This is a genomic window from Rhodopila sp., assembly GCF_035548095.1.
In the GTDB taxonomy this organism is placed as follows: domain Bacteria; phylum Pseudomonadota; class Alphaproteobacteria; order Acetobacterales; family Acetobacteraceae; genus Rhodopila.
On record NZ_DASZUV010000028.1, the window covers coordinates 229,118 to 285,382 of the forward strand.

Consider the following 56,265-nt stretch of genomic DNA (forward strand, 5'->3'; position numbering starts at 1 on the left):
CTGTTCGATCGGCGATACGACCCGCCGCTTGCTGGCCAGTGTGACATCCCATAGCGCGGTGGCTTCGTGCACGATGAATGCCCCGGCCATCAGCAGCAATACGGGCGGGCTTATCTCCAGAAACAGGCCGGCCAGCACCGGCACCGCGGCCTCCCCCAGCATGAGCAGATGCAGGGCCGATTCGGGAAACCCCGATGTATGCTCGATATCCGCCTTCCGGTGACACCACCAGTCGGCGATCCCGGCGAGGAGCCACACCGGCAGAATGAAGCCGAGCAGAACATTGCGTGTGGCATCCCGTGTATCGCCCGGGACCGGCGGCGCGGGCGACAGCGTCCCGGGCCGGCAGGTCCGCAGGACGAGGGACAGCGCGGTCCCCGTCCCCAGCCCTAGAAGCAACACCTTGCGCATGGATCATCCTTTTATCCCGACAAACGGCCGTGCTTCCCGCATGCCCCGACCGACGGCCTTCGTTCCGAAGCAGACGAAACAAGCCGATCGGACGGGGAAATGGGACCTCCCGATGGCGGACGGCATCGCCCGATCGCGGACCATCGGCTAACGGATTATTTGATCGGAGCCTGCTGGCCCTCATTCGGCACCTGCCGCGGCGGGACCACGGGCATCGGGTATTCCTGGGCCGGCGGCGCGCCCTTGTTAATCCCGGGATCGCCGATGGCGGGTGGAGGAATGACGTCGCCCGACGGGCCGCGTCTTGAGTCATTCGGCTTCGACGAAGGCTCTGCCGGCTTGGCGTCGGTTCCTCGGTTGATTTCCGGAACCGTGGCGTCTTCGTGGTTGTCGGTTTGCGACGCCACACGCCGGGCGGGCCCGGGAAATGGACTGAGCAGCAGCAAGAGGACGGCACAGAGAAAATATCGTTGCAGCGGCAAGCCCTTGCCACGGCCGAGAAACCCCGCATCTCCGGAAGCCATTTTCATGTCTCTCCTCCTTCCGAGGCACAGCTGCCGCGGCACCCGCTTCGAGGCCCGCGGTCTCCCGTTCACTCTTGTGAGTCGCGCTGCCTGGGACGAGCCGACGGCGTTTGCGGCCGATCCCCCTGATCGGTCAGACGGCTCGGAAATTCACCGAGGTTGTCTTGCAGTGCCGCCTCCTCGATCACCGGTCGGTCGCCTTGCATGGGATTGGGAAGTTGCCCGGCGGTGGGGTTGTCCTTGATGGCTTGCAGCTCCCGGGCCCGCTCAATGAACTCCTCCAATTTGCCAGGAGGTGCCCCTTCCTCGATCCAGAGCCGCTTGCCGTATTCATAAATGTCGTGGCGTTCCGTCTGAACCATGTCAGTCCTCCGATAAATGCCTCGCGCTCAAAGGCGCGGGCCGGTACGATCGATTTGCGGATGCCCGGAACAGCGGATGCCAGGTCCATCCCCACGCCGGCGGCTCGGCCTGTCATGCCGTCCCTGTCGGTGACTTCAGTGTCGGTGACTTCAGGGTCGGTGACTTCAGGTTGGGCAGGACATGCGTGGCATAAAACGCGATGACCCTTCGCTGGTCCGGTTGACCGGCATGAATATTGACGATCGTTGCGCCGCTTTCCTGAATTTCCTGGATCGTTTCGATATGCGGTGCGGCTTCGGCGCTGATCGGCCAGCCCCGCATCACCTCCTCCATCGGTATCTGCGCCGCCCGGCGCTGGATTTCAGCCGGATCGCGCACATTATACAGCGACTTGAAGGCGTTCGGCCCGAAGCGCCAGAGCTCCGCCGCCTGGCGCGCTTCGCTTTGTCCCCCCACGACGACATATTGTTCGATCAGCACAGGCATCATGTCCGGATTCCTGCCCGCGGCGTGGGCGGCGTCCTGCCACTCCGCCTTGTGCGCCTTCCAGGTCATCGGATCCGTGATCAGCCCGTCGCCATATCGGGCGGCCAGCCGGATGGATTTGCGGCCATTCGCGGCCGTCAGCAACGGGATCGGCGCCGCCGGCGGATCATGGAGCCGCGCGTTGACGGTGTAGTATGATCCTTTCCTGGCGACTGCCTCGCCTGTCCAGAGCTCGCGGATGATATCGATGGCCTCGATCAGGCGATCCCACCTTTCCTGCCATCCGGGCCACAGCCCCGTCGCGGCTTCTTCGTTCAATGCCTCTCCCGATCCGACGCCCAGGAAAATGCGGCCAGGCGCCAAGTGGCTGAGGGATGCAAAGGCGGAGGCAACCACGGCCGGCGCATAGCGGAGGATGGGGCAGGTCACCGTGGTCCCCATCCAGCTTCGCCGGACCTGCCCGCTCAACGCGGCAATCGTGGTCCAGGCCATATTGGAATGACCCTGATTGGCCTGCCATGGCTGCAAATGATCGCTGCATGCCAGAAGATCGAAGCCGGCCTGCGATGCCTGACGTCCGATCCCGACGAGCTCTTGTATCGGGAATTGCTCGTGGGCGAGCATGTAGCCGATCAGCCCCTTGGCGATTGTCATGGTCCGCTCCTGGCTTTTGCCGCGGTGCTTTTGCCGCGACGGGGGGACGGTCGCGGCAGGAACCGCGGACTGGCGATTCTGACCTGCCCATTGTCCCCGCCGCCGACCGCAGCTTCGTGGATCAAGGCTTTCGATCGAAACCGAGCGGGGCTGGATGTGTTCGCCACCCATGGGCAGCAACTTTCCGTGGGCGAGCGGTGTCCCGATCCTCTCCGGCTTTTGATGGAGGCCGCCGCCAACCCGGGTCACCGAAGATTGCTTCTCCCCGCACCGGAAATCGCATTCGGGAATGGAGAAGGAAGGAGAAGGAATCAGCATGCTCGAAAAGCGACGCAGCCTCGGCGTGCTCCGTGCCCGGCTGATCCGGACCGATGACGGGCTGTTTCAGGCCGACTACAGCGGGGAAATAAACCCCGATCCCAGCGATGCCCGCGACATCCCGGACCGTCACATTGCCACCAGCGCCGCTGATCTCAGGATCTGGGTCGAACAGATGGCCGGCCGACTTGGTTACGAACGGGTCATCTGGGACGAGGGTGAGGACGGACAGTAAATCCTGAAAATCCCGACCACAGTAAATCCCGACCGGAGCCTGGCATGACCGGAGCCTGGCATGATGGGCGCTGAATCAGGGAACCATGTTCGGCCGGCCGCTATCCGCTCATTTAAGCGCGATCAGCGACTCCCATCGAAACCATCCTCGGCGGCCCCGCATTAAAATCCACAGTTCCCCGCCGCGTACCCGCGGCAAGACACTTGGCGGCAAGACACTTCCAGCAAGGCGAGGCGGATATGGCGCAGAACGTGGCGGACTTCTTTTGGGAACGCCTGCATGAATGGGGCGTGCGCTGCGTTTTCGGCTATCCGGGAGATGGCATCAATGGCCTGCTGGGTGGGCTGCAGCGTCTGGGCGAGGACAAGATTCGCTTCGTCCAGGTCCGCCATGAGGAAATGGCCGCCTTCATGGCGTCGGCCTATGCGAAGTTTACCGGCAATCTCGGCGTTTGCCTCGCGACTTCCGGACCGGGTGCCTCGCATCTGATCACCGGGCTGTACGATGCGCGCCTCGACCACATGCCGGTGCTGGCCATTGCCGGCCAGCAGGCGCGGATGGCGGTCGGCGGCCACTACCAGCAGGAACTCGACCTTGTCAGCATGTTCAAGGATGTCGCCGGCGCCTTCGTCTATCAGGCCAGCATGCCCGCGCAAATGCGTCATTTGCTCGATCGGGCGGTTCGCATCGCCCTGGGTGAGCGACGGGTAACGGCGCTGGTCGTCCCCAATGACTTACAGGAGGAACCCTACACGCAACCGCCCCGGAAGCATGGCACCGTGCATTCCGGCGTCGGTTTCGCGGCACCCAAGGTGATGCCATACGAAACCGACCTGCGCCGGGCGGCCGAGGTGCTGAATGCCGGCAAGCGGGTGGCGATGCTCGTCGGGGCCGGCGCGTTGCAGGCAACGGACGAGGTTATCGCCGTCGCCGAGCGCCTGGGCGCGGGCGTGGCAAAGGCGCTGTTGGGCAAGGCCGTGGTGCCGGATGATCTGCCGTGGGTGACCGGCTCGATCGGATTGCTGGGTACAAAGCCGAGCTGGGAGATGATGGTCGACTGCGACACGCTGCTGATGATCGGCTCCGGATTTCCCTATTCGGAATTCCTGCCGAAAGAAGGCAGCGCGCGCGGGGTCCAGATCGATATCGAACCGGCCATGGTGAGCATCCGCTATCCCATGGATGTCAATCTGATCGGCGACAGCAAGGAGACGCTGCGCGCCCTGTTGCCGTTGCTGCAGCAGAAACAGGATGATTCCTGGCGGCGGCGAATCGAAAAGAACGTCGCGGAGTGGTGGCACGACATGGAGGCGCGGGCTCATGTCAGCGCCAATCCGGTCAATCCCCAACGCGTCGCCTGGGAGCTGTCGCCCTTGCTGCCCGAGCGCGCGATCATAACCAGCGATTCCGGCTCCTGCGCCAACTGGTATGCGCGCGATGTGAAGATCCGGCGTGGAATGATGTGTTCGCTGTCCGGCGGACTGGCGTCGATGGGCGCGGCGGTGCCCTATGCGATCGCCGCGAAGTTCGCGCATCCCGATCGTCCCGTGATCGCCCTGGTCGGCGACGGCGCAATGCAGATGAACAACATGGCCGAGCTGATCACGGTTGCCAAATACTGGCGCGAATGGAAGGATCCGCGCTGGGTCGTGTGTGTCTTCAATAACCAGGACCTGAACCAGGTCACCTGGGAACAGCGGGTCATGAATGGTAATCCCAAGTTCGAGGCGACGCAGACACTGCCCGATGTGCCATATCATCGTTTCGTGGAATTGATCGGTCTGCGCGGCCTCTACGTCGATACGCCGGAAGGCTTGGCAGCGGCCTGGCAGGAGGCGCTCAAGTCCGACCGTCCGGTGGTGCTGGAAGTGAAAACCGACCCCGAGGTGCCACCGCTGCCGCCGCATATCACGCTCGATCAGGCGCGGAAGTTCACCTCGATGCTGGTCAAGGGCGATCCCGACGAAAAGAGTGCAGTACTGGGCACGGCGAAGGAGGTATTGGCATCCGTCCTGCCCGGACGGGGCTGACATGCGCCCAGCCGCGCGGCTATCGGATCAGAATGCCGCCGTGCTTGCCTTGCGTGATGAACTCGATCGGCTTGACGCCCTGATCCGAAACCGGACGATCCGAAACCGGGCCGCGGTGGACCTCTGTCAAAACGATCCCGGTCGCATGCGCGCCGCTCGGCGGCTGAACGGTGCGACCGGTGTCCTTGCCGCCTCGGTCCTGCTGGATAGCGCCGTGGAACACTATCGCGGATCATTCGCCAACCCGGCGATGATCCTGCCGCTGATCGTTTCCAGCATGACGATCGGCGTCAGCGCCCATGGGTTCATCGATAAACGGCCGGGCGCCCACCGGATACGCGGGCTGACCTATGGCGCGGCCATGGTGACCGGCCTGTTTGGCGCCGGGTTCCATGTTTACAACCTGCTGAAACGGCCGGGCGCCTTGTCGCTGCAGAACCTGTTTTATGGCGCGCCGCTGGGCGCGCCAATGGCCTTGCTTCTCGCGGGCCTGCTGGGGAGCGCGGCGGAGCGGACGCGCAACGATCCGGCCATCCGCGGACGTATCGGCAGACGTATCGGCAGACGTATCGGCATGGGCCGGCTGGTGGGGCTGGTCAGCGGCCTGGGGCTTCTGGGGACGAGTGCCGAGGCCGGCCTGCTGCATTTTCGCGGCGCCTTCCACAACCCCGCCATGTTCGCCCCGGTCACGATTCCGCCAGTCGGCGGCGCCTTGTTGCTGAACAGCCTGCGCGGGCGCGGCGGATGGATGTCGCGCCTGTGGCTGCGCCTGACGGCAGCGCTTGGCCTTGCCGGCATCGGCTTCCACGCATGGGGCGTCCACCGCAACATGGGCGGCTGGCGCAACTGGCGGCAAAACCTTCTCAACGGGCCGCCGGTCCCGGCGCCACCCAGCTTCCTGGGCCTGTCTCTCGCGGGCATCGCGGCGCTGGACCTTTTGGATCTTCGTTGTGATGAGTGAACGCTACCCGGGATATGACGTCCTCGCGAAGCGAACCGGCCCCTCATGGAACGCACAGACGCGGCGGGTGGTGGACCAACGCCTTGCCGTCCCACGGGAGCCGCGGTTTCTCAGCGCTTCCGAATTCGAGACGCTCGATGCCATCGCAAGCCGCGTGACGCCGCAGCCGGCGGGACGGCCGCCGATCCCCGTGGCCGCCCTGATCGATGACAGGCTTCTGCGTGGACGCCAGGACGGTTTCCGTGGCGCGGCGATGCCGCGGGAGGCCGAGGCCTGGCCGCGCGGCCTGCGCGCCATCGATGCCGAGGCGCGGGCCCAGTACGGGTTGGCGTTTCACACCCTGTCCGGCGAACGGCAAGACGCCATCCTGCGGCGCGTCGCCGCGGGTGACGCGCATCATCAAGCCTGGCGCGGCATGCCCCCGGCCACGTTTTTCACGCAGCGGCTGCTGTCCGATATCGTCCAGGCTTACTGGTCCCACCCCACCGCATGGAGTGAGATCGGCTGGGGCGGCCCGGCCAGTCCGCGCGGTTACGTCCGGATGGGATATGATCGGCGCGACCCGTGGGAAGCGGCGGAGGCCCGAGCGGACAATGGCGTCCAGGCCCGCCGGGACAACCGCCGTGTCAGATGATCCGCTCAGCGAGCCGCGCGGCAAGGACGGCCGGGCGCCGGATGTGTTTCGTCCGGGCGGCTGGATGCCGATGCGCGCCTACCGGCTGTCGGAGGAGGTGGACTTCCTGATCGTCGGCACCGGCGCCGGCGGCGGCACCCTGGCGTGTCGGCTGGCGGAATCCGGCTTTTCCGTGGTCGGACTGGACGCCGGTCCCTGGTTCCGTCCGCTGGAGGAGTTTGCCTCGGACGAAGCGGAACAAACCAAGCTGTTCTGGACCGATGACCGGATATCAGCCGGCGGCAACCCGGTGCAGCTCGGCTCGAACAACAGCGGCAAGGCCGTGGGTGGAAGCACGGTGCATTTCGCGATGGTCTCATTACGGTTCCGTCCGGAATGGTTCAAATCGCGCACCCTGCTGGGATATGGCGCGGACTGGCCGGTCGACTGGCGGGAGATGTGGGACTATTACACGCAGGTTGAACAGGCGCTGAAGATCGCCGGGCCGGTGACGTATCCATGGGGCCCGCGTCGGCCGCGCTATCCCTATCGCGCCCATGAACTCAATGCCGCCGCGCTGGCGCTGGCCGAAGGGTGTGAGGCCCTGGGGATCGCCTGGACCGAAACGCCCCTGGCCACCCTGTCGGCCCCGCGAGGCCGCGCGCATCCCTGTGTCTACCGTGGGTTTTGCGTGTCCGGCTGCTCCACCAATGCCAAGCAGAGCGCGCTGGTCACCTGGATACCGCGCGCCGTCGCGGCGGGGGCGGAGATTCGCGATCTTTCGATGGCCGGCCGGATCGAAACCGATGCCGCCGGCAAGGCCGTGGGCGTGCACTATCATCGTGAAGGCCGTTGGCATTTCCAGCGGGCGCGGAACGTCGTGGTCGCGGGCTATGCGATAGAGACCCCCCGGCTCCTGCTGAACTCCGCGACCGATCGTTACCCGGACGGCCTGGCCAACAGCTCCGGCCTGGTGGGGCGATATTTCACGGTCCAGGCGAACCAGGCCGTATGGGGACTCTCGGACAGGGAGATACGCAGCTACAAGGGGCCGCCGTCATTGGCGCTGACGGAACATTGGAATTACGAGGACGCGAAGGATTTCTTCGGCGGCTATTGCTACATGAGCCAGGGGCCATTGCCGCAGCTATGGGCCAAAACCCTGGCGGAATCCCGCGGACTATGGGGCCGGTCCCTGATGGCGGCGATGGCGGACTACAATCACCAGGTCGGCCTGAAGATCGTCGGCGAAATGATGCCGCAGGAGCGGAACCGGGTCACCCTGGCCGAGGACAAGGATCAGTACGGCCTGCCCGTCGCCCGCGTCGAATACACGTGGTGCGACAACGACCAGGCACTGATCGATCATTCGCTGCGTTTCATGACGCAGGCCCTGCAGGCGATCGACTGCCGCGATATCTGGGCGCAGACCGACGATACCTGCCACATGAACGGCACCGCCCGGATGGGCGACGATCCCCGCACCAGCGTAGTGGACGCCAATTGTCGTTGCTGGGATGTGCCGAATCTCTGGATCTGTGACGGATCGGTCTTTCCCACCGTGGGCGGCGTCAATCCATCGCTGACGATCCAGGCACTTGCCTGCCGGACCGCCGACCGCATTCGCATCTTATCGTCACGAGGCGAGCTATGAGCGCAGGAATCGTTGTGGTGACCGGCGGCAGCGCGGGGGTAGGACGCGCCACCGTGGAGGCGTTCGCGCGGGCCGGCTGGAATGTCGGTATCATCGCGAGAGGGCAGCTGAGGCTGGACGCGGCGGCGGCCGAGGTCGAACGCATGGGACGGCGGGCCTGCGCGGTGTCCGCCGACGTGGCCGACCCCGAGGCAGTGGAACGCGCCGCCGAGGCGATAGAGCGGAAGCTGGGTCCCATCGATGTCTGGGTCAACAATGCCATGGCAACGGTGTTCGGGCCGGTCTCCGCATTGACGGCCGAGGAGTTTCGGCGCGGCACGGACGTGACCTATCTCGGCCAGGTGCACGGGACCATGACAGCCCTGAAGCGCATGCGGCCACGCAACAAGGGTGTCATCGTCAATGTCGGATCGGCGCTCAGCCACCGGGCGATCCCGCTGCAATCGATTTACTGCGGCGCGAAATACGCCGTGCGCGGCTTCACGGATGCGCTGCGATCGGAATTGCTGCACGACGGCGTCCCGGTGCACCTCACCATGGTGCATCTGCCGGCGATCAACACGCCGCAATTCGAATGGGCCCTGAACAAGACGGGCTTCAAGCCGCAGCCGGTGCCGCCGATCTTCTCCCCCGACGTGGCGGCCCGCGCGATCCTGTTCGCCGCGACGCACCGGCGACGTGAGGTCTGGGTCGGGTTTTCGACCGTCAAGGCGATCCTTGCCGGCAAGCTGGCCCCGGGACTGGTGGACCGCTATCTGGCGCGGGTGGGCTATAGCGGACAACTGACCGCCGACCCGGCACCGGCGCACGCACCCGGCAACCTGTTCCAATCGGTCGTCGGCGCCTGGGGCGCGCACGGGCGCTTCGTAAACCGGGAGCGGCAGCGGAGCCTGGAGATGATGGTGACACGTCACCGTGGCGTCGCCGGCCTGGCGGTGGCGGCGGTCGCCGCGGGGCTGTGGTGCGGTCTCCTGTGCGCCGCCCGGGCGAGGCGGACGGAAAGCTGATCCCCACACCGACGGAAGCACTCCCTGGCGCGCGCCGCGCCGGCCACGGACACGATGGCGGGAAGTTTATGCCACCGGCGGGAACGCCAGGCCGGCTGAACCGTTCGATGATGGAATGTTCATGCGGACAGTCCCCGCCGACTTAGCACGCTGGGGCATATCACGGGGCATACCATGCAGGCACGTTTGATCAACCAGGCCGGTCAGCAGCGCACATTCGTCATCGTCCTGGAAAATGGCGACGACGTGATGACCTGCCTCAAGCAGTTTGTCGAGCGCGAGAGAGTCGGTTCGGCCCAGTTCACCGCCATCGGCGCCTTCCGCTCGGCGGTGCTTGGCTATTTCGATTGGGAGACGAAAACCTATCAGCGGACTCCCGTCGACGAGCAGGTCGAGGTCGCGGCTTTCACGGGTGATGTCGCCGCCGCGCCGGACGGCAAGCCGGCCCTGCACATTCATTGCGTGCTGGGCGGCCGGGGCGGCCGGGTGGTCGCCGGCCATCTGCTGGAAGGGCATGTCAGGCCGACATTGGAGATCGTGTTGACCGATAGCCCGGCGCATCTGAGGAAGCGGCACGACCCCGAAAGCGGCCTGGCCCTGATCGTGCCTTCGGCGAGCTAGCGGCATGGACGCGCCGGCGACCGATGGGCACTCCGGCCAGGCGCGGGTGGAACGCGTGCCTCGGCGCCTGCGGGATATCCTGGACCTGGATGATTTCGAACGCGCGGCCAAGCCGAAGCTGCCGCATGCGATCTACGGATATGTCGCCCATGGCGCGGAAACGGAAGCCACGCTGAGGGCCAATCGCGCCGCGTTCGACGACTGGCGCCTGGTGCCGCGCGTTCTCGCCGGCGTCAGCGAACGGCATCAGGGCATCACGCTGCTGGGCCGCCAGTACGCCACGCCGTTCGGGATCGCGCCGATGGGCGGCAGCGCCCTGGTCGCGTACGAAGGCCATGCCGTGATGGCCAGGGCCGCGCGGAAGGCGGGCATCCCTTTCATCCTCAGCGCCAACTCGATCATTCCGCTGGAGGAAGTGGTCAAGGCGAATCCGGACATGTGGTTCGCCGCCTACCAATCCCCCGACCGGGAGGCCATCGAAGGCATGACGCGACGCCTTGCGCGCGCGGGCGTCGAGGTCCTGGTGGTCACGGCCGATGTGCCGATCGGCTCAAATCGCGAGGCGGACGCTCGCGCGGGCTTCGGATTTCCGATCCGGCCCAGCCTGAGGCTGGGATGGGATGTGGCCACCCACCCAAGATGGTTGACGGGAGTGTTTGCCCGCACCCTGGCACGACGGCGTTCCCCACACATCGACAACCTGGAGCCCTGGGGCGGACCCGGCCTGTTCTCCCGCGAGGTTGCGGGAATAGCGGCGCACGAAGCATTGTGCTGGCGCCACATCCGCCTGATGCGTGAGCTGTGGAAGGGCAAGCTGGTGGTGAAGGGCATCCTGTCATCCGGCGACGCGGCCATCGCCCGCGACTGCGGCGTCGACGGCATCATCCTGTCGAATCATGGCGGGCGCCAGCTCGATCAGGCTGTTTCGCCAATGCAAATACTTCCGCGCGTTCGGGAACAGGCGGCCGGACTGGCCGTGATGATCGATAGCGGGTTTCGCCGCGGCACCGACGTGATCAAGGCGCTCGCGCTGGGCGCCGACGCGGTGTTCGTCGGCCGGCCCTTCCTGTTCGCGGCGGTCGTGGCGGGCAAGGCCGGCGTCGGCCGGGCGATCGATCTGTTGAGGACGGAGATCGATCGCGACATGGCACTGCTGGGGGTGCGCCGCCTCGAAGAGCTGAGCAAGGACCTGCTGCAGCCGACGAATATCACCTGAGCCATCCACGGGAAGAGCGCGAAAATTAAATTGCCGTCGGCCCGGAACATGGCCACGGCGCGAGCGTTTCCTCCGCGGTGGCTGGAAGGACCAGGCAAGCGCGATGGCGGCCATCTTCGGACCGGAAGCAAATCTGGGCGCACGCCTTGTGCTGCTGGCGATGGCCGGGATGGCCACCCTGCTGGTCGGTGGCTGGATCGTGCTGCCGCGCACGGATTGGCTCACCGGCCGGGGCTTTCCCATTCAGCAGCCGGTACCGTTCAGTCATCAGCATCATGTCGCCGGCCTCGGGCTGGATTGCCGCTTCTGTCACGCCACGGTGGAGACATCGGCCAATGCCGGGCTGCCACCCGGCTATACTTGCATGACGTGCCATTCACAGGTCTGGACGCAGGCGGCGGTACTGGCGCCGGTCCGGCAGAGCCTGCTGCAGCATCGTGCGATCGCCTGGAACCGTGTAACGAACCTGCCGGACTACGTTTATTTCGATCACAGTATTCATGTCGCCAGGGGCGTCGCCTGCGAATCCTGCCATGGACGCGTCGACCGCACGGCGCTGTTGGACAAGCAGCACTCCCTGTCGATGGGCTTCTGCCTGGACTGTCACCGGAATCCGGCGCCGCGGCTGCGCCCGCCGGACGCGGTCTTCGCCATGGGATGGCAGCGCGGGCCCGCGACGCCATCCCCGCAAGCCCTGATGCGCCTGTACCATGTCGGTGACCGGAACCTGACGGACTGCACGCTATGCCACCGCTGAAGGATGAGGTGGCGCGTCTGCCGCCGGCAGCCCTCGCCGAAGCAGAGCGGATGGCCCGCCAGGACGGAAAACTGTCCGCGGCCTTGGCGCATCCGCTGGAGCGCCGGCGGATTCTGACCCTGTTGGCCAGCGGCGCGATCGCCGGCCCGCTGGGCCGCTGCGATCCCGGCGCGGCGGACCGGCATCTGTACAGCGCGGCCGAGGCGCCGGAGGGGATCGTGCCCGGCCGCACAGAGCGGTTCGCGACCGCGCATCTGCTGGAGGGCCATGCCCGCGGCATCGTCGTCACGCATCGCATGGGCCGGCCGCTGAAGGTCGAGGGCAATCCCGGCCACCCCGCGAGCCTGGGCGGCACCGATCCCTTCGCTCAGGCCGCGCTGTTCGACCTTTACGATCCAGACCGCGCCAGCGGTCCGCTGCAAGGCGGCGAACCCGTGGCGCCGGCCCGCGTGGCGACCATGTTCGCCGCCTTGCGCGCCGATCTGGCGGCGTCGCGCGGACGTGGCTTTCGCATCCTGACGGAGCCGCTGACATCCCCCAGCCTGGGGCGGATGCTCGATACGGTCCTGGCGCGCTGGCCCGAGGCGCGCTGGCACCAGCACGCGCCGCTGCCGCGCAGCGCGGCCTTCGCCGGCGCCATGGCCGCCTACGGCAAGCCTTTGTCGGTGCTGCCGAACCCGGCCGCGGCGGACGTGATCCTGGGATTGGATAGCGACCTGCTGGACGCCTGGCCGTGGCAGCTGCCGGCGGCCCGCGGCTTCGCGTCGCGGCGCAACCCGGTGCGCGCGCCCATGAGCCGCGTCTATGCCATCGAGCCGACGCCCAGCCTGCTGGGTCTCCAGGCCGACCATCGCTTCGCGGTGGGGTCGGTCGAGCTGCACCGGATCGCGGGTCTGCTGGCGGCCGGGCTGCTGCAAGGCGCGGTACCGGCGGACGGACCGCCCTGGCTTGTTCCGCTGCTGTCCGACCTGAAGGACCATCACGGCCGCGCGCTGGTCCATGTCGGCCCGCATCAGCCCGCGGCGCTGCACGCGTTGTGCCATGCGATGAATGCCGCGCTGGGTGCGCCCGGGAACACGCTGACCCTGTGCGCACCGGCGCTGCATCACCCGGTCGATCCGGGAACCGATCTGCGCGATCTGGTCGAAGACATGGCCGCCGGCAAGGTCGAGACCCTGTTGGTGCTTGGCGGTAACCCCTGCTTCATCGCCCCTGATTTCCTGGCCGCGCTGGGTCGCGTGCGCCGCGCCATCGCCGCCTGCGACGCCCCGAACGAAACGGCGCTGGCCTGCGGCTGGTATGTGCCGCTGGCCCACGCCATGGAAGCCTGGAGCGATGCCCGGGCGCTGGACGGCACGGCCGGCATTTGCCAGCCGCAGCTGCGCCCGCTCTACGCCGGTCAGAATCCGCTCAGCGTGCTCGGCCAGTGCCTGGAGGCCGTACCGGACTCGCGTGCCTGGCTGCGCGCCACCTGGCGGGACAGGCTGCCGGATGACCGCGCCTGGCAGGCCGCGCTGGCGGCGGGGGTCATCGCCGGCACCACGTTCCCCACGTTGGCGGCGACCCTGCGTCCGGCGGCCGCCAGCACCGGCATGGCTGGGACCGGCATGGCTGGGACCGGTACGGCGGGGGCTTCCCCCGGCCTCGATGTGTCGTTTCGCGCGGACGCCCGGCTCGGCGATGGGCAGTACGCGAACAATCCCTGGCTGCAGGAACTGCCCGATCCGCTGACCAAGACCGCATGGGACAATCCGCTGCGCCTGCCGCCGCGGCTCGCCGGCCGCCTTCATGCGCGGGACGGCGACCTCGTGACGCTGGGCATCGGCGATCGGCGCGTGACGCTGCCGTGCTGGATCGTGCCGGGACAAGCCGAGGGCTGCGTGGTGGCGACGCTCGGCCAGGGGCGCCGGACCGGCTCCACGGCACGCGGCGTCGGCACCGACCTGTATCCGTTGCGGCTGGCGCGGGGCGCGGTGGACATCCGCCGGGTCGGGGGCCGGCGCGAGGTCGCCTGCACGATGGGCCAGGCGGAGATGACGGCGGAAGCCGGCGACATCCTGCGCCGCATCGATTTGTCCGATTTCCAGGCGGGCGCGCGGCCGGACCATGTCGGCGGGGACGGCAGCCTGTATCACCGCGCGCCCCCTGGCCCTGCCGCCTGGGCGATGAGCATCGATCTGAATGCGTGCATCGGCTGCAATGCCTGCGTCACCGCCTGCCAGGTGGAGAACAACATTCCCGTGGTGGGGCGCGAAGAGGTCCTGCGCGGCCGCGTGATGCATTGGATCCGGATCGACCGCTACGAGACAGGGTCCTTCAGCGCCTTTCAGCCGGTGCTGTGCATGCAATGCGAACAGGCACCTTGCGAAACGGTGTGCCCGGTGGGCGCGACCGTGCACGACGCCGAGGGGCTGAACGGCATGGTCTACAACCGCTGCGTCGGCACCCGCTTCTGTTCCAACAACTGTCCCTACAAGGTACGCCGCTTCAACTATTTCGCCTTCGCCGCCGAGGAGCGCCGGCCGCCGGCCAGCCGCAACCCGGACGTCACGGTACGTGGCCGCGGCGTGATGGAAAAATGCAGCTTCTGCCTGCAGCGCATCGCCGCTGCCCGGGTCGCCCATGATCGGGACGGTGTCCCGGAACACGCCGAAACGGCATGCCAGGCAGCCTGTCCAACGCGGGCGATCAGCTTCGGTGACCTGAATGACGCACAGGCCGAGGTGCGCGCGCGCAAGCGCAGCCCGCTGGACTATGCGCTGCTGCCGGAACAGAACACGCGCCCGCGCGTCACCTACGAGGCGCGGGTCAGCAACCGCAATCCAGCGGCCGGCACATGAGCGCGTTGCTGGCGCCGGGCGTGACCGCGGGGTCGCTGACGGACCATGTCAGCGCGCTGGCCCTGCGCCGTCACGCGCCGCGCTGGTGGTGGATGGCGTTCATCCCGTCGCTCTGCCTTCTGGGGCTGGGGGTGCTGGCCGTGGGCTGGCTGTTCCTGGCCGGTGTCGGCATCTGGGGCATCGACTGGCCGGTCGCCTGGGGCTTCGCGATCATCAACTATGTCTGGTGGATCGGTATCGCCTCCGGCGGCACCTTCATCTCCGCCTTCTTCTTCCTGATGCGCGTGGACTGGCGCACCGCGCTGAACCGCACGGCGGAGAGCATGATGCTGTGCGCCGCCGCCAGCGCGGCCGTATTTCCCATCCTGCATCTCGGCCGGCCCTGGCTGTTCTACTGGCTGTTTCCCTATCCGGCGACGATGCGGCTCTGGCCGCAGTTCCGCAGTCCCCTGCTGTGGGATTTCTTCGCCATCCTGACCTACGTCGTCAGCTCACTGCTGTTCTGGTATCTCGGCCTCATCCCCGACCTCGCTTCGGTGCGGGACCGCGCGCGGCGGCGCTGGCAGCAGGTCTTCTATGGCTGCCTGGCACTCGGGTTCCGCGGTTCGGTTCGGGAATGGCGGCATTACCGGGCCAGCTACGGCGTACTGGCGGCAATCATGGCGCCGCTCGTCGTCTCGGTGCATAGCATCGTCGGGCTGGATTTCGCGGGCGGGCAGACGCCCGGCTGGCACTCCACGCAATTTCCGCCCTTCTTCGTCTTCGGCGCGGCGCTGTCGGGACTGGCCATGGTCGTGTTGATCGTGGTGCCGCTGCGCGCGTTGATGGATCTGCGGCGCTACATCACGCCGTACCACCTGGACGTGCTGGGAAAGCTGCTGCTCACCAGCGCCCTGCTGGTCGGCTACGCCTATCTGATGGATGCGTTCAGCACGTTCTACGGCGCCGAGAGCGCGGACATGACCATGTTCATGGACCGCGTCGCCGGGGTGTATGCGCCGGTCTATTACAGCACGCTGGTCCTGAACGTCCTGGCGCCGCTGGTGCTGGCCGCGCGCCGCCTGCGCCGCCAGCCGGCCGTGCTCAGCCTGGTCGCCGCCGGCACCATCGTGGGCATGTGGCTGGAGCGCTACGAGATCGTGGTGACCAGCCTGCACAAGACCCACCTGCCGTCGAGCTGGGGCGGCTTCACCGCGACCTTCTGGGATTGGGCGACCTTGGCCGGCAGCGTCGGCCTGTTCATGACGCTGCTGCTGCTGATCCTGCGCTTCCTGCCGGTCATTTCGGTCTCCGAGATGCGCGGCCTGCTGGAGCGGCGGCGGTGATGCTGGCGGTATTCGCCGACGCGGGCGCGCAGCGCCGCGCCGAGGCGGCCTTGCGCCAGGCCGGCATCAGCGACGTCGCGCGCCATCTGCCAGCCGAGCCGCGGGAGGGGATGGAACGGTCGGCGATTCCGCTGATCGTCCTGGTCTGCGGCCTGCTGGGCGCGGCCGCCGGCTTCGCCATGCAGGTCTACGCCACCGTCTGGAGCTATCCGCAGAATATCGGCGGACGGCCGCTGTTTTCCTGGCCATCCTACATTCCCATCGCGTTCGAGCTCGGCGTGCTGGCCGCGGTGGCCGGCGGGTTCGTCGCCTTCCTGATCGCGGCCGGCCTGCCGCTGCTGTACAGCCCGGAGGATCGTTCCGATCTGATGCGCGCCGCGACGCGCGACGGCTATGTGCTGGTGCTGCGGCCCGGGGACCGGAACCTGGCCTGGCGCGTGCTGCGCCGGCAGGACCCGGTCATGATCGAGGAGCTGCCCGAGGGAGCTGCCCGAGTGAGCCACAGGGTGCACCCGTGAGCGCGCGGCCCGCGATCCTGGCGGCGCTCTGCCTGGTCCTGCCGCTTGGCGGCTGCGATGACATGAGCCGGCAGGACAAGGACAGCGCCTATGGCAGTGTCCGGACGGCGCCCGGGCCGGTCCCGGACGGGATCGTCCGCTATGGTGACCAGCCGCGGGTGGTGCCCGCCGTCACGCTCGCGCTGCTGCAACGGGGACAGGAACGGTACCGCATCTATTGCGCGCCCTGCCATTCAGAGCTGGGCGACGGACACGGGATCATCGTGGCACGCGGCTTTCCGGCGCCGCCGAACTATGAGGAAGAGCGGCTGCGCGCCGCGCCGCCATCCTTCTTCTTCGACACGATCACCAACGGCCACGGCGTCATGTATTCCTTCGCCCAGCGCATCCCGCCGGCCGACCGCTGGGCGATCGTCGCTTATATCCGCGCCCTGCAGCTCAGCCAGCACGCGTCGTTGGCGGACCTGACACCGGCGCAACGGAACGCCGCGCCATGAGGACGCGGCCGAGCAGAACGCGGTCTTTAAACGGCGATGGCCAGGTCGGCGTCGTCCCGGGAGCACAACGGGACGCCGTGTCAAAGAGGGTGCGTTCCTCGCGGCGGCGCGTGGCCCTGATTGCGTGGCTTGCGGCGGTGGCCGGGGTGGCGGGGGCGGCGTTCATCTGGGCCGTCGGCACAAGCGGGTTCTTCGCCGCCTGGCTGGCCGGCCTGTTCGTCTTCCTGGGCTGGCCGCTGGGCAGCCTGGCCTTGCTGATGGTGCACGCGCTGACCGGCGGGCGGTGGGGCGAGGCGCTGCGGCCAGCCCTGCGCGCCGGGGTGCGGACGATGCCCCTTCTGCTGCCGGGCGTGCTGCCACTGCTGCCGGGTCTGCATCGCCTTTACCCGTGGATGCAGCATCATGCCGCGAACGCGTTCTGGCTGAACCGGGACTTCTTCCTGGGCCGGCTCGCGTTCTACCTGCTCGTCTGGTTTGCCCTCGGCCTGGTCGCCCTGCGGACGCGGGCCGTTGCGCGCATCGCGCCGATCGGCCTCGCGCTGCTCGCCCTGACCGCCAGCTTCGCCAGCATCGACCTGGTGGAATCGCTCGATCCTGGCTTCAGCTCCGCGGTGTTTCCGATGATCGTCGCGACCGGCCAGGTGCTGCTGGCGCTGTCGCTGGCGACGTTGCTGATGACCGGGCAGCTGCCGCCGGGACGGCGCGCCGATCTGGGCCGGCTCATGCTGGGGCTGGCGATCTTCTGGACCTATCTCGACGTCATGCAGTTCCTGATCGTGTGGCAGTCCGACCTGGCGTCCGAAGCGCCATGGTATGCCCGCCGCATGCGCGACGGCTGGGGCGCCGCCATGGCCGGCATCGCGGTTCTGCACCTCCTGGTCCCCTTCGCCCTGCTGCTGTCGCCGCGTTGGCAGCGCAACCCCGCCATCCTGCGTGGCGTGGCGGCGGCGCTGGTGCTCGCCGGCGTGCTGCGGACGGCATGGCTGGTGCTGCCCGACAGCCCGGCGGGCCTGCCCGCGGTCGGCGCGGCCATGCTGGCGTTCGGCGGCTGCGCGGCGCTGCTGTGCCGGCACGGCCTGCGCGTCGAGGAACGGGCCGGCCATGTCTGACCAGGCATTGCCGCCCGCGCGGCATGAGCGCCGCGACATCGGCTTCCGCGCCGTCGCGATCGGGGCGGCCTGCGCGACGCTGCTGCTCATGGCGCTGATCGGCCTCACGGCGCTGGTGGCGCCGCGGGCGATGCACCAACCCGATTCGCCGCTGCCACGGATGGCGGCTCCCGGGTTGCAGATCGACCCGCGCGCCGATTACGCCCGCTTCCACGCCACGGCATTGCGCCGCCTGGATGGTTTCGGCTGGATCGATCGTTCCGCGGGGACCGCGCATATTCCCATCACGCAGGCGATGCGGCTGACCGCGGCGCGCGGCATCGCGGGCTGGCCCGGTCAATGAGGCGCGCGGCATGGCTTGCCCTGCTTGGCCTCTGCCTGGTGCTGCCGGCGCATGCGGCCAGCCTGGCCGCGTTCGGCTTCACCCAGCGCCAGGGCGCCGCGCTGCCGCTGGATGCCCTGTTCCAGGACGCGGACGGGCGCCGCGACACGCTGGGCGATTTCCTGGCGCGGCGGCCGGTCATCCTCGCGCTGGGTTATTTTCATTGTCCCAATCTATGCGGCGTGGTGCGGGCCGACCTGATGGAGGCCCTGCGGAGCAGCGGCCTGGCGGCCGGGCGCGACTATACGCTGCTGGCGATCTCCATCGACCCGTCCGAGACCGCGGCCGACGCGGCAAACGCCAAGGCCGAGGACCGCGCGCGCTTCAATCCGGATCATGCCGGCGAGGCCTGGCACTACCTGGTGGGCACGCAGGCCGGCATCAACGCCGTCCAGCGCGCGGTCGGCTATCACAGCCGCTTCGATTCACGGCTGAAGCAGTTCCTGCATCCGGCGGGCCTGGTCATCGGCACCCCCGACGGTCGCGTTTCCGGCTATCTGCTGGGAGTCGGTTATTCCGGGGGAGATCTGAACGCGGCGGTCATGCGCGCCGCCGGCGGCGCGACCGCCAGAGCCCTTCCCGTCCTGCTGCTGTGCTTCCATTACGATCCCGCCACCGGCCGGTACTCGCTCGCCATCATGAAGGTACTTCGGCTGGCTGGCCTCCTGACGGTGCTGGTGCTGGGCGGGGTGATCCTGCTGGTCCATCGCGGGGCACGGCCATGACGCCGCCGGCCATGGTGTCACCGGACATGGCACCATTGGGCATGGCGCCATTGGGCGTGCCACAGGCCAGCACGGTGGCCCCCGAGGTCGACGCATTGATCGGCGCGCTGCTGGCGATCAGCCTGGCCGTGCTGGCATTGGTCTTCGGCCTGCTGCTGACCTACGTGGTGCGCTACCGCGCCGGCAGCGATGCCTTCCGCGGCGACCTCGCGGCGAAGACCTGGCGCGTCGAGATCGCGTGGACGGCCGCGACGCTGCTGGTCTTCTTCGGCCTCTTCGTCTGGGGCGCCGATCTCTACGCGCGCCTGTTCGAGCCACCGAGCGCCACGCTGAACATCAATGTCGTCGGCAAGCAGTGGATGTGGAAGATCGAACATCCGGGCGGCCAGCGGGAGATCAACGCGTTGCACGTGCCGGTCGGCCGCCCCGTGCGGCTCGTATTGACATCCGAGGATGTGATCCACGATTTCTCGATCCCGGCCTTCCGGCTGAAGCATGACGTCGTGCCCGGCCGCTATTTGTCGATCTGGTTCCAGGCCGACCGCATTGGCGATTATCCGTTCTTCTGCACGCAGTTCTGCGGCACCGACCATGCGGCGATGCGCGGCGCCGTGCATGTGATGAGCCAGCCCGATTACGCACGCTGGCTGGATGGGCAACCCGCATCGCGGAGCCTGGTGCGGCAAGGCCAGACCCTGTTCATGCGCTTCGGCTGCAGCGGTTGCCACCAGGCCGGCAACGGCCTGGCGAGCAGCACCGTGCACGCCCCATCGCTGAACGGCATTTATGGCCGCCCCGTTGCCCTGGCCGACGGCAGCACCGTCATCGCCGATGACCGCTACCTGCATGATTCCATGACCGATCCGAACAGCCAGGTCGTGGCCGGCTATGCGCCGGTCATGCCCACGTTCGCGCATGTGGCGTCCGAAGCGGAGATCCTGGATCTGATCGCCTATATCCGATCGCTGTCGCAGGGAGGCTGAGATGTCGCTCACGCTTCCCGCCCGCTCCTACCTCACCGAGGACGGCCGCCTGCGCAGCTGGCTGCTGAGTACCGATCACAAGCGGATCGGCCTGCTGTATCTGGGAACCACGACCGCCTTCTTCTTCCTGGGCGGCGCGGCGGCCGCGCTGGTGCGCCTGCAGTTGATCGAGCCGGACGGCGCGATCGTCTCACCCGAGACGTATAACCGCCTGTTCACCATGCACGGCGTGATCATGGTATGGTTCTTCCTGGTCCCGGTGGTGCCCGCCGCGCTGGGCAACTTCATCCTGCCGCTGATGCTGGGCGCTCGGGACCTGGCATTTCCGCGGCTCAACCTGCTGAGCTGGTATCTTTTCGTCTTCGGCGGGCTGCTGAGCTTGTCGGCGCTTGCGGCGGGCGGCGTGGACACCGGCTGGACATTCTACACGCCATTAACGAGCGACTATGCCAAGGGCCATATCGTCCTCGTCACGGCGGGGATTTTCATCGCCGGCTTCTCGACGATCGCCACCGGCGTCAACTTCATCATCACCATCCATCGGCTTCGCGCGCCGGGCCTGACCTTGTACCGGCTGCCGCTGTTCGTCTGGTCGCTATACGCCACCAGCGTGATTTTCGTGCTGGCGACGCCGGTGCTGGCGATCACCCTGGTGCTGCTGGCATTCGAAACGATCTTCCATGTCGGCGTCTTCGATCCGAACCTGGGCGGCGATCCGCTGCTGTTCCAGCACTTGTTCTGGTTTTACTCGCATCCGGCGGTCTACATCATGATCCTGCCCGGGCTTGGCATCGTCAGCGAGATCATTCCGGTTTTCAGCCGCCGGCCGATCTTCGGCTACAAGTTCGTCGCCTGGTCCTCGGTCGCGATCTCGGTGATCGGCTTCCTCGTCTGGGGCCATCACATGTTCGTCGCCGGCACCTCGGTCTACGCGGCGATCGTGTTCTCAATGCTCAGCTACCTCGTGGCCGTGCCGTCGGCCATCAAGGTATTCAACTGGCTGGGCACCCTGCACAAGGGCTCGATCCGCTTCGACGCACCGATGCTGTACGCGCTGGGCTTCATCGGATTGTTCACCATCGGCGGGCTGACCGGGCTTTTCCTGGCGGCCCTTGCGAGCGACGTGCACCTGACACAGACCTATTTCGTCGTCGCCCATTTCCACTACATCATGGTGGGAGCGATGGTGAGCGCGCTGTTCGCCGGGCTGCATTACTGGTGGCCGAAGATCACCGGCCGCATGTATCCCGAGGTCTGGGGCCGGCTGGCCGCGCTGCTGATCTTCTTTGGCTTCAACCTTACCTTCTTCCCGCAGTTCATCCTGGGTTTCCAGGGCATGCCGCGGCGCTATGCCACCTATCCCGCGCATTTCCAGGTCCTGAACGTGCTTTCTTCCGCCGGTGCGACGATCCTGGCTGCCGCCTATCTGCTGCCGCTGGGCTATTTCGCCTGGTCGCTGGCCCGTGGGGAACGCGCCCCGGCGAACCCCTGGGGGGCGCTGGGCCTGGAATGGCAGGTGCCCTCTCCACCGCCGGTGGAGAATTTCCGCGAAACCCCGACGGTTACCGGCTCGCCGTACGCCTATCCCCCCATGGAGGATGGGGTGCAGGACGCAGCCGATGGCTGAGACCGGTATCCAATACGAGTCTCCGTCCCACGAGGCGGAGACCGCGCAGGCCGGGATGTGGCTTTTCCTGGCAAGTGAATTCCTGTTCTTCGGCGGCCTTTTCCTGGTCTGGACGATCTACCGCGTTACCCTGCCGGATGGCTTCGCCGCCGCGTCCCGCCATACGAACATCGTCATCGGCGCCGTGAACACGGTCCTGCTGCTGGTGAGCGGAGCCTGCCTGTCGGCCGGACTCCCCGCCGTCCAATCGGGTAACGGACGGATGTTCCGGCGCATCTTGTCGGGCGCGCTGGTGATCGCGCTGCTGTTCCTGGCGCTCAAAGGCCTGGAATGGCATGAGGATCTCAATGAGCACCTGTTCCCAGCCGCGCATTTCGCCTTGTCAGAGCGTGGCGCGGGGCTGTTCTTCTGCTTTTATTTCGTCGCCACGTTCCTGCATGGAGCACACATGGTGGCCGGGATCGTGCTGCTGCTGTGGCTGCTGCGCCGCGCCCGGTCCGAACCCGTCGCGTCTCTGCGCATGCCCGCCGAGTCCGTGACGCTGTACTGGGCATTCGTCGATCTGATCTGGATCGTTCTGTTTCCTCTCATCTACTTGTCGGGCCGCGTGTGATGTGGCGCGCAGCCACCACGCTGCTTGGGCTGCTCTCGCTGTTCACGGCGGAGGTCGTCATCGCGGTGGTGTTTCGCATGGGGCTCTGGGCGTTGCTGCCCGGTATCGGCATGGCCGGGCTGGTCGCGGCGCGATTCATGGGGCTGGACCGGCGTGAGAACCTGCCGAGGATCTTTGCCTTGAGCGGCGTGTTCTGGCTGGCGATCCTAATCGGCTTGACGGCGACCGATGTCCTGACACGGCATATGGTGATCGCGCATTGAGCCGCCACGACGGGTTCGCCCACCCGGTTCACGTTCCCTCGATCCGCCTGCGCACAAATCGGCGAGACACGCCTGCGTCGGCATGGCCGGTGAATCCGAACCGGGTTGTCTTACGTTATATCCTTGAAGACGCGTGCCAATTCAGGCGCTGGCCATGAACAGGCGGTATTGCGATCGGTCTGGCGGGAGCGGGGCGGTTGCTCGCCGGCCAAGTCAGGGGCCGGAAGGGCCGTATGCCGTCATGTCGGGATAGGGGACCATGCTGACCGGGATCGAGACCTACGCTCTTATTGGTGACGGTCGGACCGCGGCCCTGGTATCACGTCATGGCTCCATTGATTGGCTGTGCCTGCCGCGGTTCGACAGTGCCGCGTGCCTTGCGGCACTTCTGGGCACGCCGCGCAATGGCTTCTGGAAGATCGCGCCGTGCGGCGCGTTCGAGGTCAGCCGCCAGTACCAGGACAACACGCTGGTGCTGCAGACAGAGTTTACCCAGGGTTCGGCCACGGTACGGTTGACCGACCTGATGGTCGTTGCCAGCGATCGGCCGGTCCTGATGCGGCATCTGACGGCTCTGCGCGGAAACATGCGGCTGCGCTGCGAAGTGGCGTTTCGCTTCGATTACGGGCTGGTTGTGCCATCCCTGCGCCAGACCGAAGACGCGTTGATCGCCATTGCCGGCCCCGACCTCGTCGTCCTGCGTGGTCCGGTCCACCTCGCCGCCGCGGAAGACCAGACGTTGTGGGCCGAGTTCGAGATTTCCGAGGGCCAGTCGCGCTGTTTCTCGCTCTGCCATGGCGATTCACATCTCGATCCGCCAGCCGAACCCGATCCCGACCAGTCGTTGCGGGACACGCTGACATTCTGGCGCCGGTGGGCCGCCCGCTTTCGCGGCGGGACCCGGTGGGACGGAGCGGTCCTGCGGTCGCTGCTGACCCTGAAGGCACTGATCCATCGGCCCACGGGGGCCATGGTCGCCGCGCCGACCATGTCGCTACCAGAGGTGCCCGGCGGCGCCAGCAACTGGGACTATCGGTATTGCTGGGTGCGCGACGCGGCGTTCACGGTCTCCACCCTGCTGAATGCCGGTTACCGTGAGGAAGCGGTGCAGTGGCGCGACTGGATGTTGCGGGCCATCGCCGCCAGCCCGGACCAGATGCGGGTCTTGTACCGTGTCGACGGTGACCGGCGCATGTATGAGCAGACCGTGCCCTGGCTGTCAGGGTTCGAGGGCGCGGTACCGGTCCGCGTCGGCAACGACGCCGCCGCGCAGGAGCAGACCGATATTGTCGGTGAGCTGCTCGATGCACTCAGCCTGATGCAGCGCGCCGGGATTGCCGACACGCCGGACGCCTTCCAGGCCGAACGCGACCTGATCGGGCATCTTGAGAAGACGTGGCGGGACAAGGCGCATGATCTATGGGAGGAACGGGACCAGACCGCGCATTATACCTATTCGAAGGTCATGTCATGGGTAGGCATCGACTGTTTCCTCCGCGGCGCCGGCAGGCATGCGCCAACCGATGACGCGCAGCTTGGACGGTTGAGGGCGCTGCGGGAGCATATCCACACGGAGGTGATGGCGAGGAGCTGGAATCACGCACGCGGCCACCTCGTCGATCGTTACGGTGGGGAGCGGCTTGACGCCAGCCTGCTGCTGTTGCCGCTCGTCGGCTTCCTGCCGGCCGATGACCCGCGCATGACCGCCACGATCGACGCGATCGAACGGGAGCTGAGCCAGGATGGCCTGGTATGGCGAAACCCAGGTCCCGGCGATGTCAGGGAAGGCGCGTTCATCGCGGCCTCGTGCTGGCTTGCCGATTGCCGCGCGCTGCAAGGACGCAAGACCGATGCTGTCGCGCTGCTGGAACGCGTGCTGGCGCTGCGTAACGATGTCGGGCTGCTGTCCGAGGTCTACCATCCCGGCTTGCGTCAGCTCATGGGAAATTTCCCGCAAGCGCTCAGTCACCTCGCCCTGGCCAACTCGGCGCTTGGGCTGTCCTTGCCGGTATTGCAGCGGGGCGGCGGTTAGCAACCCGTCTGCGCCTCGCGGCCGCGTGTTCTGCCGGCTCGGAACAGGTTGTGCGCGTGATCAACAAACCGCTTTCCGGCCGGGGGGAATGCAACCAGGCGGACGAGCGTACGTTGGCTCCTCAGCGTGGGAGCTCGTCAGCATGCCATCGCCGCGTCGCCCGCACGCGGCATGAAGCAGGAGCGCTTATGAAATACTGTTTTCCGGTCATGATCGCAGCTCTGCTGCTCAACGGCTTTCCGGCGCTGGCGCAACAGGATAGCGGTCCGAACGCGCCCGCTGTTGGAAAGACTCATACCGAACTCGAGCCAACGCCGCCGAAGCCTCCTGCGACGAGGAAGAGAGACCCGTCCACGCCTGTCGATCCCGGCAACAGGACGGCAACGAAGAAAAGCCAGGACCTGAATGATCCGAAAACATCGCTGTGGGACACCAAATAGGCGTCAGGCAGGACGCCTGGTGTCCTGTTGCCAGGCAGCGCCGGGCTTCCCGCTATAGCCCCGCCAACGCCGCGTCCACGGCGTCACCAAACCGTTCCACAATCGCATCGACGTCCGCCGCCGTCACGATATAGGGGGGCGCGACGATCACGTGGTCGCCCTGCCTGCCGTCGATCGTGCCGCCCATCGGGTAGGTCGCCAGGCCACGGGCGATGCCCTCGCGCTTCACCCGTTCATTCAGTTTCAGTTCCGGATCGAACGGCGCCTTGGTGGCGCGGTCGGTGACCAGCTCCACCGCCCAGAACAGGCCGCGGCCACGGATGTCACCGACATGGCGGTGATTGCCCAGGCGTTCCTGCAGCCCGGTCTCCAGCCGCCGGCCCATCGCCTGGACATTCTCCAGCAACCGGTCCTCCCGGATGATGCGCTGCACCTCCAGCGCGGCGGCGCAGGCCACGGGATGGGCCTGGTAGGTCTGCCCGTGCAGGAACCCGCCGGAGCCATGGGCCAATGCCCGCACGATACGGTCATGGATCAGGATGCCGCCGATCGGCTGGTAGCCGCCGCCCAGCCCCTTGGCGATCACCTGGATATCGGGTGTCACGCCCTCCTGCTCCCACGCATGCATCGTGCCGGTACGGCCCATGCCGCACATCACCTCATCCAGGATCAGCAGCGCGCCGTGGCGGTCACAGATCTCCCGCACCCGCTTGAAGTAGCCGGGCACCGCGGTGACGCAGCCGGTCGTGGCGCCGACGACGGGTTCGGCCAGGAAGGCGGTCACGGTATCCGGACCCAGGCGTTGGAACGCCGCGTCCAGTTCCGCCGCCAGCCGGTCCAGATACTGTGCGTCGCTTTCGCTGTCGTGCTTGAACCGGTAGGCGAAACAGGGCGACACCAGGCTGTGCGCCGGTGAGAGCACCGGCTCGAAAGGCGCGCGCCGCATCATGTTGCCGCCGGCGGCCAGCGCGCCCAGCGTGGTGCCGTGATAGGACTGCCGGCGGGCGATGGTGCGGTACCGCCGCGGCTGCCCGATCTCCAGGAAATACTGCCGAGCGAGCTTGATCGCGGCCTCGTTGGCCTCGGAGCCGGAGGAGCAGAACCAGGCACGGCTCAGCCCGCCGGGTTCGTCGTGCAGGATGATGTCCGCGAGGTCCTCGGCCGGCTGGTTGGAGAAGGTGCCGGTATGGGCATAGGCCATGCTGGCGGCCTGCCGGCCGACCGCCTCGGCGATGCGGCGGTTGCCGTGGCCGAGGCAGGCCACGGCGGCGCCGCCCGAGCCGTCGATGATGGCCTGGCCTTCGGCGGTGTGCAGGTAGATACCCTCGCCGCGGACAGCGACGGGCGGAATGGCGCCGGAGCGATGCAGGACACGTGTCATGCGGCGGATGGGATCACGTCAGGGCGGTTCGGGCAACAGGGCGGATACGAGGGCCGCGAACGCCGGCAGGTCGGTCTGAATGGTCTGCCATGTCGTGGCGAGGTCGACGGCGAAATAGGCGTGAGCCAGCGCGTTGCGCATCTCGTAAGGCGAGCGCCATGGAATATCCGGATGAGCTGCCGCGAAGTCGGGGTGGTGACGCAGGATGTTGCGACACGCTTCGCCAATGACTTCCAGATTGCGGATGACCGCGTCCTGCGTCATGGACGATGCTCGGAACTCATCCTCGGAAAGCCGGGCCGTATAAAGTCGGATGCGCTCTGCCGCCGCGAGGATGTGTTCCACGTATGCCCGGGCGCGTAATATGCCTTTGGGCGGCACGCTCCCTCACACGGGCTTCGCGGTGGCAAGGATGTCTGCCCGCATGCCGGCAGGCAAAGCGTCCGGTGAGACGACGTCCACCGGGACCTGCAGCAGGTCACGCAGTTTCCAGCGCATGGCACCGATATCGAACAGGGTCATGCCCGGTTCGGGGTCGACCAGGAGATCGAGGTCACTGTTCTCGGTATCCTCCCGCCGGAGTACCGATCCGAAGACGCGCGGATTACGCGCGCGGTGGGCGGCCACGATCGCACGGATGGCTGTCCGGTTCTGATCCAGGCGTTCCGACGGTCGCATGGGCGGCGTTCCAATCACCTGGTCCCCACCTTATCGCACCCTGATCCGCGGGAAAAGCGCGGGGTCACAGGCCGCCGCGGTGCCGGTTACCGGCCCCTCAAGGGCGCTTCGGCAATCCGCCCGGCCATCGCGCCGGCCATCGCGCCGGCCATCGCGATCGAACGCCCACCAGCAGCCGTGGTCCGGACAGGTTGCCATATCCCGCTGCCGGTGGACCGTTCGACGCCCAGCGGCAACCGCCATCCGCCCGCCCCGTCCCGCCATCAATCCGGCGTCAGGTGCTTGATCCGTGGCCCGACCTCCTCGGCCAGCAGGCGCAGCGACTTGTGCCAGGCTTCCGGGTTCTCGCCGTAGTCGAAGCCGAACACCAGCAGGCCGCCGAAACCGTCGACGTCGCGGTAAACCCGTTCCAGCTTCTCGGCGACCGTCGCGGGGGAGCCGATCAGCCAGTTGTGCCGGGCGCAATATTCCGGCGTCACATCGGAATCCGGCACGGACGGGTCGTGCTTCAGGTATTCCAGGAAGCCGAAATTCGCCAGCAATGGCAGGAAATACTCCCGCATCATGCGGCCCATCATGCCGCCGACGGACAGTTTCCAGGCTTCCTCGTCGGTATCGGCGACGAACACCTCCCGCACCATGCGCCAGTCGCGGCGATGCGGCTTGCGCCCGCTGCGCTTGGCGCCTTCCTCCACCGCCTGCCAGTGGGTGCCGACATAGGCCGGGTTCAGGTTGAGGCTCAGCGGCAGGAAGCCGTGCTCACCCGCCATTTTCAGCGTGTCGGAGTTCTTCGACAGCCCGGCCACGCCGATCGGCGGATGCGGCCGCTGCAGCGGCTTGATGTGCGGCCGCAGAAAGCCGTACATCTCTTCCGGCTTCGATACAGTCCAGTATTTGCCCTGGTATTCGAAGCTCGGCTCGTCGCTCCACAGACGCAGGATGATATCCAGCGCCTCCCGCGTCATCTCGCGGTTCTGGCCCGACATGCCGTCGACATTGAACATCGCCCAGTCGCTGGGCAGGCCCGATGCGGCGACGCCGAACATCAGCCGTCCCTCGGACAGGTGGTCCAGCATGGCGACACGGTTCGCCAGCTCCGCCGGGTGGTGATAGGGCAACAGGAAGCCGCCGGGCCCGATGCGGATCCGCTTCGTCTGCAGCAGCGCCTGGGCGACCAGCAGATCGGGCGAGGGATGCGGTTCCCACGGCGCGGTGTGATGCTCCCCGATCCAGGCCTCGGCATAGCCCAGCTCGTCGAGCCAGCGGAGCACCTGCAGGTCCCAGTCGTGGCCGGCCTTCAGGCCGCGCTCCGGCGGATGGGAGGGCATCGCGAAATACCCGAGTTCCATGGCTTCCTCCTGTATCGCGCTGTCGCACGCGTTCTGCGACGCGCGCCGCCACAGCAGCGCACAACCATGGCCCCGGTCAAGCATGCCGCGCCCTGCCTGCCGCGCCCTGCCCCGCCGCATCCTTGCGCGCCTCTCGGGGCGCGCATCGGGCGGCTGGCGCGTGACGCCCGCGCATGTCAGCGTGATCGCGGCACCGGAACCGGCTGCGTGCCGTTGGGGCGCGGCATGGGGGTGCGGCATGGGGGTGCGGCATGGGGTGCGGCATGGGGGCGCGGCGAGGCCGGTGCGGCATGGGGGCGCGGCGAGGCCGGTGCGGCAGGATGGGCGCGGCGATGGAGAATGGCGTATGCCGGTGAAGGACATCCAGCGGAAGGACCCTCAGCATGGCTGACTACGACCTGGTGATCGCCGGCGGCATGGTCGTGACGCCGTCCGACATGGTTGCGGCGGATATCGGCGTGATCGGCGACCGCATCGCCGCGATCGGGCTGAACCTGCGCGGCGACCGCATGATCGACGCCGGCGGTCTGCTGGTGATGCCGGGCGGCGTCGACTCGCACTGTCATATCGAGCAGTTGCAGGAAGGCGGCGGCGCGGATGAGGAGACCTGGACCACCGGCAGCACCTCGGCGCTGGCCGGCGGCACCACATCCGTCATTACGTTTTCCACCCAGTTCAAGGGCGGCGGCATTTTGGGGCCGCTGGCCGAGTATCGCCGCCGAGCGGCGCGGGCAATGGTGGATTATGCCTTCCACCAGATCATCACCGATGCCTCCGACACGGTCATCTTCGACGAAGTGCCGAAGGTGGTGGAGAGCGGCGTCCGCAGCCTGAAGGTCTTCCTGACCTATGATCCGTTGCACCTGGACGACCGGCAGTTCCTGCGCGTGCTGGCCGCCGCGCGCCGCAGTGGCGCCTTCGTAACGGTGCACTGCGAGAATTATGAAGCCATCAACTGGCGCACCGCCGCGCTGCTGGCGGATGGCCGCACCGCGCCGAAATACCACGCCTGGTCGCGTCCGAGCATGATCGAGCGGGAGGCGACGCACCGGGCCATCGCGCTGGCGGAACTGGTGGACCAGCCAATCCAGGTCTTCCACGTCTCCTGCCCCGAGGTCGCCGAGGAGATCGACCGCGCCAGGCGCCGCGGCCTGAAGGTGTGGGGAGAGACCTGCCCGCAATATTTCGTCCTGTCGGCTGAGCATATGGACCGGCCGGGTTTCGAGGGCGCGAAGTTCATGTGCAGCCCGGCGCCGCGCGATGCGCAGGCCAGTGCCGGCCTGTGGAAGATGATCAACGACGGCGTGCTGGACATCGTGTCCTCCGACCATAGCGGCTGGAGCTATGACACGCCGGTGGGCAAGCGGGTCAACGGCATCGACGCGCCCTTCCGTGACATTCCCAATGGCGTCCCCGGCCTTGCCGCCCGGCTGCCCATCCTGTTCAGCGAGGGCGTGGGCAAGGGCCATATCGACCCGATCCAGTTCGTGCGCCTGACGGCGTATAATCCCGCGCGCCTGTTCGGGTTGTATCCGCGCAAGGGCACCATCGCGCCGGGGGCGGACGCCGACCTGGTGCTATGGGATCCGCAGCGGTCGGTGACGCTGGACAACGCGACGATGCAGCACGTCATCGACTACACGCCGTATGAGGGGCTGGAGGTCACCGGCTGGCCGGTGATGACGCTGCGCCGGGGCGAGGTGGCGATGCGCGACGGCGTGGTGCGGGCGGAACCCGGGACCGGGCAGTTCCTGGCACGCGGCCCCTATGACATGATCAAGCCGACCGGCCGCGTGCCGTTCGGCTTCGACGCAAGCGCTTTCCTGGTCTGAGGCTGCTTCCATGGATCTGATCGAGATCACCGCCGGCCCCTATGCGTTCAAGGCGAAATTCGAGGCGGAGCACGCACCGAAGACGGTGGCGACGTTCCGCACCCTGCTGCCGTACCGCGAGCGTATCATCCACGTGCGCTGGAGCGGCGAGGGCTGCTGGATTCCGCTGGGCGATCTGGACCTGGGCCTGCCGTTCGAGAACGCCACCAGCTATCCGGCGCCCGGCCACCTCCTGTTGTACCCGGGCGGATTCAGCGAGACCGAGATCCTGCTCGCCTATGGCGGGGTCCGGTTCGCTAGCAAAATGGGCCAGCTCGCCGGCAATCATTTCCTGACGGTGGTGGAAGGCAACGAAAACCTGCTGCCGCTGGGCCGGATGGTGCTGTGGCAGGGCGCGCAGGACATCGTGTTCAAGGCGGTGTGATGCCGGCGCCGCGACGCCCGGTATCACCGCGGAGCCGCCTCAATCCACGCCGGTGAACGCCGTGGCCGGGTAGCCCTGGGCGAACAGCAGCGCGCGCAACCCGGCATGGTCCACGCGCGCCTTCGCGGCCGCGGCCACCACCGGCTTGGCGTGAAAGGCGACCCCCAGCCCGGCGGCCTGCAGCATGTCCAGGTCGTTGGCGCCGTCGCCAACCGCCATCGAGGCGGACAGCTTCAACCCCCGCTGCTCCGCCAGCGCGCGCAGCGTGGCCAGCTTGGTGTCGCGGTCCAGGATCGGCTCCCCGACGGCGCCGGTCAGCACCGCGCCGTCGTCCAGCAGGACGTTGGACCGGTGCAGATCGAAGCCCAGGGCCTGCGCCACCCGTCCGGTGAAGAAGGAGAACCCTCCCGAGACCAGGGCCGTCATCGCCCCCCGGGCGCGCATGGTGGCCACCAGTTCCCGTGCGCCATGGGTCATGCGTATCCGCTCCCATGTCCGTTCCAACCTGTCGACCGGCAGGCCCTTCAGCATCGCCACCCGTTCGCGCAGCGCCTGCTTGAAATCCAGCTCCCCGTTCATCGCCCGCGCGGTGATGGCGGCGATCTTTTCCCCGATGCCGGCGAATGCCGCCAGCTCGTCCAGGGTCTCGCCCTGGATGATCGTGCTGTCCATGTCCGCGACCAGCAGCGCCTTGCGGCGGCCCCGCGCCTTCACGACGATGGCGTCGATCGCGGCACCGCCCAGCGCGGCGGCCAGCGGCGCGGGATCGGGCGGTGCCGCCAGCGGAATGTCGACGGCCTCACCCGGGGACAGAACGGTCGGGGCGCCGCCCCGCACGGCGTCACGCACGCGGTTCACGACGGCATCGGTCAGGCTGGTCGCCTCAAGCTGGGCGACCAGGGTCAGGATATGGGTCATGGCGCGGCGGACCCTGGCAGCGGCCGCCGGCACACACAAGCGACACGGTGGTGGACCCTGCCATTCCGGCAACCCATTGGCGGCGGCCGCCGACACGCCGCCGACACGGTGGCGGACCCTGCCGTTCCGGTGATCCGGCGGGCAGCGGGCGCCTTCCGGCGCAAGCGGCACCCGTCGCCGGCTTGCCCTTGCGTCTTGCCGGGTGGCAAGAGCCATTCGCCCTGTCGTTCCACCTGTGCCACCATGGCAGACCCTGCCGGAGACCCCAGACCTTGCTGTTCCGCATCTTCGACGACCAGCCCGTTGCCGTGCGGGCAAAGGCCGGGATCGCCGCCGGCTTCCTGATCATCGCCAATCTGGCCACCTGGATCTGGGCCTGGGTGGCCTTCGCCGACCGTCCCGCCCTGCTGGGGACGGCGTTCCTGGCCTATCTGTTCGGCCTGCGCCACGCCTTCGACGCCGACCACATCGCGGCGATCGACAACACCGTGCGGCAGCTGATGCAGCAGGGCAAGGCACCGTTCGCGGTCGGCTTTTTCTTCTCGCTGGGTCATTCCACCATCGTGGTGCTGGCCTCGCTGGCCGTCGCCGTCACCGCCGTGGCGGCACAGGGAACGCTGGAATCGATCCATGACTGGGGCAGCGTCGTCGGCACCCTCGTCTCGGCGACGTTCCTGCTGCTGGTCGGCATCGCAAACCTGTTCGTCCTGCGCTCCATCTGGGCGGTGTTCCGCGCCGCCCGGCACGGCGGCAACATCCGGCAGGCGGAGCTGGACGCAGTCCTGGCCGGCGGCGGGATCGTCACGCGGCTGTTCCGCCCGTTGTTCCGCTCGGTCACGCGGTCCTGGCACCTGTATCCGATCGGCTTCCTGTTCGGGCTGGGCTTCGACACCGCGACCGAGATCGGCGTGCTGGGCATCGCCGCCATCCAGGCCGCGCAGGGCCTGTCATTCTGGTCGATCCTGGTGTTTCCGGCCCTGTTCACCGCCGGCATGTCGCTGATGGACACGGCGGATTCCATGGTCATGGTCCGCGCCTATGGCTGGGCCTTCGTCGATCCGCTGCGGAAGCTGTGGTACAACCTGACGATCACCGCCGCCTCGGTCATCGTGGCGCTGTTCATCGGCGGGATGGAGGCGCTGGGCCTGATCGGCGACAAGCTGGGGTTAGAAGGGTGGTTCTGGGCGTCCGTCGAGGCGCTGAACGACAACCTGGCGAATTTCGGCTTCGTCGTGGTCGGCGTCTTCGTCGTCAGCTGGATCGTCTCGGGGCTGGTCTATCGGATGAAGGGGTACGACCGGCTGCGCGTGGAGCGGCCGTAGCGCCCCACGGACGGGTATCCCGCAGGAGGGTTCTGTGTCGGAGCGGCTTCCCCCCGCGCTGCTGATCGCCGGACCCACCGCCAGCGGCAAGTCGGCCTTGGCGCTGGCGGTCGCCGAGCGGTTGGGGGGGACGATCATCAATACGGATTCGATGCAGGTGTATCGCGAACTGCGTGTCCTGACGGCGCGTCCGACGCCGGCGGAGGAGGCGCGGGTGCCGCACCGCCTGTACGGGGTCCGTCCCGCCGCCGAGGCCGGCAGCGTCGCCTGGTGGCGCGGCGAGGCGCTGGCGGCGATGCGGGCAGCAAGGGATGCCGGACGCCTGCCGATCCTGACCGGCGGCAGCGGCCTGTATTTCGCCGCCTTGACCAGCGGCCTGGCCGACATCCCCGATCCCGGCCCCGAGGCCCGAGCCGAGGCGCGCGACCTGCTGCAAACCCTGGGCGCGCCGGCCCTGCACGCCAGGCTGGCCGCGGCCGATCCGGCCACCGCCGCGCGGCTGAAGCCCGAGGACAGCCAGCGCATCGCCCGCGCGTGGGAGGTCTGGCGCGGCACCGGCACCGGCCTGGCGGGCTGGCAGTCCCGCCGGTCGGACCCGGCGCCGTGGGATTTCACCGCCATCCGGCTGGACCCGCCGCGTGACGATCTGCGCGCCGCCATCGGCCGCCGGTTCGAGGCCATGCTGCGGGCCGGCGCGCTGGAGGAGGTGCGGGCGCTGCTGGCGCTGCAGCTGAGTCCGGCGCTGCCGGCGATGCGGGCACATGGCGTGCCGGAACTGTCCGCCCATCTGCGCGGTATGCTGTCATTACAGGCAGCGGGACGCCGCGTGGAGCTGGTGACCGGCCAGTACACCAAGCGGCAGGCGACATGGTTTCGCCATCACGCTCTTGCACGGCAGACCCGCACTTTTACGATTAATGCGCGATTCTGTGTATATGAGCAATTTTCGGAAAGTTTTTGGCGAGAATTGTTCCATTTTATTCAAATTAGCGGTTGACCCCGAGGGTTCATGCCTCTATGCGTCCGCCCCTCATTCAGTAAACGGAGGCCGGTCTCATGTCGGCGGACTTGACGCAGTCGGGAGCAGAAATCCTTCTTCGTGCCCTCAAGGACCAGGGCGTGGAAGTCATTTTCGGCTACCCGGGCGGCGCGGTACTGCCGATCTACGACGCCTTGTTCCAGCAGAATGCCATTCGCCACATCCTGGTGCGGCATGAGCAGGCGGCGGTGCACGCCGCCGAGGGATATGCCCGGTCCACCGGCAAGGTCGGCGTGGTGCTGGTGACCTCCGGCCCTGGGGCGACCAATGCCGTCACCGGGCTGGTCGATGCGCTGATGGATTCCATTCCCGTGGTGTGCCTGACCGGGCAGGTGCCGACGCACCTGATCGGCAACGACGCCTTCCAGGAAGCGGATACGACCGGCATCACCCGCCCGGCGACCAAGCACAACTACCTGGTGAAGCGGTCGCAGGACCTGGCGCGCGTGGTGCATGAGGCGTTCTACGTGGCCAGCCATGGCCGGCCCGGACCGGTGGTGATCGACCTGCCGAAGGACATCCTGATCAATCCGGCCCCTTACACCGAACCGGCGGCGAGCCATGGCAGCTACAAGCCGCGCATCGACCCGGACGCGGACCAGATCCGGCAGGCGGTGGCGATCCTGAAGGCGGCGAAGCGCCCGGTGATCTATGCCGGCGGCGGGGTCATCAATGCCGGCCCGGAAGCCGCCGCCCTGCTGACGAAATTCGCCCGGATGGCCGGCTTCCCGATCACCACCACGCTGATGGGCCTGGGCGCCTATCCGGCCAGCGATCCCCAGTTCCTGGGGATGCTGGGCATGCACGGCACCTATGAGGCGAACCTGGCCATGCACGGCTGCGACGCCATGCTGGCGATCGGCGCGCGGTTCGACGACCGCGTCACCGGCCGGCTGAATGCGTTCAGCCAGGGGTCGCGGAAGATCCACATCGATATCGACGGGTCCTCCATCAACAAGAACGTGCCGGTCGAGGTGCCGATCATCGCCGATGCCGGCCGGGCGCTGGCGGCGCTGGTGGCAGCCTGGGAGGCGGATCCGACGCCGGCGGACAAGGCGGCGCAGACCGCCTGGTGGCGGCAGATCGACGAATGGCGCACCAAGGACAGCCTGAAATTCACCCAGGCTCGGGCGCCCGGCAGCATCATCAAGCCGCAATACGCGATCCAGCGGCTGTTCGAACTCAGCCGCAAGCGCGGGCGGGAGACCTTCATCACCACCGAGGTCGGCCAGCACCAGATGTGGGCCGCGCAGCATTTCCATTTCGACAAGCCGAACCACTGGCTGACCTCGGGCGGCCTGGGCACGATGGGCTATGGCCTGCCGGCGGCGATGGGCGTGCAGATCGCACATCCCGACGCGCTGGTGGTCGACATCGCCGGCGAGGCCTCGATCCTGATGAACATCCAGGAAATGGGCACGCTGGCGCAGTATCGCCTGCCGGTGAAGGTGTTCATCCTCAACAATGAGTACATGGGCATGGTCCGGCAATGGCAGGAATTGCTGCACGGCAGCCGCTACTCGGAATCCTACTCGGCCGCCCTGCCCGATTTCGTAAAGCTGGCGGAAAGCTTCCATGCCACCGGCATGCGCGCAACCGCGGTCGAGCAGCTGGATGACGTGATCAACGCGATGCTGGACTGCCCGACCGCGGTGATCGCCGACATCGCGGTGGACCAGGCGGAGAACTGCTTCCCGATGATCCCCTCCGGCGCGGCGCACAACGAGATGCTGCTGGGGCCGGAGCATGAGTCCTCGGGCGCCAGCGTTTCGGATGGGGGCATGGTCCTCGTATAACGCGTCCCGGACCTTGCACGAGCCGCCGCGCCAGAGAAGGTCATCGAGGCATGGCCCCGGCCGCGGCGGACCCTGTTCCCTTTTTTTCCGACGGTTTTCCCATGTCCGCCCATTCCGATACGACCCAACGCAGCGCAACGATCTCGGTCCTGGTGGATAACGAGGCGGGCGTACTGGCACGCGTCATCGGCCTGTTCTCGGGCCGCGGCTACAATATCGACAGCCTGACCGTGGCCCCGGTGGATGCCGCCGGCCTGCGCAGCCGCATCAACGTCGTCACATCGGGTACTTCGATGGTGATCGAGCAGATCAAGGCGCAGCTCGACCGGCTGGTGCCGGTGCACCGCATTGCCGACCTGACGATGGATGGCCCGCACGTGGCGCGCGAGCTGGCGCTGGTGAAGGTGATCGGCACCGGGGAGCAGAGGGTGGAGGCGATGCGCATCGCCGACACGTTCCGCGCCCGGGTGGTGGACACGACGCTGGGGAGTTTCGTGTTCGAACTGACCGGGGCGAGCGAGAAGGTCGATGCGTTCATCGAGCTGATGCGCGACCTGGGCCTGGCCGAGGTATCCCGCAGCGGGATTGCGGCGCTGGCGCGGGGCGCGCGGGTGATCTGAGATCATCCGAGATGCGGGCACATCCATTCGGACCCGGCATCGGCCGGGGCCGCCATCGGTGATAGAGAGACGGCACGATGGCACTCATCGAAGGTTTTCGTGTCCGGAATTATCGTTCCTTGCGGGACGTGACGGTTGGCCGCCTGTCCGGCAACGCCGGCGCAGATCTGCTCACGCCGTTGACGGTCGTCATCGGCAAAAACGGCGTCGGCAAAAGCACTCTGTTCGACGCTTTTGGCTTCATGGCCGACTGCCTGACCATTGGTGTCGAAGCCGCTTGCGACAGGGAGCAGCGCGGCGGATTTGAGCGGATACGCTCGATGGGCGTTCAGGACGCCATCCGTTTTGAGGTGTATTATCGGGAAGCGCAAAACCATCGCCCTATCACCTATGAGCTTTCCATCAATCTCGATTCGTCCGGGCGACCTTTTGTCGAATCTGAGGTATTGCTGCAGCGCAGACGGGATCAGCGCTACGGCCGCCCCTTCCCATTTCTACGCCTGAACCGCGGCGTCGGCCAGGCTTGGGCCGGCGAAGACCTCGTTGAGACGGAAGGCGAGGAGTCCAATCTGAAGGTCCCGGTCGCGCTGACCGACATGCGCCAGCTTGGCATCGCGACCCTTGGCACATTGCGCGACCATCCTCGCATCACCCGTTTCCGCGATTTCATGAGAGGCTGGTATCTTTCATATTTCACTCCGGATGCGGCTCGAGGTCTCCCCGTCGCGGGCCCTCAGCGACACCTGAACGTGCATGGCGACAATCTCGGCAATGTCGTTCAATTTATGGAACGCGAACACAAGGATCGATTCAAAGCCATCTTGAAGCGGATCGCTGACCGCATACCCGGTGTCACCAACATTGATACACACGTGACAGAGGATAAGCGCGTCCTGCTGCGCTTCAACGATGCCGGGTTTCGTGACCCGTTTTTCGCCCAGCAGATGTCTGATGGTACGTTGAAGGTTTTTGCTTATCTGCTCCTGCTGGAAGATCCTGACCCTCCGCCTTTTATCTGCATCGAGGAGCCGGAAAACGGATTGTATCATAAGCTGCTGGAGACTCTTGCCCAGGAATTTCGAGCGCACGCGACCGGTCGCAGGAACGCACCGCAGATATTTGTCACGACCCATCAACCCTATTTCGTCGATGCGCTTAGGCCGGAAGAAGTCTGGATCCTTGAAAAGGGAGCGGACGGGTTTTCGACCATCCGCAGGGTCTCGGAGTTGGAAATCGTCAGAAATCTGGTCGCGGAAGGCCTGCCATTGGGCGGCCTCTGGTACAGCGACTATCTCGATTCGCGATAGTTATGCACATAGAAATCCTGACGGAAGACAGCTCTGGCAAAGCCCTTCTGGAATTGCTGGTGCCCAAGCTCATCGGACCATACGGACAGCCACATACTTGGCGGCTGCATGCTTATCGCGGCGTTGGCCGCATCCCTGCCGGCCTTTCCACCGTTTCAAGGGCAGCGCGCCGGATTTTGCTGGACCAGTTGCCCAGGTTGCTGCGCGGCTACGCGAAAACCCCTGGAATTGACGCTGTCATCGTCGTACTTGACAGCGACGATAGACCCTGTGCGGATTTTTTGCTGGAATTGACGTCTCTGGCTGAGAGCGTCAGCCCAGGTCGCATGGTCATGTTTCGTCTGGCTATCGAGGAAATCGAAGCCTGGTACCTCGGTGATCGCTCGGCACTCTTGCAAGCTTACCCCCGCACACGGCTCAAAGTATTAGACGGTTATGCGCAAGACAGCATATGCGGGACTTGGGAATTGCTGGCCGACGCGGTCCATCCAGGCGGACGGCGCGCAATCCACGCAGCCGCATGGCCGCTTCCCGGCCAGGTCAAGCATGAGTGGGCCACTCGGATCGGCCCGCGGATGAATCCGGATGCCAACACATCCGCGAGCTTCGGAAAATTCCGTGATGGCCTCAGGCGCCTGATAACGCCGCCAGATCCCGCTGCGTCAGAAGGCACCCTCTGAAGCGGAGGATGGATCAACATCCACCATTCAGCGATAACCACCCACATCTGAAGTCCCACCAAGGAAAGGAACTCAACCGATGCGCGTCTACTACGATCGCGATGCCGACGTGAACCTGATCAAGGGCAAGAACGTCGCCATCATCGGCTATGGCAGCCAGGGCCATGCCCACGCGCTGAACCTGAAGGACAGCGGCGTGAAGAACCTCGCCATCGGCCTGCGTCCGTCCTCGGCCGGCGTCGCCAAGGCGGAAGCCGCCGGCCTGAAGGTCATGGACCCGGCCGAGTGCGCCAAATGGGCCGATGTGATCATGGTCCTGACCCCCGATGAGGGCCAGGGCGACCTCTACCGGGAGAAGCTGCACGGCAACATGAAGCCGGGCGCCGCGCTGGCCTTCGCGCACGGCCTGAACGTGCATTTCAACCTGCTGGACCCGCGTCCGGACATCGACGTGTTCATGATCGCGCCGAAAGGCCCCGGCCACACCGTACGCAGCGAATACCAGCGCGGCGGCGGCGTGCCCTGCCTGGTCGCGGTGGCGCAGAACCCGTCCGGCAACGCGCTGGAAGTCGCGCTGTCCTACGCCTCGGCGATCGGCGGCGGCCGCGCCGGCATCATCGAGACCACGTTCAAGGAAGAGTGCGAGACCGACCTGTTCGGTGAGCAGGTGGTGCTGTGCGGCGGCCTGGTCGAGCTGATCAAGGGCGGCTACGAGACACTGGTGGAAGCCGGTTACGCGCCCGAAATGGCGTATTTCGAGTGCCTGCACGAAGTGAAGCTGATCGTCGACCTGATCTATGAAGGCGGCATCGCCAACATGAACTACTCGATCAGCAACACCGCCGAGTACGGCGAATACGTCACCGGCCCGCGCATCATCACCGATGCAACGAAGGCGGAGATGAAGCGTGTCCTGGCCGACATCCAGAGCGGCCGTTTCGCCCGCGACTGGATGCTGGAGAACAAGGTGAACCAGTCCAGCTTCAAGGCCACCCGCCGCCGCCTGGCGGAGCATCCGATCGAGCAGGTGGGTGAGAAGCTGCGCGCCATGATGCCGTGGATCAGCAAGAACGCGCTGGTCGACAAGGCGAAGAACTGATCAGCCGCAATCAGCCGGGGCCACGGGCCAGAGGCGGGATCCGGGCTCGCGCAGCCCCGGAACAGGATGGGCCCGGAACAGGATGGGCCCGGAACAGGATGGGATCAACCTGCTCTCATTCCAGTCCGGCCTCTCTCCACACTGATACACACCCCCAACGTTTCTGCCGAGCGTTGGGGGTGTTTTTGTCTACCCGCAAATGTGAGGCTCCCTCATCCGCGATTCCACTATGCTGGGTGCCGTCGAATCGTGGAACGGAGTGAGCTTCCCATGCTGCAAGCCTTCACCTGCGCCGATGGCAAGGTGCGACGCATCATCGAGCCGCACGGACAGGACGATCTGCGCAACGCCGTCTGGATCGACCTGCAGGAGCCCACTCCCGCCGAGAGCGAGCATGTCCGGCGGATCACCGGCCTGCACGTGCCGACCGAGCGGGAAGTCGACGAGATCGAAATGTCCAGCCGGCTGGCGGTACGAAACAATGCGATCTACCTCAGTATTCCCGTGATCGCCCGGCGCGATGAGATGACCACCGGCGTCGCCGCCGGATTCGTCTTGTCCCCGGAACGGCTACTCACCGTGCGGTTCGCGCCGAACTTCGTGTTCGACCATTATGCCAGCACACTCACGCAGGAGGGCGTACCACACGAATCGGCGCCGCACCTGCTGATCGGATTGCTGGAGGCGTATGTCGACAGGAAAGCCGACCTGTTGGAGCAGATTCGGCACGATTTCGAGCGCATCTCTCACACCATCTTCGCGCCAGGGACGATGCGCGGCACCGGGCGCAAGACCGAAGATGCTCTCCTGCGCCAGACACTGGGTGAGCTGGGTCGCATCGGCGATATGAACTCCCATATCCGTGAAACCCTGGTCGCGATTTCCCGCGTGCCGCCCTTCCTGCAGAGCACGGCGGCGGACTGGCTGCCAAAGGATCTGGAACCCAGGCTGGCCACGCTGCGGCAGGACGTCACGTCGATCAGCGATTTCGGCACCCATCTCACCGACAAGCAGCAATTCCTGCTGGATGCGACATTGGGCTTCATCAACATCGCGCAGAATGACGTGATGAAGGTGATGGCGATCGCCTCGGTGGTCGGGATTCCGCCGGTCCTGGTCGTCGGCGTCTATGGCATGAACTTCAAGTTCATGCCGGAGCTGGAATGGGCCTGGGGCTACGCCTATGCCTGGGCCGTGATCATCCTCAGCACGCTGATCCCGATGGCGATGTTCCGCTGGCGGAAATGGATCTGAGGCCGCGTGGTCCGAAGCCGGCCTGCCAGACAGCATCCATGCCGGCTTGTTTCAGCCTCCCAAGCCCCGTTCCATGAACGGCGCCGGAAGCCCTCGTACAAGAATGGCCGGCGCGAGGCCGGCCATTCCATCCGGTGCGCCCGGAATCAGTATCCCATCGGCGTCGGCTCTGCCGTGGTCCACTTGCCGTCCTTGATCACGCACAGGAACGATTCGTTCGATCCCTGGTGCTTGGTCTTGCTGAAGCTGATGGTCGGCGAGCCGAAGATGTCGTGGTAATCCTTAATCGCTTCCATACCGGCCACGAAACTGTCCGGCGTCAGGTCCTTGCCGGCGTTCTTCAGGGCCTGCACCGTCACCTGCGCACCGGTATAGCCGATCTGGGCCGCGAAGTTCGGCGTCTTCCCATAGAGCTTCTCATATTTCGCGACGAAGGCCTTCACCTTCGGATCGGTGGACGACTCGGTCACGAACAGCATCGGCGCCATGGAATAGAAGCCCTCGGTGACACCGCCTGGCACGTTGGCGATGGCGTCGTCGTAGCTGGCCGCCTGGCCCAGCAGGTCGACGTTCCAGCCGGTCTTGCGGATGGCCGAGATGATCTGGACGGTGTCGCGCACGATGCCGCCGATGACCACGAGGTCGCAGTTCGCATCACGCAGCCGGGCGACAGAGGCGCTGAAATCGGTGTCGGTCGGCTTATGCAGCGTCTCCGCCGCCTCTGTCATATTCTCGGCCTTCAGCTCATCATGCACGCCATCACCGACGTCGCGGCCGAAATCGGTGTCCTGCCGGGCAACGCAGATTCTCTTCTTGCCGCGCTTCTCGACGAAATACTTCACGCCGGCTCGGATCTGGTCGTAGTACGAGGAGCCGAGGCCGAACTTCAGATGGTGCAGCGGCTCATACATCGAGCGGGCGGAGGTCAGTGGGAAGACGTTCGCAACGCCCTTGGCCAACTGGTCCGGCATCACCGCGTTGTTCATCGGGGTGCCGCCGTTCGCCACCATGATGAAGACGCCGTCATGGTTGATCAGCTTGTTGGCCGCCTGCACGGAGCGGGGGACCTGGTACTGGTTGTCCTCCACGATATACTTGATCTTGCGGCCGTTGATCCCGCCTTCGGCATTCACCTCATCGAACACCATTCGCCAGGCGTTCGAATTGTTCACGCCCCACATGGCGGTCACGCCAGACAGGTCGGTGTAGGTGCCGATGATGATCTCCTTATCGGAGACGCCACGCGTTTCGGCCTGGGCGAGGCCGGCTGTCAGGGCGATGGCCGACGACAGCAGAGCTGCTGCCAGGCGGGGTAGACGCATTCAATTCCTCCGTGGGTTTCTGGACGTTTCCGTTTCCGTGTGTCAGGCGGGAGCCCGTTGCATCACCGGGTCGTATTGCCGTTCCGGCTGTTCGCCGGGCGGGGGGATGTCGTCGATGCGTTCGATCTGGATGCCCAGGCTGCGCGCCCAATCCAGGGCCACTGGATTGACCGGCGCGCCGCCGACATAGGCCAGCCGGAGCCGGCTCAACCCGGATTCCCGCCGGATCGAGCGAAGCACGAGCAGGTCGGCAAGGCGGCTGGCGGAACCGTTGAACCGGCCGGCCTTGATCGCCCAGTTGTACATCAGCCGGTGCACGGCGGTGGCGCCGGCGGCGGAGCGCATCGCCCGAGCGTGCAGATGCGCCCAGGCCTCGGCGTCGGCGCCCAGCACAGTGGGGCGCAGCTCCTGCAGGTTCTCGACCGCGGTGTCGGCACTTTCAAGGTAGTTGGAGATGCAACCGCGATCCAGCGCGGCATACAGCCCCCAGATGCGTTCCGTCGGATCCGCCATGCTCAGCACCGCCAGCCGCTCGTCCTTCGCCGACATCGCCAGACGATCACGCGCCTGACCGAGGATGCGGAGAACGTCCCGATGCGTCAGGACCTGGCCGCTGGACGTCGGATCGTCCGCGGGGAACAGGATCACCGCCGGGTTGTCCGTCCGCACCGTCCGCGCCGCGGCGGTCCAGTCGAAGGTGCGGTCGCCACGGTCCGCGAAGTCGGCCAGGCTGACGCATTGCGGATCCTGAAACTCGCGCAGCCCCTTCATATCGAAGATGACGATATGCGACAGCGCCGGACATCCATCGCGGATGGTCAGCAGCTTGTCGAGCTGTTCCTCGCCTTCGACGAAGATGAGGCGGCAGCCGGTGGCACGCAGGATATGCGCGATCTGATCCGCCTCGGCGCCTGCCTCGATCGCCACGCTGACGCCGCCGCATGCCTGCGCCGCCAGGTCGCAATAGACCGTCTCCGGCCGTGTCTCGGCGATGATCGCCACGGCGTCCCCGGGTTCGATATCCAGCCGGTACAGGCCGGCAGCGATGCGTCCCACCTGCTCGGCCAGCTGCATCCAGGTGACCGCGTGCCAGATGCCGCGAGCCTTGCGGCGCAGGATGACCTTCGACGGCGCGGCCGCGGCGCGGTGCGCGACCAGGGCCGGCAGGCTGGCGGTGTCTTCCATCGTGCCCTCGATGTCAGTGGACTGGCTCATGCTCCCCCCGGGTCAGTTCCACAACCGTTTCTTTCTCCACCGCCGCGCGCCGCGCGCCCCGGCTTCTTTCTGGCCGAGGTAGAATTCGCGGATATCTTCCCGCGCCATCAGCGTCTTGCAGTGATCGGCGAGGACCACCCGGCCGACTTCCAGGACATAGCCATAATCGGCGGTGCGCAGCGCGATATGGGCGTTCTGCTCCACCAGCAGGATGGCAACGTTCTGCTCCTGGTTGATGCGGCGGATGATGCCGAAGATCTGCTGCACCAGCAGCGGCGACAGCCCCAACGACGGCTCATCCAGCAGCAGCAGCTTCGGCCGTCCCATCAGCGCGCGGCTGATCGCCATCATCTGCTGCTCACCGCCTGACAGCAGGCCGGCGCGCTGGTGCTGGCGTTCCCGCAGGCGCGGGAAATAGCCGAAGCACAACTCCAGGTCGCTGGCGACGCCGGCGGTGTCGCGGCGCGTATAGGCGCCCATCATCAGGTTTTCCCGCACGGTCAGGAACGGGAAGGTCTCCCGGCCTTCGGGGACGTGGCATATGCCAAGCTGCATCACCTTGTCGGGCGCCATGCGGGCGATGTCACGGCCCTGAAACACCACGCGGCCCCGCTCCGGGTCCAGGACGCCCGAGATGGTGCGCAGCACGGTGGTCTTGCCGGCGCCATTGGCACCCAGCACGGTCACGATCTGGCCGGGCGCGACGTCCAGGGAGACGCCGCGGATAGCCTGGATCGGTCCATAGAACGTTTCGATGGAATCGACGCGCAACAGTGGCTCTGTCATGCCGCGTCCTCCAGGTCTTCGCTGCCCAGATAGGCCTTGATCACCTCGGGGTGGGACTGCACCTCGGCCGGCGAGCCGGTGGCGATCACCTTGCCATAGTTCAGCGCCATCACGCGATCGGACACCTGGTTCACCAGCGACATGTCATGCTCGACCATGATGACGGTGGTTCCCAGGTCTTTCTTGATGTCTTCGATCCAAAAGCCCATGCCTTCGGTTTCCTCGACATTGAGGCCGGATGACGGTTCGTCCAGCAGCAGCAGCTTGGGTTCGGTGCAGAGTGCGCGGCCCAGCTCGACCACTTTGCGCACGCCGTAGGGCAGGTTGGCGATCAGCGAATCGCGGTAGCGCTGCAGGCCGAGGAAGGCGATCACGTCCTCGGCCTTTTCCCGGTGGCGCAGCTCCTCCCGCCGGACCGAGGGCAGGAAGGCCATCTGCGACAGCATGCCGACCTTGGCGTGGCAGTGCCGGCCGATCAGCAGGTTCTGCAGCAGCGTGGCATTCGGGAACAGCTCGATGTTCTGGAAGGTGCGGGCGATCCCCATGCCGGCGATGCGGTTGGGTGGCGTATGCGTGAACTCCTTCCCCTCGAACATCAGCCGGCCGGACGTCGTGCTGTAGATCCGGCTGATCAGGTTGAAGATCGTCGTCTTGCCGGCCCCGTTGGGGCCGATGATGCAGAAGACCTCGCCGTGATGGACGTCGAAGCTGACCGAATCGACGGCGCGGATGCCGCCGAACCGTACCGAGATGTCCTCGGCCTGGAACAGGATCATTTCAGTCGCTCCGACTTCGCATAGGATTTCTGCCGGCGATGGCTCACCTGACGCTTGAACGGGTATTCCTGGAACCAGCCCTTGAACTTCAGCCACATGCCGTTCAGCCCGCCCGGCTGGAACAGGATCACCAGCACCAGGACCAGGCCGAACAGCGATGGCTCCAGGCCGGGCAGCCGGCCGATGCCGAACGGCAGGTCGTCGCGGACCATGGCGATGGCCTGTGGCAGCAGGCGGACGAAGGCCGAACCCAGAATGGCGCCGCGCAGCGACCCCAGGCCGCCGACGAACACGATGGTGATGAACTGCACCGATAGCAGGACGTCGAACGAATCCGGCGCCAGGAAGCGGACGTAATGGGCGAACAGGGCGCCGGCCAGGCCGGTCATGGTGGCGCTGATGGCGAAGGCCAGCGTCTTGTACCACGCGAGGTTGATGCCCATGCTCTGGGCGGACACCTCGGAATCGCGGATGGCGACCAGGGCGCGGCCGATCGGCGCGCGCAACAGGTTGGCGGACACCCACAGCACGAACAGCAGCACCACGAACGAGGTGTAATAGATGCCGTTGGTGGTATCGAGCGGGATGCCGAAGAGATACGGCGTCGGCACCGCGAAGCCGTCGAACCCGCCGGTGACCGATTCCCATTTCTGGAACACGGTGCCGATGATGCTGCCGAAGGCCAGGGTGGCGATGGCCAGGTACAGCCCGCTCATGCGCAGGGTGGGCCGGCCGATGATGGCGCCGCACAGACCGGTGAACAGGCCAGCGACCGGCAGGGTGACGACGAAGGGCACCCCCTGCTTCAGCAGCACCGCGTTGACATAGGCGCCGATGCCCAGGAACGCCGCATGGCCCAGGTTGATCAGGCCGGTATAGCCGACCAGCAGCATCAACCCGATCCCGGCGATGGCGAAGATGAACAGGCCGCCCAGTTCGCCGACATAGAACTCACCCAACACCTGCGGCGCGATCAGCAGCAGGATGAGCAGCAGGCCATACCAGAACCGGTCCCGGTTGGACTGGAACAGGGACATGTCCTGCTCGTAGTCGCTGCGGAAGAAATGACGCATCAGACCCGCTTCCCCATCCGTTCCGCGAACAGGCCCTGCGGCCGCACCAGCAGCATCGCCAGCAGCACGATGTTCGCCGTCACTTCCTGGAACCCGGCGGGCAGCTTGTAGCCAGCGAACTGCTCGACGATGCCGACCAGCACGCCGCCGATGACGCTGCCGGGGATGGAGCCGAAACCGCCAATGACGGCGGCGGCGAAGGCCTTGATGCCCAGGCTGCCCATGTTCACGTCGATCATCGACACCGGCGACAGCAGAATCCCGGCCAGGCAGGCGACGCCGGCGCTGATCGCCCAGATCAGCGAGAAAATCCTGCGGACCGGGATGCCCATGTAATAGGCCGCGAGCTGGTTCTGCGAGGCGGCCTGCATGGCAATGCCGATCCGGGTCTTGCCGAAGAACAGGAACAGCACGATGCAGAGCAGTACCGTGCCGACGATGATCGACAGGTTGTCGGCCCCAAGCACCAGGCCGCCGATATTCAGCGTCCGGTTGGTGAACGGCGTGTTGAAGCCGACCGAATCATAGCCCCAGGTGATGCCGGCGACGGCTCGGAAGATGAACCCCAGGCCCAGGGTCAGCATCACGACCGCGAATTGTGGTTGGCCGACGACGCGTCGCAAGACGATGGCGTCGAGCAGGTAGCCGAAGATACCTGTAATGACGACTGCCAATAATCCGCCCAGCCAGTAGTTCATGCCGAACTTGGTGATCAGGCTGAACGCGATGAAGCCGCCCAGCATCATGATGTCGCCCTGGGCGAAATTCACCATTTCGGTGGCTTTGTAGATCAGCACGAAGCCAAGGGCTATGAGCCCGTAGATACAACCGGCGGCTGCACCATTGACGACAAGCTGCAAGATTCGCGCAGCATCTTCCACGAACGGTCCTCCTCTCCGGACCGCTTGGGGTCCTCGCTTTTCTGATTGGCGCGGACCTTATTTACGGCAAGTCGTGGCGTCAATCCTGCTATGCGTGAAGTGCGGGATTAGGGACCGCCTGTTTCCATAGTTGCGACGGTTCGCCCTCGCACCAACCAGCCGCCGCATTAACCATTCCTTAGCGGTTACCCGCCTACGGTGGCACCGCCACGCCATGCTGTTTCATTCGACCGCCTTCATACTGGGCTTCCTGCCGGTCTGCCTGGCCGGCTCCTTCGCGCTGGGCCATTGGATCGGCGAGCGGACGGCGCTGGCCTGGCTGGTCCTGTGCAGCCTGGTCTTCTACGGCTGGTGGAACCCGGCCCACCTGCCGCTGCTGTGCGGGTCGGTGCTGGTCAACTTCGCCCTCGCCTGGCGGATTCGCCGCGCGCGGCGGCCTCGGCCATGGCTGGTGGCGGGCGTCACCCTCAACCTGGGCCTGCTGGGCTGGTTCAAATACGCCGATTTCTTCCTGCATGCCGTCGCGCCCGGGGCCCCCGCGCTGCATGTCGCCCTGCCGCTGGCGATCAGCTTCTTCACCTTTCAGCAGATCATGTTCCTGGCGGATACGCACGCGGCGGCGGCGGGCCACCAGGATCCGGAGCATCCGGGCGCGGGGCGGCTGCTGCCCTACGGCGCCTTCGTCACCTTTTTCCCGCATCTGATCGCCGGCCCCATCGTGCGGCCGGGGGAAATCATTCCGCAATTCACCGCGGCCGGCTTCGCCCGGCCCAATCGGGACAACCTGACGGAAGGGCTGACCATCTTCCTGCTCGGCCTGGGCAAGAAGCTGGTCCTGGCGGACATGTTCGGCGCCTTCGCCGATATCGGGTTCGGCGCCGCGTCGCGCGGCGTGCCGGTCAGCCTTTTCGAGGCCTGGTACGCCACGCTGGCCTATGCCCTGCAGATCTATTTCGACTTCTCCGGCTATTCCGACATGGCCATCGGCCTGGCGCGGATGCTGAACATCCGCTTTCCGCTGAATTTCGACAGCCCCTACCAGGCCACCGACATCGCCGCGTTCTGGCGGCGCTGGCATATCACCCTGGGCGCCTTCCTGCGCGACTACCTGTACATCCCGCTGGGCGGCAGCCGGCGCGGCGCGGCACGGCGCGGCGGCAACCTGATGGGCACGATGCTGCTGGCCGGCCTGTGGCACGGCGCGTCGTGGAATTTCGTGCTGTGGGGCGGGCTGCACGGTGCCTTTCTGGTGATCCACGCGCAGTACCGGCGGGTGGGTCCGAGGCTGCCGGCCACGCTGGCGCGGGCCTTGACCCTGCTGGCCGTGGTGGTGGCCTGGGTGCCGTTCCGAGCGGGCGGGTTCGCCGACACGATGGTGATGCTGCGCGGCATGGCGGGACTGAACGGCATCGACCTGCCGCGCATGATCGTGTCCGTCTACCCGGCGCTCGGGGCGGTGGCACGGCCGGTCGCGGTGCTGCCGTCGTTGGGCGACGCCAGGACGCTCAGCTTCCCCGAGGTGACCGTCTGCCTGCTGCTGGGCTGGACCATCGTCCTGGCGTTGCCGCATGTGCATGCCATGACGCGGCGTACCCGGCCGTTCGCCCTGGCCTCGGGCTTCGCGCTGACCGCGCAGGCCCTGTTCTTCGCGCCGCACGTGGCGCCGTTTCTCTACTTCCAGTTCTGATGCGCCCGGCCGTTCTGATGCGCCCGGCTCCGCCGCGCCCACTGCCGATGCGGCCGTTGCCGATACGCCTTCCGATACACCGGATCCAGCCGCGCCTTGTTCCGGGGCGCCCGGTCTGATGCGGCGGGTCCTGATCGCCTGCGCCGCCTCCCTTCTGGTCTATGCCGCCGCCTTCGCCTGCCTGCTGGACCGGCCGCTGACCCTCGGTGCCCTGCGCGCCCGGATCGACGCGAACCTGGCCGCCGGCGCGGCGATCGACGGGCCGAAGCTGGTGATCCTGGCCGGCTCCAACGGCCCTTACTCGCATCGCTGCGCGGTGATCGGCCCGTCGGTCGGCCGCCCCTGCATCAATGCCGGCGTCGCGGTCGGCGTCGGGCTGGACTACCTGTTCCTGCGCTGGGAACCGCTGCTGCACCCGGGCGACATGGTCTACCTGCCGCTGGAGGAAGCCCAGTACGCCCGCGGCAAGGCCACGGCGGCGCTGGGACCGGATGCCGCCATCATGCTGCGCCATGACCGCGCCAGCCTGTGGCGGATGCCGGCGGACCGGCAGCTGGCGGCGCTGTTTTCCGGCGACCTGCGCGCCGCGATCATGAGCCTGCTGGAAACGGCGCTGGTCGCCACCGGCTTTCAGGACCCGCGCGCGCAGGCCCTGGGCTCGACCAACCGGTGGGGCGACCATGTCGGCCATACGCTGCTGCTGGCGGCCGGCAATCGCCAGGCCCTGGCGGCGGAACAGCCGTTCCATCCGACCGCGGAACAGATCGCCGCCGGCTACGGGACCGAGGAGGTGCGGCGCTTCCTGCGCTGGGCCGAGGCGCACGGGGTCCTGGCGATCGGCGGGCTGCCGACCGGGTTCGCCGACTCGCCGATCAGCGAGGCCGCGATCGCATCGATCCGGCGGGTCTACGACGCCGAGGGCGCGCCGTTCGTCATGCTGGCCAACCGCAGCCGCTATCCGCGCAGCGCCTTCTTCGACACGCCGGACCATCTGAACGAGCCGGCGCAGATTGCCCATTCCCGGGCTATTGCCCGGATCTTGCGGCTCCAGGTGGCGCAGGCACAGGCCGCGCGGCCGATGGCGCCGGCGGTGCATCTGGCGACGGCGCTAGCTGATCCGTCACCGCCAGGATCGCGCTAGCCGTGCAGGGGCGCTGCTGCTTGTCCTGGCACCGGGCCCGCGCGCGGCTCAGCGCCTCCGCCGGCGTGGCACCGCAGCCCACGTTGCAGATCGGCGTGACGCCCTTCATCCAGCAGGAGGCCGCGATCTCGGAGGCGGTGTCCGAGGTGCAGCGGGAGGCATCGACATCGGTGTTGGTGATCTCGGGCCGGGCGGAGAACGCCCGCCCCATATCCGTGTAGACGCAGGTCCGCGCGTCCGCGGCGCGGATGGTGCAGGCATCCCGCGCGAAACCGGCCAGGCGGGGCAGGATGTCCGGCGAGCAGGGCATGCGGTGGTCGACCGCCTGGTCCGTTTCGGCCGGCGGCACGCGGATGCGCTGGGCGAACAGATCGCCGTTGGCCGTATCGGTGACCATGAAGGTCACCGTGCAGGTGATCGGCGCCTGGGTATCCCGGATGACCGGCGGCGCCTCCACCAGGGACTCGTCCGCCACCGGCCCGGCCCAGGCGCGACCAGGCACTGCCATGCCGGACACCGCCACGCCGGACACCGCCATGCCCGATACGACCGCGATCGGCACGCCCAGGACCAGCACCCGGGGGACCAGCACCCAGGGAACCAGCACCCAGGGGACCAGCACCCGGGGAACCAGCACCCACCGGGCCAGCGCCAGCGGGACCGGCGCGATCAGGGTCGCCAGCCATCGAACCGTCAGCCGCCCGGCGAGGGACGCATGACGGCGGAGAGGGGTGAGGGTCATGTGCCGCTCATGCGCCAGCGGATGGGGATCAGCGAGGTCTCGGTCGGATCGGTGATGTCCACCACCTCGGCCGGGGTGGAGCGGTAGCGGACGCTCAGAACAAGGTCGGTGCTGAGCCCCACGTACCGCGCGAACAGGCCGGCCGCGGCATCGCTGACCGACGGACAGGCGGCATCCGGGATCAGCCGGAACGAGATCCGGAACAGGTGCCGCCGCACGAACAGGAACGCGGCATAGCTCTCGGTGCCGGTGCAGCCCTGCAGGTCGTTGTACCAGGCGGGCAGGTCCTTCAGCGGCAGCCAGAAATAGCGCACGTCGGCAGCATATTCGCGGGCGGTACGCAGGTTGTTCCAGTCCAGGTCGGACGGCAGGCCAGGCAGCGCCGCCGCCACCTGGCTGGCCGACATGCCGAAGGTCAGGTTGCCGTTGGCGCGCGCCAGGTCATAGGGCGTCTGCACCAGCGCCGGGTTGGTGACGAAGGTGCGCCGGTTCCATTCCAGCGGCGGCGGCACGAAAACCCGCAGGCTCTGCTCCGCCGGCTTCGGCTGTGCGACGGCGGTGCGCGCCGGCGGGGTGGCCAGAAGGATGAGGCCCAGGATGGCGGGGATCGAAGCGGGAATGCGCATGGCGGGACCGGCGTTGCGCCGAGCCTATAGCATGTCCGTGGAGGGCGTCGCGGGGAAAACCGCGCGGGACCATGACTCTGGGGAAAACCGCGCGGGATCATGACTCCGGGGAAAACCGCGCGAGAGGACCGGGTTTGGGAAACCGCGTCCGGAACACGCGCCGGAAAGCGCTTTCGTCCGATGGATTCGCAGATCGGATGCGCCAGCGCATTGAACCGGCCGGCGTCAGACCGCATATGGCGCGGCATCCGTGGTACCACCGGAACGTCCCCTGGAGTGATGGATGAGCGAAGCTGTATTGGAAAAACATGAATTTGGCGCCGAAGTCGGCCGCCTGCTGGATCTGGTCGTCCACTCGCTATACTCGGAGCGGGAGATTTTCCTGCGCGAGCTGGTCGCCAACGCCGCCGACGCGGTCGATCGCCGGCGCTTCGAATCGCTGACCGATGCCGCGCTGGCGCCGCCGGCCGAGGCGACGATCCGCGTCATTCCCGACAAGGACGCGAAGACGCTGGTCATCTCCGACGACGGCATCGGCATGTCGCGGCAGGAGCTGATCGACAATCTGGGCACCATCGCCCGGTCCGGCACCCGCGCCTTCACCCAGAACCTGGCGGACGCGAAGCCCGAGGACCGGCCGAACCTGATCGGCCAGTTCGGCGTCGGCTTCTACTCGGCCTTCATGGTCGCGGACCGGGTGGAGGTGACGTCGCGCAAGGCCGGCACCGACCACGCGTTCACCTGGGCCTCGGACGGCACCGGCCAGTTCACCCTGGCGCCGGCGACGCGCGAGCAGCCGGGCACCGACATCGTCCTGTACATCAAGGACGACGCCGCCGAATACCTGGACCCGACGCGGCTGGAGACGGTGATCCGCAAATGGGCGGACCACATCACCCTGCCGATCACCGTCACGCGCGACGGCAAGGATGAGAAGGCCAACGAGGGCACCGCGCTGTGGCGCAAGCCGAAATCCGAGGTGACGGAGCAGGCCTACAAGGAGTTCTACCGCCATCTGGGCCATTTCTTCGACGACCCCTGGGCCACGCTGCACTGGCGGGCCGAGGGCACGCTGGAATATTTCTGCCTGCTGTTCATCCCCGGCATGAAGCCGTTCGACGCGGTGGACAACGATCGCGACGCGCATGTCCGCCTGCATGTCCGGCGCATGTTCATCACCGACAAGGCCGAGCTGCTGCCGGCCTGGCTGCGCTTCGTCAGCGGCGTGGTGGACACCGAGGACCTGCCGCTGAACGTGTCGCGGGAAATGCTGCAGAGCACGCCGGTGCTGGCACGCATCCGCAAGGCGATGATCCACCGCGTGCTGGGCGAATTGAAGACCCGCGCGGCCGACGCCGCCGACTATGCAAAGTTCTGGGAGAATTTCGGCCCGATCCTGAAGGAAGGCATCTGGGAGGATGCGGAGCACCGGGCGGAGATCGCGCCGCTGCTGCGCTTCCGCTCCTCGACGCAGGAGGGCTGGGTGTCGCTGCCCGACTATGTCTCGCGCATGCGGGACGGCCAGGACACGATCTATTACCTGACCGGCGACGATGCCGACGCGTTGAAGAGCTCGCCTCAACTGGAGGGGTTCAAGGCCAAGGGCATCGAAGTGCTGCTGATGCCGGATTCGATCGACAATTTCTGGCCGGAACGGCTGGACAGCTTCGAGGAGAAGAAGCTGCGCAGTGTGACGCAGGCGGCCGAGGAGCTGGGCAAGGGCGAGGACCAGCCTGACATCTCGCCGCTGCTGGCCGCCATGAAGGAGGCGCTGGGCGACCGCGTCTCCGACGTCCGCGCCACCGCCAGGCTGACCGACAGCGCGGTCGTGCTGGCGTCCCAGGGCTTCGGGCCGGACCTGCAGATGCAGCGCCTGCTGCGCCGCGCCGGGCGGGCCACGATGCCGCTGAAGCCGGTGCTGGAGGTGAACCCGAGACACAGGCTGATCGAGACGCTGGTGGCGAAGCAGGAAGACAAGGCCCTGATCGCCGAGGCCGCGACCACGCTGCTGGACCTCGCGCAGGTGCAGGAAGGTGATCTGCCCCCCGATCCCGGCGCCTTCGCGCGCCGGGTGACCGACCTGCTGACTGGCAAGCTGGCGTAACATCCGTCGCCATGGCGGGCGCGGCAGCCCGCCAGCCACGGCTTTCCGGCGAAAATCCCGCTCCACGCCCGTGCCTCTCCGGCACGGGCGTGGCTGGCAGGCCCTCCCCGGCCGGCGGCGTGACGCGTCCTCGCTCGGCTTGACCGCGTTTCCCCTTATCCCCGCCTGGTTATCCCCGCCTGGTTATTCCCGCCTGGCGCGCCGATCCGGCATGGGGTGCTGCGGCGGCCAGAAAACGCAGGCCGGGAAACGCGCAGGCCAGGAACCGCAGGCCAGGATCGCGCGGCCGCGGCTCAGGCGGATTGCAGCGACGCGCGCACATACGGCAGGAAATGCGCCACCGGCGGCGTCACCAGCCCCTTGACCTTGGCGGCCTCATCGAAACGGCGGAGCCGGACGGCGTCCATCGCGCCGGGCCGGGCGGCGAAGTCAGCCGCCTCGGCCCGCGTCATCGGGCCGCCCTGCAGGACCAGGCTGCGCACGCTGTCATCGGATAGCCGAGCGAAATAATCGGGCTGTGCGGCGCACAGATAGCGCTTGGCCGCGACGTGCAACCGGACCGGTTCCGTTACATCCTGCCCGAAATATTGTTTCAGGAATGATTCGCCGCGTTCTTCATGCCGATCGTCTATACCGACGGCGGCCGGGTCCTCGCCCAGGTCGTGCACCATATGACCGACGTCATGCAGCAACGCCGCCGTGATCAGGGCGGCGCTGCATCGTGCCTGCTCCGCCAGCCAGGCGGCCTGCAGCGCGTGGGCGCGCTGATTCACCAGTGCCAGGCCGTAGTTTCGCTCGCCCTTGCCAGGCAGCAGGCTGGCGATCAACGCCACCGGATCGGATGTCATGCTTTCCGCCTGTCCTGTTTGTAACGTAAACCCATCTAGTTTGTACGGCGCCGCTGGGCAAAAGTCGGTTGCGTGACGGCAGGCGGATTCGGATCGCGCCCGGCTTCGGGATTAGCCTTGGCTCCGGTCGCGGGACCGGGCTCCGGTCCAGGCGCGACCGGTGGCGTTCCTGTACGGGGGTTGAGTGGCGATGCTGGAGCAGACGCTCGATTGTTTTGTTGTCTTGGAGGTGGAGAGCAAGCCCGTTCATCCGGTGCGGCCGGATGGCCTGGACGCCTGGCTGGCCACGCTGCCGGCCGATCAGGCCGGCTTCGTGCGCGGCAGCCAGTTCGAGGCCAAACCGGGCGAGCTGCGCCTGCTGCCGGGCGATGGCGGCGTGGCCGGCGCGGTGCTGGGGCTGGGCACGGATACCTCGCCGTTCGTGTTCGGCGGCCTGCCGCTGCAATTGCCATCGGAGCCGGCGTGGCGGCTGGAACCGGGCGACTATGACCTCGATACCGCCCTTCTCGGCTATGCGCTCGGCACATACCGCTACGGGCGGTTTCGCGAAGCGCGGCCCTTGCCGCGGCTGCGCTGCCCGGCGGGACACGAAGCGAGCCTGGCGCAGGCATCCGCCGTCAACATGGCGCGGGACCTGATCAACACGCCGGCCAACCTGCTGGGACCGGTGGAGCTGGCGGATTTTACCGTGTCGCTTGCGAAACGCTATGGCGCGGCGGCGGCGGTCGTGGCCGACGATGCCTTGCGCCAGGCCTATCCGACGGTCGCGGCGGTCGGCGCCGGCTCGTCGCGTCCCCCGCGAGTCGTAACGTTCCGCTGGCAGGGCAAATCCGCGCATGCCGCATCGCCGCTCGTCTCGTTGTGCGGCAAGGGTGTCTGTTTCGATACTGGCGGTTACGATCTGAAACCGTCTTCCGCGATGCTGAGGATGAAGAAAGATATGGGCGGCGCGGCCAGCGTGCTGGGACTGGCGCGGATGATCATGGATGCCGACCTGCCGGTGCGACTCGTCGTGCGGCTGGGATGTGTCGAGAACAGCGTGTCCGGCCACGCCATGCGGCCGTCGGACGTGATCGTGACGCGGTCGGGCCTGAGCGTGGAGGTTGGCAACACCGACGCCGAGGGCCGGCTGGTGCTGTGCGACCTGCTGGATGAGGCGTCGAAGGAGCAGCCGGCGATCCTGATCGATTGCGCAACTCTGACCGGCGCCGCGCGCGTGGCACTGGGGCCGGACCTGCCGGCGCTGTTCTGCAACGACGACGCCTGGGCCGCCCTCGCCCTGCGTTGCGGCAACACGGTGCACGATCCCATGTGGCGCCTGCCGCTTTGGGCCGGATACGATGACTGGCTGAAAAGTCCTGTTGCGGATTTGAACAATGTCGCATCGAAGCCGATGGCGGGCGCCGTCGTCGCGGGGTTGTATCTGCAACGATTCGTGAAACCTCAGGTTCCGTGGATTCATATCGATTTGTATGCTTGGAATGACGCGGCCCGGCCGGGACGCCCGGAGGGCGGGGAGGCGATGACGATCAGGGCGCTGTTCGCGGCCTTGAACGAGCGTTTCGCTGTCCCATCTTAATTGTCAGACAGATGGGCGCACACGCGTCCGTGATCGAATCCAACAAATCGTTAATCGTAATAAGGTTGACGTCGTTTCGGTGTTCGTTCATAGGCCGCAAGGGCTTTTATGGTCGAATCCGGTCCTGAGAACATTACGAAAGGTTTAGAACGTGGCAGCTCCTCCCAACCCCGCTTCGGATGCCCAGGTTGCACTTCTGCGTGACACCGTCGTCGCGCTGGTCCGCCGCGATGGCGCCGATCTCTCGGCGCGGCAACTGGGTGTGTTCCTCACCTGCTACCTGAATGAAGGCGGCCACACGGTGCGCGGCCTGGCGGCCGAGCTGAATGTCTCCAAGCCGGCGATCACGCGCGCGCTGGACCGGCTGGGTGAACTCGATCTCGCCCGCCGCAAGGTCGATCCGATGGATCGCCGCAGCGTGCTGGTGCAGCGCACCGCCAAGGGGTCGGCCTTCCTGCGCGACCTGCGGTCGATCATGATGGAAGCCTCGGGCGGCGGAAAGAAGTCGAAGAAGGCAGCCGCCTGACCGAGTGACCCGACCCGGCGGTCACGTCCGTCGCCGGGAGCCCCGAGGTTGAAAGA

The 56,265-nt window shown here is 66.8% G+C and carries 55 protein-coding genes (1 of these 55 running past the window's edge); 37 read left to right on the plus strand and 18 right to left on the minus strand.

The window, feature by feature from the left end:
- The 4 genes from VHC04_RS20345 to VHC04_RS20360 all read right to left on the minus strand — a co-directional run.
- Positions 1 to 258, minus strand: partial view of a hypothetical protein gene (locus VHC04_RS20345; RefSeq protein ID WP_325684562.1) — the 5' portion only. 258 nt of this gene lie to the left of the window's left edge; only the first 258 of its 516 coding nucleotides appear in the window; its start codon is at positions 256 to 258; its stop codon lies off the left edge, out of view.
- Between the two features lie 308 nt (positions 259 to 566).
- Positions 567 to 941, minus strand: a complete 375-nt coding sequence (locus tag VHC04_RS20350; protein WP_325684563.1) for a hypothetical protein — start codon at positions 939 to 941, stop codon at positions 567 to 569.
- A gap of 62 nt (positions 942 to 1,003) precedes the next feature.
- Positions 1,004 to 1,297, minus strand: a complete 294-nt coding sequence (locus VHC04_RS20355) for a hypothetical protein (RefSeq protein ID WP_325684564.1) — start codon at positions 1,295 to 1,297, stop codon at positions 1,004 to 1,006.
- Between the two features lie 112 nt (positions 1,298 to 1,409).
- Positions 1,410 to 2,438 (minus strand): TIGR03557 family F420-dependent LLM class oxidoreductase, encoded by a 1,029-nt coding sequence (locus VHC04_RS20360; RefSeq protein ID WP_325684565.1) that lies wholly within the window; start codon positions 2,436 to 2,438, stop codon positions 1,410 to 1,412.
- Positions 2,439 to 2,727: 289 nt separating this feature from the next.
- Here VHC04_RS20360 and VHC04_RS20365 point away from each other — a divergent pair, with 289 nt between their 5' ends.
- The 22 genes from VHC04_RS20365 (at position 2,728) to VHC04_RS20470 (ending at position 25,204) form a co-directional block, all read left to right on the plus strand.
- Complete coding sequence (locus tag VHC04_RS20365) at positions 2,728 to 2,991, plus strand: hypothetical protein (RefSeq protein ID WP_325684566.1); 264 nt, start codon at positions 2,728 to 2,730, stop codon at positions 2,989 to 2,991.
- Between the two features lie 239 nt (positions 2,992 to 3,230).
- Complete coding sequence (locus VHC04_RS20370; protein WP_325684567.1) at positions 3,231 to 5,021, plus strand: thiamine pyrophosphate-requiring protein; 1,791 nt, start codon at positions 3,231 to 3,233, stop codon at positions 5,019 to 5,021.
- A 145-nt stretch (positions 5,022 to 5,166) separates the two neighbouring features.
- A complete protein-coding gene (locus VHC04_RS20375) occupies positions 5,167 to 5,982 on the plus strand; it encodes a hypothetical protein (protein WP_325684568.1) in 816 nt (271 codons plus the stop codon).
- Complete coding sequence (locus tag VHC04_RS20380) at positions 5,975 to 6,616, plus strand: gluconate 2-dehydrogenase subunit 3 family protein (protein WP_325684569.1); 642 nt, start codon at positions 5,975 to 5,977, stop codon at positions 6,614 to 6,616. Before VHC04_RS20375 ends, VHC04_RS20380 begins: the two co-directional genes overlap by 8 nt.
- The gene (locus tag VHC04_RS20385) at positions 6,606 to 8,249 is read left to right on the plus strand and encodes a GMC family oxidoreductase (protein ID WP_325684570.1); all 1,644 of its coding nucleotides are present in this window, start codon (positions 6,606 to 6,608) and stop codon (positions 8,247 to 8,249) included. The genes VHC04_RS20380 and VHC04_RS20385 overlap by 11 nt, the downstream gene beginning before the upstream one ends.
- On the plus strand, positions 8,246 to 9,256 hold the full coding sequence (locus tag VHC04_RS20390) for an SDR family oxidoreductase (protein WP_325684571.1): 1,011 nt from the start codon (positions 8,246 to 8,248) through the stop codon (positions 9,254 to 9,256). Before VHC04_RS20385 ends, VHC04_RS20390 begins: the two co-directional genes overlap by 4 nt.
- Before the next feature lie 174 nt (positions 9,257 to 9,430).
- Positions 9,431 to 9,877 carry a PPC domain-containing DNA-binding protein gene (locus VHC04_RS20395; RefSeq protein ID WP_325684572.1) on the plus strand — a complete coding sequence of 149 codons (447 nt, stop codon included), beginning with the start codon at positions 9,431 to 9,433 and terminating at the stop codon, positions 9,875 to 9,877.
- Between the two features lie 4 nt (positions 9,878 to 9,881).
- Positions 9,882 to 11,093, plus strand: a complete 1,212-nt coding sequence (locus tag VHC04_RS20400) for an alpha-hydroxy acid oxidase (protein WP_325684573.1) — start codon at positions 9,882 to 9,884, stop codon at positions 11,091 to 11,093.
- A 103-nt stretch (positions 11,094 to 11,196) separates the two neighbouring features.
- Positions 11,197 to 11,850 carry a cytochrome c3 family protein gene (locus VHC04_RS20405; protein WP_325684574.1) on the plus strand — a complete coding sequence of 218 codons (654 nt, stop codon included), beginning with the start codon at positions 11,197 to 11,199 and terminating at the stop codon, positions 11,848 to 11,850.
- On the plus strand, positions 11,838 to 14,690 hold the full coding sequence (locus tag VHC04_RS20410) for a 4Fe-4S dicluster domain-containing protein (protein WP_325684575.1): 2,853 nt from the start codon (positions 11,838 to 11,840) through the stop codon (positions 14,688 to 14,690). Before VHC04_RS20405 ends, VHC04_RS20410 begins: the two co-directional genes overlap by 13 nt.
- Complete coding sequence (nrfD, locus tag VHC04_RS20415) at positions 14,687 to 16,015, plus strand: NrfD/PsrC family molybdoenzyme membrane anchor subunit (RefSeq protein ID WP_325684576.1); 1,329 nt, start codon at positions 14,687 to 14,689, stop codon at positions 16,013 to 16,015. The genes VHC04_RS20410 and nrfD overlap by 4 nt, the downstream gene beginning before the upstream one ends.
- Positions 16,015 to 16,533, plus strand: a complete 519-nt coding sequence (locus tag VHC04_RS20420; protein ID WP_325684577.1) for a DUF3341 domain-containing protein — start codon at positions 16,015 to 16,017, stop codon at positions 16,531 to 16,533. The genes nrfD and VHC04_RS20420 overlap by 1 nt, the downstream gene beginning before the upstream one ends.
- Positions 16,530 to 17,030 carry a c-type cytochrome gene (locus tag VHC04_RS20425; RefSeq protein ID WP_325684578.1) on the plus strand — a complete coding sequence of 167 codons (501 nt, stop codon included), beginning with the start codon at positions 16,530 to 16,532 and terminating at the stop codon, positions 17,028 to 17,030. Before VHC04_RS20420 ends, VHC04_RS20425 begins: the two co-directional genes overlap by 4 nt.
- Before the next feature lie 110 nt (positions 17,031 to 17,140).
- Entirely contained in the window at positions 17,141 to 18,139 is a 999-nt protein-coding gene (locus tag VHC04_RS20430) for a hypothetical protein (protein ID WP_325684579.1), read from the plus strand.
- On the plus strand, positions 18,132 to 18,482 hold the full coding sequence (locus VHC04_RS20435; RefSeq protein WP_325684580.1) for a hypothetical protein: 351 nt from the start codon (positions 18,132 to 18,134) through the stop codon (positions 18,480 to 18,482). Before VHC04_RS20430 ends, VHC04_RS20435 begins: the two co-directional genes overlap by 8 nt.
- Complete coding sequence (locus VHC04_RS20440; protein ID WP_325684581.1) at positions 18,479 to 19,246, plus strand: SCO family protein; 768 nt, start codon at positions 18,479 to 18,481, stop codon at positions 19,244 to 19,246. The genes VHC04_RS20435 and VHC04_RS20440 overlap by 4 nt, the downstream gene beginning before the upstream one ends.
- A gap of 11 nt (positions 19,247 to 19,257) precedes the next feature.
- Positions 19,258 to 20,229 (plus strand): cytochrome c oxidase subunit II, encoded by a 972-nt coding sequence (coxB, locus tag VHC04_RS20445; protein WP_325684582.1) that lies wholly within the window; start codon positions 19,258 to 19,260, stop codon positions 20,227 to 20,229.
- A gap of 1 nt (position 20,230) precedes the next feature.
- A complete protein-coding gene (gene ctaD / locus VHC04_RS20450) occupies positions 20,231 to 21,856 on the plus strand; it encodes a cytochrome c oxidase subunit I (RefSeq protein WP_325684583.1) in 1,626 nt (541 codons plus the stop codon).
- Positions 21,849 to 22,469, plus strand: coding sequence for a cytochrome c oxidase subunit 3 (locus VHC04_RS20455; RefSeq protein ID WP_325684584.1), 621 nt, complete (start codon positions 21,849 to 21,851; stop codon positions 22,467 to 22,469). Before ctaD ends, VHC04_RS20455 begins: the two co-directional genes overlap by 8 nt.
- Complete coding sequence (locus VHC04_RS20460; RefSeq protein WP_325684585.1) at positions 22,469 to 22,732, plus strand: hypothetical protein; 264 nt, start codon at positions 22,469 to 22,471, stop codon at positions 22,730 to 22,732. The genes VHC04_RS20455 and VHC04_RS20460 overlap by 1 nt, the downstream gene beginning before the upstream one ends.
- A gap of 259 nt (positions 22,733 to 22,991) precedes the next feature.
- Positions 22,992 to 24,764: a glycoside hydrolase family 15 protein gene (locus tag VHC04_RS20465; RefSeq protein ID WP_325684586.1), complete on the plus strand. Its 1,773-nt coding sequence runs from the start codon at positions 22,992 to 22,994 to the stop codon at positions 24,762 to 24,764.
- 188 nt (positions 24,765 to 24,952) lie between these two features.
- Entirely contained in the window at positions 24,953 to 25,204 is a 252-nt protein-coding gene (locus tag VHC04_RS20470; RefSeq protein WP_325684587.1) for a hypothetical protein, read from the plus strand.
- A 52-nt stretch (positions 25,205 to 25,256) separates the two neighbouring features.
- Here the strand turns inward: VHC04_RS20470 and VHC04_RS20475 are convergent, their stop codons facing one another.
- From VHC04_RS20475 to VHC04_RS20490, 4 genes are all read right to left on the minus strand, one after another.
- Positions 25,257 to 26,585 carry an aspartate aminotransferase family protein gene (locus tag VHC04_RS20475; protein ID WP_325684588.1) on the minus strand — a complete coding sequence of 443 codons (1,329 nt, stop codon included), beginning with the start codon at positions 26,583 to 26,585 and terminating at the stop codon, positions 25,257 to 25,259.
- A gap of 18 nt (positions 26,586 to 26,603) precedes the next feature.
- On the minus strand, positions 26,604 to 26,966 hold the full coding sequence (locus tag VHC04_RS20480; protein ID WP_325684589.1) for a DUF86 domain-containing protein: 363 nt from the start codon (positions 26,964 to 26,966) through the stop codon (positions 26,604 to 26,606).
- A 6-nt stretch (positions 26,967 to 26,972) separates the two neighbouring features.
- Positions 26,973 to 27,263 carry a nucleotidyltransferase family protein gene (locus VHC04_RS20485; protein WP_325684590.1) on the minus strand — a complete coding sequence of 97 codons (291 nt, stop codon included), beginning with the start codon at positions 27,261 to 27,263 and terminating at the stop codon, positions 26,973 to 26,975.
- A gap of 263 nt (positions 27,264 to 27,526) precedes the next feature.
- Positions 27,527 to 28,612: an LLM class flavin-dependent oxidoreductase gene (locus tag VHC04_RS20490; RefSeq protein WP_325684591.1), complete on the minus strand. Its 1,086-nt coding sequence runs from the start codon at positions 28,610 to 28,612 to the stop codon at positions 27,527 to 27,529.
- Between the two features lie 383 nt (positions 28,613 to 28,995).
- Between VHC04_RS20490 and hydA the strand changes: the two genes are divergently transcribed.
- Positions 28,996 to 30,444 carry a dihydropyrimidinase gene (gene hydA / locus VHC04_RS20495; protein ID WP_325684592.1) on the plus strand — a complete coding sequence of 483 codons (1,449 nt, stop codon included), beginning with the start codon at positions 28,996 to 28,998 and terminating at the stop codon, positions 30,442 to 30,444.
- A gap of 10 nt (positions 30,445 to 30,454) precedes the next feature.
- Complete coding sequence (locus VHC04_RS20500) at positions 30,455 to 30,868, plus strand: DUF3830 family protein (protein ID WP_325684593.1); 414 nt, start codon at positions 30,455 to 30,457, stop codon at positions 30,866 to 30,868.
- Positions 30,869 to 30,907: 39 nt separating this feature from the next.
- Here VHC04_RS20500 and serB read toward each other — a convergent pair whose 3' ends face one another.
- Entirely contained in the window at positions 30,908 to 31,786 is an 879-nt protein-coding gene (gene serB, locus VHC04_RS20505; RefSeq protein WP_325684594.1) for a phosphoserine phosphatase SerB, read from the minus strand.
- 272 nt (positions 31,787 to 32,058) lie between these two features.
- Here serB and VHC04_RS20510 point away from each other — a divergent pair, with 272 nt between their 5' ends.
- The 8 genes from VHC04_RS20510 to VHC04_RS20545 all read left to right on the plus strand — a co-directional run bounded on the left by VHC04_RS20510 (position 32,059) and on the right by VHC04_RS20545 (position 40,903).
- Entirely contained in the window at positions 32,059 to 33,108 is a 1,050-nt protein-coding gene (locus tag VHC04_RS20510) for a HoxN/HupN/NixA family nickel/cobalt transporter (RefSeq protein ID WP_325684595.1), read from the plus strand.
- Between the two features lie 34 nt (positions 33,109 to 33,142).
- Positions 33,143 to 34,105: a tRNA (adenosine(37)-N6)-dimethylallyltransferase MiaA gene (gene miaA / locus VHC04_RS20515; protein WP_325684596.1), complete on the plus strand. Its 963-nt coding sequence runs from the start codon at positions 33,143 to 33,145 to the stop codon at positions 34,103 to 34,105.
- 59 nt (positions 34,106 to 34,164) lie between these two features.
- On the plus strand, positions 34,165 to 35,943 hold the full coding sequence (locus VHC04_RS20520) for an acetolactate synthase 3 large subunit (protein ID WP_325684597.1): 1,779 nt from the start codon (positions 34,165 to 34,167) through the stop codon (positions 35,941 to 35,943).
- 101 nt (positions 35,944 to 36,044) lie between these two features.
- Entirely contained in the window at positions 36,045 to 36,563 is a 519-nt protein-coding gene (gene ilvN, locus VHC04_RS20525; RefSeq protein WP_325684598.1) for an acetolactate synthase small subunit, read from the plus strand.
- 77 nt (positions 36,564 to 36,640) lie between these two features.
- Positions 36,641 to 37,870 (plus strand): AAA family ATPase, encoded by a 1,230-nt coding sequence (locus tag VHC04_RS20530; RefSeq protein ID WP_325684599.1) that lies wholly within the window; start codon positions 36,641 to 36,643, stop codon positions 37,868 to 37,870.
- Positions 37,871 to 37,929: 59 nt separating this feature from the next.
- Positions 37,930 to 38,550, plus strand: coding sequence for a hypothetical protein (locus tag VHC04_RS20535; RefSeq protein ID WP_325684600.1), 621 nt, complete (start codon positions 37,930 to 37,932; stop codon positions 38,548 to 38,550).
- Between the two features lie 79 nt (positions 38,551 to 38,629).
- On the plus strand, positions 38,630 to 39,649 hold the full coding sequence (gene ilvC / locus VHC04_RS20540) for a ketol-acid reductoisomerase (protein WP_325684601.1): 1,020 nt from the start codon (positions 38,630 to 38,632) through the stop codon (positions 39,647 to 39,649).
- A gap of 270 nt (positions 39,650 to 39,919) precedes the next feature.
- Positions 39,920 to 40,903: a magnesium transporter CorA family protein gene (locus VHC04_RS20545; protein WP_325684602.1), complete on the plus strand. Its 984-nt coding sequence runs from the start codon at positions 39,920 to 39,922 to the stop codon at positions 40,901 to 40,903.
- Between the two features lie 146 nt (positions 40,904 to 41,049).
- Here the strand turns inward: VHC04_RS20545 and VHC04_RS20550 are convergent, their stop codons facing one another.
- Genes VHC04_RS20550 through VHC04_RS20575 form a run of 6 tightly spaced genes read right to left on the minus strand, consistent with a single transcriptional unit; the run spans position 41,050 to position 46,956 of the window.
- On the minus strand, positions 41,050 to 42,225 hold the full coding sequence (locus VHC04_RS20550; protein WP_325684603.1) for an ABC transporter substrate-binding protein: 1,176 nt from the start codon (positions 42,223 to 42,225) through the stop codon (positions 41,050 to 41,052).
- 42 nt (positions 42,226 to 42,267) lie between these two features.
- Positions 42,268 to 43,440 carry an AMP-binding protein gene (locus VHC04_RS20555; RefSeq protein WP_325684604.1) on the minus strand — a complete coding sequence of 391 codons (1,173 nt, stop codon included), beginning with the start codon at positions 43,438 to 43,440 and terminating at the stop codon, positions 42,268 to 42,270.
- Positions 43,441 to 43,452: 12 nt separating this feature from the next.
- On the minus strand, positions 43,453 to 44,214 hold the full coding sequence (locus VHC04_RS20560; RefSeq protein WP_413789126.1) for an ABC transporter ATP-binding protein: 762 nt from the start codon (positions 44,212 to 44,214) through the stop codon (positions 43,453 to 43,455).
- 8 nt (positions 44,215 to 44,222) lie between these two features.
- The gene (locus tag VHC04_RS20565) at positions 44,223 to 45,002 is read right to left on the minus strand and encodes an ABC transporter ATP-binding protein (protein WP_325684606.1); all 780 of its coding nucleotides are present in this window, start codon (positions 45,000 to 45,002) and stop codon (positions 44,223 to 44,225) included.
- Positions 44,999 to 46,075, minus strand: coding sequence for a branched-chain amino acid ABC transporter permease (locus VHC04_RS20570; protein WP_325684607.1), 1,077 nt, complete (start codon positions 46,073 to 46,075; stop codon positions 44,999 to 45,001). Before VHC04_RS20570 ends, VHC04_RS20565 begins: the two co-directional genes overlap by 4 nt.
- A complete protein-coding gene (locus VHC04_RS20575; RefSeq protein ID WP_325684608.1) occupies positions 46,075 to 46,956 on the minus strand; it encodes a branched-chain amino acid ABC transporter permease in 882 nt (293 codons plus the stop codon). Before VHC04_RS20575 ends, VHC04_RS20570 begins: the two co-directional genes overlap by 1 nt.
- Positions 46,957 to 47,170: 214 nt before the next feature.
- On the opposite strand from VHC04_RS20575, the gene VHC04_RS20580 reads away from it, so the two are divergent.
- Together VHC04_RS20580 and VHC04_RS20585 are read left to right on the plus strand one after the other, a co-directional pair.
- Positions 47,171 to 48,643, plus strand: coding sequence for an MBOAT family O-acyltransferase (locus tag VHC04_RS20580; protein WP_325684609.1), 1,473 nt, complete (start codon positions 47,171 to 47,173; stop codon positions 48,641 to 48,643).
- A 118-nt stretch (positions 48,644 to 48,761) separates the two neighbouring features.
- Positions 48,762 to 49,784 (plus strand): hypothetical protein, encoded by a 1,023-nt coding sequence (locus VHC04_RS20585; protein ID WP_325684610.1) that lies wholly within the window; start codon positions 48,762 to 48,764, stop codon positions 49,782 to 49,784.
- Here the strand turns inward: VHC04_RS20585 and VHC04_RS20590 are convergent.
- Both VHC04_RS20590 and VHC04_RS20595 read right to left on the minus strand, forming a co-directional pair.
- Positions 49,669 to 50,526, minus strand: coding sequence for a hypothetical protein (locus tag VHC04_RS20590; protein ID WP_325684611.1), 858 nt, complete (start codon positions 50,524 to 50,526; stop codon positions 49,669 to 49,671). The two genes, VHC04_RS20585 and VHC04_RS20590, sit on opposite strands and share 116 nt — an antisense overlap.
- Complete coding sequence (locus tag VHC04_RS20595) at positions 50,523 to 51,152, minus strand: hypothetical protein (protein WP_325684612.1); 630 nt, start codon at positions 51,150 to 51,152, stop codon at positions 50,523 to 50,525. Before VHC04_RS20595 ends, VHC04_RS20590 begins: the two co-directional genes overlap by 4 nt.
- A gap of 283 nt (positions 51,153 to 51,435) precedes the next feature.
- On the opposite strand from VHC04_RS20595, the gene htpG reads away from it, so the two are divergent.
- Entirely contained in the window at positions 51,436 to 53,256 is a 1,821-nt protein-coding gene (htpG, locus tag VHC04_RS20600; RefSeq protein ID WP_325684613.1) for a molecular chaperone HtpG, read from the plus strand.
- A gap of 293 nt (positions 53,257 to 53,549) precedes the next feature.
- Here the strand turns inward: htpG and VHC04_RS20605 are convergent, their stop codons facing one another.
- On the minus strand, positions 53,550 to 54,104 hold the full coding sequence (locus VHC04_RS20605; RefSeq protein WP_325684614.1) for a phosphonate degradation HD-domain oxygenase: 555 nt from the start codon (positions 54,102 to 54,104) through the stop codon (positions 53,550 to 53,552).
- 190 nt (positions 54,105 to 54,294) lie between these two features.
- Between VHC04_RS20605 and VHC04_RS20610 the strand changes: the two genes are divergently transcribed.
- Positions 54,295 to 55,683 (plus strand): leucyl aminopeptidase family protein, encoded by a 1,389-nt coding sequence (locus VHC04_RS20610; protein ID WP_325684615.1) that lies wholly within the window; start codon positions 54,295 to 54,297, stop codon positions 55,681 to 55,683.
- Positions 55,684 to 55,834: 151 nt separating this feature from the next.
- Positions 55,835 to 56,209, plus strand: a complete 375-nt coding sequence (locus VHC04_RS20615) for a MarR family transcriptional regulator (RefSeq protein ID WP_325684616.1) — start codon at positions 55,835 to 55,837, stop codon at positions 56,207 to 56,209.
- The last annotated feature ends 56 nt before the right edge of the window (positions 56,210 to 56,265 follow it).

Excerpts from the sequence above, each read along its gene's own strand:
- VHC04_RS20350 (WP_325684563.1), bottom strand. The coding sequence starts at position 941 with ATGAAAATGGCTTCCGGAGATGCGGGGTTTCTCGGCCGTGGCAAGGGC.
- VHC04_RS20355 (WP_325684564.1), bottom strand. The coding sequence starts at position 1,297 with ATGGTTCAGACGGAACGCCACGACATTTATGAATACGGCAAGCGGCTC.
- VHC04_RS20360 (WP_325684565.1), bottom strand. The coding sequence starts at position 2,438 with ATGACAATCGCCAAGGGGCTGATCGGCTACATGCTCGCCCACGAGCAA.
- VHC04_RS20365 (WP_325684566.1), top strand. The coding sequence starts at position 2,728 with ATGGAGAAGGAAGGAGAAGGAATCAGCATGCTCGAAAAGCGACGCAGC.
- VHC04_RS20370 (WP_325684567.1), top strand. The coding sequence starts at position 3,231 with ATGGCGCAGAACGTGGCGGACTTCTTTTGGGAACGCCTGCATGAATGG.
- VHC04_RS20375 (WP_325684568.1), top strand. The coding sequence starts at position 5,167 with ATGCGCGCCGCTCGGCGGCTGAACGGTGCGACCGGTGTCCTTGCCGCC.
- VHC04_RS20380 (WP_325684569.1), top strand. The coding sequence starts at position 5,975 with ATGAGTGAACGCTACCCGGGATATGACGTCCTCGCGAAGCGAACCGGC.
- VHC04_RS20390 (WP_325684571.1), top strand. The coding sequence starts at position 8,246 with ATGAGCGCAGGAATCGTTGTGGTGACCGGCGGCAGCGCGGGGGTAGGA.
- VHC04_RS20395 (WP_325684572.1), top strand. The coding sequence starts at position 9,431 with ATGCAGGCACGTTTGATCAACCAGGCCGGTCAGCAGCGCACATTCGTC.
- VHC04_RS20400 (WP_325684573.1), top strand. The coding sequence starts at position 9,882 with ATGGACGCGCCGGCGACCGATGGGCACTCCGGCCAGGCGCGGGTGGAA.
- VHC04_RS20405 (WP_325684574.1), top strand. The coding sequence starts at position 11,197 with ATGGCGGCCATCTTCGGACCGGAAGCAAATCTGGGCGCACGCCTTGTG.
- VHC04_RS20410 (WP_325684575.1), top strand. The coding sequence starts at position 11,838 with ATGCCACCGCTGAAGGATGAGGTGGCGCGTCTGCCGCCGGCAGCCCTC.
- nrfD (WP_325684576.1), top strand. The coding sequence starts at position 14,687 with ATGAGCGCGTTGCTGGCGCCGGGCGTGACCGCGGGGTCGCTGACGGAC.
- VHC04_RS20420 (WP_325684577.1), top strand. The coding sequence starts at position 16,015 with ATGCTGGCGGTATTCGCCGACGCGGGCGCGCAGCGCCGCGCCGAGGCG.
- VHC04_RS20435 (WP_325684580.1), top strand. The coding sequence starts at position 18,132 with ATGTCTGACCAGGCATTGCCGCCCGCGCGGCATGAGCGCCGCGACATC.
- VHC04_RS20440 (WP_325684581.1), top strand. The coding sequence starts at position 18,479 with ATGAGGCGCGCGGCATGGCTTGCCCTGCTTGGCCTCTGCCTGGTGCTG.
- coxB (WP_325684582.1), top strand. The coding sequence starts at position 19,258 with ATGGTGTCACCGGACATGGCACCATTGGGCATGGCGCCATTGGGCGTG.
- ctaD (WP_325684583.1), top strand. The coding sequence starts at position 20,231 with ATGTCGCTCACGCTTCCCGCCCGCTCCTACCTCACCGAGGACGGCCGC.
- VHC04_RS20455 (WP_325684584.1), top strand. The coding sequence starts at position 21,849 with ATGGCTGAGACCGGTATCCAATACGAGTCTCCGTCCCACGAGGCGGAG.
- VHC04_RS20460 (WP_325684585.1), top strand. The coding sequence starts at position 22,469 with ATGTGGCGCGCAGCCACCACGCTGCTTGGGCTGCTCTCGCTGTTCACG.
- VHC04_RS20465 (WP_325684586.1), top strand. The coding sequence starts at position 22,992 with ATGCTGACCGGGATCGAGACCTACGCTCTTATTGGTGACGGTCGGACC.
- VHC04_RS20470 (WP_325684587.1), top strand. The coding sequence starts at position 24,953 with ATGAAATACTGTTTTCCGGTCATGATCGCAGCTCTGCTGCTCAACGGC.
- VHC04_RS20475 (WP_325684588.1), bottom strand. The coding sequence starts at position 26,585 with ATGACACGTGTCCTGCATCGCTCCGGCGCCATTCCGCCCGTCGCTGTC.
- VHC04_RS20485 (WP_325684590.1), bottom strand. The coding sequence starts at position 27,263 with ATGCGACCGTCGGAACGCCTGGATCAGAACCGGACAGCCATCCGTGCG.
- VHC04_RS20490 (WP_325684591.1), bottom strand. The coding sequence starts at position 28,612 with ATGGAACTCGGGTATTTCGCGATGCCCTCCCATCCGCCGGAGCGCGGC.
- hydA (WP_325684592.1), top strand. The coding sequence starts at position 28,996 with ATGGCTGACTACGACCTGGTGATCGCCGGCGGCATGGTCGTGACGCCG.
- VHC04_RS20500 (WP_325684593.1), top strand. The coding sequence starts at position 30,455 with ATGGATCTGATCGAGATCACCGCCGGCCCCTATGCGTTCAAGGCGAAA.
- serB (WP_325684594.1), bottom strand. The coding sequence starts at position 31,786 with ATGACCCATATCCTGACCCTGGTCGCCCAGCTTGAGGCGACCAGCCTG.
- VHC04_RS20520 (WP_325684597.1), top strand. The coding sequence starts at position 34,165 with ATGTCGGCGGACTTGACGCAGTCGGGAGCAGAAATCCTTCTTCGTGCC.
- ilvN (WP_325684598.1), top strand. The coding sequence starts at position 36,045 with ATGTCCGCCCATTCCGATACGACCCAACGCAGCGCAACGATCTCGGTC.
- VHC04_RS20530 (WP_325684599.1), top strand. The coding sequence starts at position 36,641 with ATGGCACTCATCGAAGGTTTTCGTGTCCGGAATTATCGTTCCTTGCGG.
- ilvC (WP_325684601.1), top strand. The coding sequence starts at position 38,630 with ATGCGCGTCTACTACGATCGCGATGCCGACGTGAACCTGATCAAGGGC.
- VHC04_RS20545 (WP_325684602.1), top strand. The coding sequence starts at position 39,920 with ATGCTGCAAGCCTTCACCTGCGCCGATGGCAAGGTGCGACGCATCATC.
- VHC04_RS20550 (WP_325684603.1), bottom strand. The coding sequence starts at position 42,225 with ATGCGTCTACCCCGCCTGGCAGCAGCTCTGCTGTCGTCGGCCATCGCC.
- VHC04_RS20555 (WP_325684604.1), bottom strand. The coding sequence starts at position 43,440 with ATGAGCCAGTCCACTGACATCGAGGGCACGATGGAAGACACCGCCAGC.
- VHC04_RS20565 (WP_325684606.1), bottom strand. The coding sequence starts at position 45,002 with ATGATCCTGTTCCAGGCCGAGGACATCTCGGTACGGTTCGGCGGCATC.
- VHC04_RS20570 (WP_325684607.1), bottom strand. The coding sequence starts at position 46,075 with ATGCGTCATTTCTTCCGCAGCGACTACGAGCAGGACATGTCCCTGTTC.
- VHC04_RS20580 (WP_325684609.1), top strand. The coding sequence starts at position 47,171 with ATGCTGTTTCATTCGACCGCCTTCATACTGGGCTTCCTGCCGGTCTGC.
- VHC04_RS20585 (WP_325684610.1), top strand. The coding sequence starts at position 48,762 with ATGCGGCGGGTCCTGATCGCCTGCGCCGCCTCCCTTCTGGTCTATGCC.
- VHC04_RS20590 (WP_325684611.1), bottom strand. The coding sequence starts at position 50,526 with ATGACCCTCACCCCTCTCCGCCGTCATGCGTCCCTCGCCGGGCGGCTG.
- VHC04_RS20595 (WP_325684612.1), bottom strand. The coding sequence starts at position 51,152 with ATGCGCATTCCCGCTTCGATCCCCGCCATCCTGGGCCTCATCCTTCTG.
- htpG (WP_325684613.1), top strand. The coding sequence starts at position 51,436 with ATGAGCGAAGCTGTATTGGAAAAACATGAATTTGGCGCCGAAGTCGGC.
- VHC04_RS20605 (WP_325684614.1), bottom strand. The coding sequence starts at position 54,104 with ATGACATCCGATCCGGTGGCGTTGATCGCCAGCCTGCTGCCTGGCAAG.
- VHC04_RS20610 (WP_325684615.1), top strand. The coding sequence starts at position 54,295 with ATGCTGGAGCAGACGCTCGATTGTTTTGTTGTCTTGGAGGTGGAGAGC.